The 57,671-nt window shown below is 67.9% G+C and carries 49 protein-coding genes, 1 tRNA gene and 4 pseudogenes (2 of these 54 cut by a window edge); 30 read left to right on the top strand and 24 right to left on the bottom strand.

The annotated features are described in order from the left end of the window. Positions 1-343 (top strand): IS5 family transposase gene (locus tag ACWGDX_RS17645; protein ID WP_453626498.1); it begins 538 nt to the left of the window's first position. Within the gene, positions 1-343 belong to an annotated coding region that runs on past the window's edge; the region does not span the whole gene. 14 nt (positions 344-357) lie between these two features. Here the strand turns inward: ACWGDX_RS17645 and ACWGDX_RS17640 are convergent. The 6 genes from ACWGDX_RS17640 to ACWGDX_RS17615 form a co-directional block, all read right to left on the bottom strand. After that, complete coding sequence (locus tag ACWGDX_RS17640) at positions 358-660, bottom strand: hypothetical protein (protein WP_453626496.1); 303 nt, start codon at positions 658-660, stop codon at positions 358-360. A 163-nt stretch (positions 661-823) separates the two neighbouring features. Beyond that, the gene (locus ACWGDX_RS17635; RefSeq protein ID WP_453626494.1) at positions 824-1,618 is read right to left on the bottom strand and encodes an aldose epimerase family protein; all 795 of its coding nucleotides are present in this window, start codon (positions 1,616-1,618) and stop codon (positions 824-826) included. 9 nt (positions 1,619-1,627) lie between these two features. Further along, on the bottom strand, positions 1,628-2,605 hold the full coding sequence (locus ACWGDX_RS17630) for an SRPBCC domain-containing protein (protein ID WP_453626492.1): 978 nt from the start codon (positions 2,603-2,605) through the stop codon (positions 1,628-1,630). A gap of 210 nt (positions 2,606-2,815) precedes the next feature. Further along, entirely contained in the window at positions 2,816-4,414 is a 1,599-nt protein-coding gene (locus ACWGDX_RS17625; RefSeq protein WP_453626490.1) for a polyamine aminopropyltransferase, read from the bottom strand. Positions 4,415-4,468: 54 nt separating this feature from the next. Beyond that, positions 4,469-4,987, bottom strand: a complete 519-nt coding sequence (locus ACWGDX_RS17620) for a DUF2617 family protein (protein WP_363084586.1) — start codon at positions 4,985-4,987, stop codon at positions 4,469-4,471. Between the two features lie 332 nt (positions 4,988-5,319). Then, on the bottom strand, positions 5,320-5,646 hold the full coding sequence (locus ACWGDX_RS17615; protein ID WP_453626488.1) for a hypothetical protein: 327 nt from the start codon (positions 5,644-5,646) through the stop codon (positions 5,320-5,322). A 257-nt stretch (positions 5,647-5,903) separates the two neighbouring features. Here ACWGDX_RS17615 and ACWGDX_RS17610 point away from each other — a divergent pair. The 9 genes and pseudogenes from ACWGDX_RS17610 to ACWGDX_RS17570 all read left to right on the top strand — a co-directional run. Next, positions 5,904-6,638 (top strand): annotated as a pseudogene (locus ACWGDX_RS17610) (aminotransferase class I/II-fold pyridoxal phosphate-dependent enzyme); the annotation flags it as partial. A 256-nt stretch (positions 6,639-6,894) separates the two neighbouring features. Beyond that, the gene (locus ACWGDX_RS17605) at positions 6,895-7,791 is read left to right on the top strand and encodes a hypothetical protein (RefSeq protein WP_453626486.1); all 897 of its coding nucleotides are present in this window, start codon (positions 6,895-6,897) and stop codon (positions 7,789-7,791) included. An 84-nt stretch (positions 7,792-7,875) separates the two neighbouring features. Further along, entirely contained in the window at positions 7,876-8,835 is a 960-nt protein-coding gene (locus tag ACWGDX_RS17600; protein ID WP_453626485.1) for a hypothetical protein, read from the top strand. Beyond that, positions 8,835-9,866 (top strand): ImmA/IrrE family metallo-endopeptidase, encoded by a 1,032-nt coding sequence (locus ACWGDX_RS17595; protein ID WP_453626483.1) that lies wholly within the window; start codon positions 8,835-8,837, stop codon positions 9,864-9,866. The genes ACWGDX_RS17600 and ACWGDX_RS17595 overlap by 1 nt, the downstream gene beginning before the upstream one ends. A 171-nt stretch (positions 9,867-10,037) precedes the next feature. Beyond that, entirely contained in the window at positions 10,038-11,042 is a 1,005-nt protein-coding gene (locus ACWGDX_RS17590) for a hypothetical protein (protein WP_453626481.1), read from the top strand. 101 nt (positions 11,043-11,143) lie between these two features. Beyond that, positions 11,144-11,488 carry a hypothetical protein gene (locus tag ACWGDX_RS17585; protein WP_453626479.1) on the top strand — a complete coding sequence of 115 codons (345 nt, stop codon included), beginning with the start codon at positions 11,144-11,146 and terminating at the stop codon, positions 11,486-11,488. 142 nt (positions 11,489-11,630) lie between these two features. Continuing rightward, entirely contained in the window at positions 11,631-12,131 is a 501-nt protein-coding gene (locus tag ACWGDX_RS17580; protein WP_453626477.1) for a hypothetical protein, read from the top strand. Positions 12,132-12,334: 203 nt separating this feature from the next. Beyond that, on the top strand, positions 12,335-13,501 hold the full coding sequence (locus ACWGDX_RS17575; RefSeq protein ID WP_453626475.1) for a pyridoxal phosphate-dependent aminotransferase: 1,167 nt from the start codon (positions 12,335-12,337) through the stop codon (positions 13,499-13,501). A gap of 130 nt (positions 13,502-13,631) precedes the next feature. Further along, positions 13,632-13,718, top strand: a pseudogene (locus ACWGDX_RS17570) (VapC toxin family PIN domain ribonuclease); the annotation flags it as partial. A gap of 178 nt (positions 13,719-13,896) precedes the next feature. Here ACWGDX_RS17570 and ACWGDX_RS17565 read toward each other — a convergent pair. From ACWGDX_RS17565 to clpB, 4 genes and pseudogenes are all read right to left on the bottom strand, one after another. Next, positions 13,897-14,424, bottom strand: a complete 528-nt coding sequence (locus tag ACWGDX_RS17565; RefSeq protein WP_363084583.1) for a YbjN domain-containing protein — start codon at positions 14,422-14,424, stop codon at positions 13,897-13,899. A gap of 81 nt (positions 14,425-14,505) precedes the next feature. Next, positions 14,506-15,027 (bottom strand): RloB family protein, encoded by a 522-nt coding sequence (locus ACWGDX_RS17560; protein ID WP_453626473.1) that lies wholly within the window; start codon positions 15,025-15,027, stop codon positions 14,506-14,508. A 46-nt stretch (positions 15,028-15,073) separates the two neighbouring features. Further along, a complete protein-coding gene (locus ACWGDX_RS17555; protein ID WP_453626471.1) occupies positions 15,074-16,357 on the bottom strand; it encodes an AAA family ATPase in 1,284 nt (427 codons plus the stop codon). Positions 16,358-16,617: 260 nt separating this feature from the next. Continuing rightward, a pseudogene (clpB, locus tag ACWGDX_RS17550) lies at positions 16,618-19,200 on the bottom strand (ATP-dependent chaperone ClpB); the annotation flags it as partial. A gap of 157 nt (positions 19,201-19,357) precedes the next feature. Here clpB and ACWGDX_RS17545 point away from each other — a divergent pair. Further along, positions 19,358-19,762 (top strand): pyridoxamine 5'-phosphate oxidase family protein, encoded by a 405-nt coding sequence (locus ACWGDX_RS17545; protein WP_453626469.1) that lies wholly within the window; start codon positions 19,358-19,360, stop codon positions 19,760-19,762. Positions 19,763-20,008: 246 nt separating this feature from the next. Here ACWGDX_RS17545 and ACWGDX_RS17540 read toward each other — a convergent pair whose 3' ends face one another. Together ACWGDX_RS17540 and ACWGDX_RS17535 are read right to left on the bottom strand one after the other, a co-directional pair. Next, positions 20,009-20,329 (bottom strand): Rieske (2Fe-2S) protein, encoded by a 321-nt coding sequence (locus tag ACWGDX_RS17540; RefSeq protein ID WP_066951740.1) that lies wholly within the window; start codon positions 20,327-20,329, stop codon positions 20,009-20,011. Then, complete coding sequence (locus tag ACWGDX_RS17535) at positions 20,326-20,544, bottom strand: hypothetical protein (protein ID WP_453626467.1); 219 nt, start codon at positions 20,542-20,544, stop codon at positions 20,326-20,328. Before ACWGDX_RS17535 ends, ACWGDX_RS17540 begins: the two co-directional genes overlap by 4 nt. Before the next feature lie 126 nt (positions 20,545-20,670). On the opposite strand from ACWGDX_RS17535, the gene ACWGDX_RS17530 reads away from it, so the two are divergent. Further along, on the top strand, positions 20,671-21,684 hold the full coding sequence (locus tag ACWGDX_RS17530; RefSeq protein ID WP_363081950.1) for a helix-turn-helix transcriptional regulator: 1,014 nt from the start codon (positions 20,671-20,673) through the stop codon (positions 21,682-21,684). Positions 21,685-21,939: 255 nt separating this feature from the next. Here ACWGDX_RS17530 and ACWGDX_RS17525 read toward each other — a convergent pair whose 3' ends face one another. The 4 genes from ACWGDX_RS17525 to dnaK form a co-directional block, all read right to left on the bottom strand. After that, entirely contained in the window at positions 21,940-22,386 is a 447-nt protein-coding gene (locus ACWGDX_RS17525; protein ID WP_363081955.1) for a heat shock protein transcriptional repressor HspR, read from the bottom strand. 29 nt (positions 22,387-22,415) lie between these two features. After that, complete coding sequence (gene dnaJ / locus ACWGDX_RS17520) at positions 22,416-23,609, bottom strand: molecular chaperone DnaJ (RefSeq protein WP_453626465.1); 1,194 nt, start codon at positions 23,607-23,609, stop codon at positions 22,416-22,418. A 90-nt stretch (positions 23,610-23,699) separates the two neighbouring features. After that, positions 23,700-24,362: a nucleotide exchange factor GrpE gene (gene grpE, locus ACWGDX_RS17515; protein WP_453626463.1), complete on the bottom strand. Its 663-nt coding sequence runs from the start codon at positions 24,360-24,362 to the stop codon at positions 23,700-23,702. Continuing rightward, on the bottom strand, positions 24,359-26,215 hold the full coding sequence (dnaK, locus tag ACWGDX_RS17510; protein WP_382854448.1) for a molecular chaperone DnaK: 1,857 nt from the start codon (positions 26,213-26,215) through the stop codon (positions 24,359-24,361). Before dnaK ends, grpE begins: the two co-directional genes overlap by 4 nt. 248 nt (positions 26,216-26,463) lie before the next feature. On the opposite strand from dnaK, the gene ACWGDX_RS17505 reads away from it, so the two are divergent. The 4 genes from ACWGDX_RS17505 (at position 26,464) to ACWGDX_RS17490 (ending at position 32,598) form a co-directional block, all read left to right on the top strand. Beyond that, positions 26,464-27,216, top strand: a complete 753-nt coding sequence (locus ACWGDX_RS17505) for a sugar transferase (protein WP_453626460.1) — start codon at positions 26,464-26,466, stop codon at positions 27,214-27,216. A gap of 252 nt (positions 27,217-27,468) precedes the next feature. Continuing rightward, positions 27,469-29,790, top strand: a complete 2,322-nt coding sequence (locus tag ACWGDX_RS17500) for a (Fe-S)-binding protein (RefSeq protein ID WP_453626458.1) — start codon at positions 27,469-27,471, stop codon at positions 29,788-29,790. Between the two features lie 366 nt (positions 29,791-30,156). Beyond that, positions 30,157-31,494, top strand: coding sequence for an FG-GAP repeat domain-containing protein (locus tag ACWGDX_RS17495; RefSeq protein ID WP_453626457.1), 1,338 nt, complete (start codon positions 30,157-30,159; stop codon positions 31,492-31,494). A gap of 126 nt (positions 31,495-31,620) precedes the next feature. Further along, the gene (locus ACWGDX_RS17490) at positions 31,621-32,598 is read left to right on the top strand and encodes a Yip1 family protein (RefSeq protein ID WP_453626455.1); all 978 of its coding nucleotides are present in this window, start codon (positions 31,621-31,623) and stop codon (positions 32,596-32,598) included. 106 nt (positions 32,599-32,704) lie between these two features. Here ACWGDX_RS17490 and ACWGDX_RS17485 read toward each other — a convergent pair whose 3' ends face one another. From ACWGDX_RS17485 to ACWGDX_RS17475, 3 genes are all read right to left on the bottom strand, one after another. Beyond that, on the bottom strand, positions 32,705-33,187 hold the full coding sequence (locus ACWGDX_RS17485; RefSeq protein ID WP_453626454.1) for a phosphoribosyltransferase: 483 nt from the start codon (positions 33,185-33,187) through the stop codon (positions 32,705-32,707). A 1-nt stretch (position 33,188) separates the two neighbouring features. After that, positions 33,189-33,764, bottom strand: a complete 576-nt coding sequence (gene dcd / locus ACWGDX_RS17480; protein WP_453626452.1) for a dCTP deaminase — start codon at positions 33,762-33,764, stop codon at positions 33,189-33,191. A 70-nt stretch (positions 33,765-33,834) separates the two neighbouring features. Further along, positions 33,835-34,029 carry a hypothetical protein gene (locus tag ACWGDX_RS17475; protein ID WP_453626450.1) on the bottom strand — a complete coding sequence of 65 codons (195 nt, stop codon included), beginning with the start codon at positions 34,027-34,029 and terminating at the stop codon, positions 33,835-33,837. 216 nt (positions 34,030-34,245) lie between these two features. Here ACWGDX_RS17475 and ACWGDX_RS17470 point away from each other — a divergent pair. Continuing rightward, a tRNA-Gly gene (locus tag ACWGDX_RS17470) sits at positions 34,246-34,319 on the top strand. A 47-nt stretch (positions 34,320-34,366) separates the two neighbouring features. On the opposite strand, the gene ACWGDX_RS17465 is transcribed toward ACWGDX_RS17470, so the two are convergent. Then, complete coding sequence (locus tag ACWGDX_RS17465; RefSeq protein ID WP_453626448.1) at positions 34,367-35,626, bottom strand: Shedu anti-phage system protein SduA domain-containing protein; 1,260 nt, start codon at positions 35,624-35,626, stop codon at positions 34,367-34,369. 157 nt (positions 35,627-35,783) lie between these two features. Here ACWGDX_RS17465 and ACWGDX_RS17460 point away from each other — a divergent pair, with 157 nt between their 5' ends. Further along, entirely contained in the window at positions 35,784-36,053 is a 270-nt protein-coding gene (locus tag ACWGDX_RS17460) for a type II toxin-antitoxin system Phd/YefM family antitoxin (RefSeq protein WP_363079944.1), read from the top strand. Beyond that, positions 36,043-36,501 (top strand): PIN domain-containing protein, encoded by a 459-nt coding sequence (locus ACWGDX_RS17455; protein WP_453626446.1) that lies wholly within the window; start codon positions 36,043-36,045, stop codon positions 36,499-36,501. Before ACWGDX_RS17460 ends, ACWGDX_RS17455 begins: the two co-directional genes overlap by 11 nt. A gap of 393 nt (positions 36,502-36,894) precedes the next feature. Here the strand turns inward: ACWGDX_RS17455 and ACWGDX_RS17450 are convergent, their stop codons facing one another. From ACWGDX_RS17450 to ACWGDX_RS17435, 4 genes are all read right to left on the bottom strand, one after another. Then, positions 36,895-37,371, bottom strand: a complete 477-nt coding sequence (locus ACWGDX_RS17450) for an SAM-dependent methyltransferase (RefSeq protein ID WP_453626444.1) — start codon at positions 37,369-37,371, stop codon at positions 36,895-36,897. 44 nt (positions 37,372-37,415) lie between these two features. Further along, on the bottom strand, positions 37,416-37,868 hold the full coding sequence (locus ACWGDX_RS17445) for a hypothetical protein (protein WP_453626442.1): 453 nt from the start codon (positions 37,866-37,868) through the stop codon (positions 37,416-37,418). A gap of 649 nt (positions 37,869-38,517) precedes the next feature. After that, entirely contained in the window at positions 38,518-39,378 is an 861-nt protein-coding gene (locus tag ACWGDX_RS17440; RefSeq protein ID WP_453626440.1) for a hypothetical protein, read from the bottom strand. Continuing rightward, on the bottom strand, positions 39,375-44,609 hold the full coding sequence (locus ACWGDX_RS17435; RefSeq protein WP_453626438.1) for a caspase family protein: 5,235 nt from the start codon (positions 44,607-44,609) through the stop codon (positions 39,375-39,377). Before ACWGDX_RS17435 ends, ACWGDX_RS17440 begins: the two co-directional genes overlap by 4 nt. A gap of 277 nt (positions 44,610-44,886) precedes the next feature. On the opposite strand from ACWGDX_RS17435, the gene ACWGDX_RS17430 reads away from it, so the two are divergent. From ACWGDX_RS17430 to cas3, 11 genes and pseudogenes are all read left to right on the top strand, one after another. Continuing rightward, complete coding sequence (locus ACWGDX_RS17430; RefSeq protein WP_453626436.1) at positions 44,887-46,281, top strand: thiopeptide-type bacteriocin biosynthesis protein; 1,395 nt, start codon at positions 44,887-44,889, stop codon at positions 46,279-46,281. After that, a pseudogene (locus ACWGDX_RS17425) lies at positions 46,278-46,949 on the top strand (lanthionine synthetase LanC family protein); the annotation flags it as partial. The gene ACWGDX_RS17430 and the pseudogene ACWGDX_RS17425, both read left to right, overlap by 4 nt. A gap of 31 nt (positions 46,950-46,980) precedes the next feature. Further along, entirely contained in the window at positions 46,981-47,490 is a 510-nt protein-coding gene (locus ACWGDX_RS17420; RefSeq protein WP_453626500.1) for a lanthionine synthetase LanC family protein, read from the top strand. Continuing rightward, positions 47,472-48,473, top strand: coding sequence for a thiopeptide-type bacteriocin biosynthesis protein (locus ACWGDX_RS17415; protein ID WP_453626499.1), 1,002 nt, complete (start codon positions 47,472-47,474; stop codon positions 48,471-48,473). The genes ACWGDX_RS17420 and ACWGDX_RS17415 overlap by 19 nt, the downstream gene beginning before the upstream one ends. Beyond that, positions 48,470-49,609 carry a hypothetical protein gene (locus ACWGDX_RS17410; protein WP_453626434.1) on the top strand — a complete coding sequence of 380 codons (1,140 nt, stop codon included), beginning with the start codon at positions 48,470-48,472 and terminating at the stop codon, positions 49,607-49,609. The genes ACWGDX_RS17415 and ACWGDX_RS17410 overlap by 4 nt, the downstream gene beginning before the upstream one ends. A gap of 373 nt (positions 49,610-49,982) precedes the next feature. Beyond that, positions 49,983-50,914 (top strand): IS5 family transposase gene (locus ACWGDX_RS17405; RefSeq protein WP_453626432.1). Its coding sequence is split into 2 segments (ribosomal slippage): positions 49,983-50,315 and positions 50,318-50,914, totalling 930 coding nucleotides; the frame shifts between segments, so codons are not numbered across the junction. Between the two features lie 1,195 nt (positions 50,915-52,109). Further along, complete coding sequence (locus ACWGDX_RS17400) at positions 52,110-52,868, top strand: CRISPR-associated endoribonuclease Cas6 (RefSeq protein WP_453626430.1); 759 nt, start codon at positions 52,110-52,112, stop codon at positions 52,866-52,868. Then, positions 52,868-54,256 carry a hypothetical protein gene (locus tag ACWGDX_RS17395; protein WP_453626428.1) on the top strand — a complete coding sequence of 463 codons (1,389 nt, stop codon included), beginning with the start codon at positions 52,868-52,870 and terminating at the stop codon, positions 54,254-54,256. Before ACWGDX_RS17400 ends, ACWGDX_RS17395 begins: the two co-directional genes overlap by 1 nt. Positions 54,257-54,258: 2 nt before the next feature. Then, positions 54,259-55,284, top strand: a complete 1,026-nt coding sequence (cas7i, locus tag ACWGDX_RS17390) for a type I-B CRISPR-associated protein Cas7/Cst2/DevR (protein ID WP_453626427.1) — start codon at positions 54,259-54,261, stop codon at positions 55,282-55,284. Between the two features lie 63 nt (positions 55,285-55,347). Continuing rightward, entirely contained in the window at positions 55,348-56,019 is a 672-nt protein-coding gene (gene cas5, locus ACWGDX_RS17385) for a CRISPR-associated protein Cas5 (protein ID WP_453626425.1), read from the top strand. 8 nt (positions 56,020-56,027) lie between these two features. Next, on the top strand, positions 56,028-57,671 hold the 5' portion of the coding sequence (gene cas3, locus ACWGDX_RS17380) for a CRISPR-associated helicase Cas3' (protein ID WP_453626423.1). The gene runs 741 nt beyond the window's last position; only the first 1,644 of its 2,385 coding nucleotides appear in the window; the start codon lies at positions 56,028-56,030; its stop codon lies off the right edge, out of view.

Genomic DNA, 57,671 nt, shown 5'->3' with positions numbered 1-57,671 from the left:
CGTTCCCCGCCCGCAGGGCGGACGGCCGCGCACCCGGCCGGACCACCTCGGCGGCGACAAGGCATACAGCTCACGCCGCAACCGCCGTTATCTGCGAAGACGCCAGATCAAGCACACCATCGCCGAACCGAAGGACCAGCGGGCCAACCGCGCACGCCGCGGCAGCAAGGGCGGCCGGCCCACCGGCTTCGACCGCGAGATCTACAAACGCCGCAACGAAGTCGAGCGAACCATCAACCGGCTCAAGAACTCCCGGGCCGTCGCCACCCGCTACGACAAGAGGGCCTACGTCTTCCACGGCACCGTCACCACCGCAGCGATCCGCTTATGGCTCCGACCGTGATCCGCGCAACCGGGTCAAGGCGTCTCAGTGCCCAGTTCGGCCTGCAAGCGATCGGGCCAGCTTTCATGAGCCAACTCGGCTGCGACCAGGAAATCGCGCCAGTCCGTCAAGGCACGTCGGATGCCCTCATGAAACCGACGGATGCTCCCCTCGGCAAGCAGCACGATCGCAGCTTGCAGGCGCTCACTTGCGAAGTGCTCCGCGTCATAGCCCGCCCTGCTCGGGAGCTCATCAAGCATCCGCATGATCTCCACCGCAGAGCCGGATTCGGGGAAGTCGCACCGGATCCGCCGTTCGAGTCTCACGCTGATTGGCACCGCACAGGTCCTCTCGATGGGTGAGGCATCATGCGCTGTCCACACCATCGTGGCCGAACTAGCAACTCTTGGCGCCATGATCCGCCGGACAGGACCTAGGCCTCCCCTGGGCTCCCCTCGATTCCGCGCTCGACTCCGCGCTCGACTCCGCTCGGCCGGGCCGTCACAGCCGCCGCCAGTTCCAGTTCGCCGTGATCTCCAGCGGCTCGACGGGGGTGACCAGCCGGGGCAGGGTGTTGAGCCCGTTCGGCGGGCCCGACTGCGGCTCCACACAGACCGCCTCGGCCTGCTCGTCGTAGACCACGACCCACTCCGCCCGGTTCGTGACCTTCAGCTCCAGCTCGTCCGGCCAGGTGAGCGTGACGTCCACACCGTCGGGCATGCCGAAGCAGTCGTCCCAGGGGCCGGGGCGCGGTGTCACCCGGCGGCCGGTGGGCAGATGGTCGCTGCCGCGCTCCTCCTGCCAGGCGGGGGCGAAGTCGATACGCGCGTCGCTCCCGCCCAGATTGCGCAGGAACCAGGGGTGCCAGCCGGCCTGCGCCGGGAAGGACGTGTCGTACGTCTCCACCCCCAGCGCGAGCGACAGCCCGTCCTCGGTCAGCTCGAAGGTCTGGGTGACCCGGCCGCTGTACGGCCAGGGGTCGACGAGGTCATAGGTGAACGCCGCCTCACTCCCGCCGACCCGGGCCGTGCGCCAGGCCGTGTTCCGGCCGGTGCCGTGGATGGCGTGGGGCGGGGAGTTGAGGGGCATCTGATGGACCACGCCGCCGTTGCGGAACTGCCCGTTCTCGATCCGCCCGCACCACGGCACCATCGGGAAGCAGCCGTACCGCGCGCCCTGGCGCAGCAGTTCCGTCCCGCCGATCCGCAGACTGCTGATCCGGCAGCCGTTCTCCGGAGTGATGGTCAACTCGGCGTCGCCCGCCGCCAGTCGGATGCTCTCTTCGCTGCTACTCACACCCCGACACTACTTGCGGCGGCGCAGTGCGCGCCCGACCACCACGGCGGAGGCGAGCGCGAGTGCGGCGGCCGGCGCGACCCACCGGAGCGTGGCCCCCGCGCTGCCGGAGTCGGGGGCGGGCACGGGCGCGTACCGTCCGCGCGGCGGCGCGTGGTCGACCTCCTCGGCGCTGCGGCCGATCATGGTGCGCCGGGCGTGCGCGGCCTCGGCGGGCGGCTCGTCGGGAACGAGGAAGTCCCCTTCACCGGAGATGGTCTCCCCGTCGAGGGACGACGGCGGTACGTCCACCTCGAAGGAGGAGGCTTCCAGTTCGTCATCATCCAGCTCGTCGTCGTCCAGGTCGTCTTCGAGTTCCTCGGCGGCACTGTCCTTCTGGTCGATGACATCGTCCTGTTCGGCATCGTCCGGTCCGGCGGCGTCCGGTCCATCGACTCCGCCCGGCTCCCGGTCGGCGTCGGCGGCCTTCACGACCCCGGAGGTGTCCACCCCGGAGGTGTCCCCTGTCTCCGGTGGGACCGGTGCCTCCGGTGGGACCGGTGCCTCAGACGCCTCCGGTGGGACCGACACCTCGCCCAGCCGCGCCGCGAAGCGATCCAGCAGCCGGTGCGCCGCCGCCGTCACGGTCTCTCCGGGCAGTTCCGCCAGCCGGCCTTCCACCCGTGATCCACCCGTGAAGGTGAGCGTCGTACCGCCCGGTGCCTCCGCGAGCCGGAGCGCGAGCGTCAGCTTGGCGGAGCCCGTGCCACGGGCCTCCGCGCCCTCACCCTCGGCGGTGAAGACGCCGTCCCGTTCGGCGAGCGTCAGCGTGCCCCGATAGGTGATCGTATGGCCGCCGATCCGGACCTTGAGACGACCGGAGAGCGGCCCCGCCGACTCATCCGCGTCCTGTTGGAGCCCCGGGACACAGCGGGCCACCCGCGAGGGGTCCCTCAGCGTCTGCCGGAGAGCCTCTGCCACCACCGGAACGAACACCTCATGCTCCATGGAAACCGAGCCTACTCAGACCGGGCGCCGGAAGCTGCCCACCGGACAGACCCAGACCCCGTCCGAGGCGGATTCACCGCCCCGCCACATGCCTCACCACAGCGCGCCACACCGCACCGCGCACCGCTCCACCCGCCCCGTCGCACACCTCACCACCCGCTTTCACTCCGTGTCCCTCTCAGTCCGTGTCCCTCTCAGTCCGTGTCCCTCTCACTCCGTGTACCTCGGATGCACCAGCGTCGACGGCGGCAGATCCGGTATCCGTGTGCGCTCGACCCCCCGTGCGCCGGCCGCCAGCAGCGGTATTCCCAGGGACCGCAGCCGGGGCGCGTCCACCGCGAGGCCCAGCGGCGGACGGCTTCCCAGCTCGGCCAGCTCGAACCCCCAGTCGGACAGGGCGGGCGTGCCGTCCTTCACCCGGTCGGGTCCCGCGGTGAAACCGGAGGGCGAGCCCGTCGCGCTGTAGGGAGTGGTGCCGAAACCGGCCGCGCGCAGTGTCGCGTCGACCGTCCAGTACGTACGCGGCTGGGACGTGGGCGACCCCGCGTGCACCGCCAGCCGGCCGCGGCCCGTGAGCACCTGGGTGGCCAGACCATAGAACTCCTCCGAGTACAGCTTCGTGCTGGCCGTGATGCCCGGGTTCGGCAGATCCGAGATCACCACGTCATACGTCCGCCGCGGGGCCTCCCGCAGCCAGGTGAACGCGTCCGCGTAGACGGCCCGCAGCCGTGGATCGTCGTACGCGTGGCCGTTCAGCGCGGCCAGCGCCGGATCCGTACGGGCCAGCCGGACGACCCCGGGGTCCAGCTCGACCACGGTGACCGCGCGCACGTCCCCGTACCGCAGGACCTCGCGCGCGGCCAGTCCGTCGCCCCCGCCCAGGATCAGCACGCGCGTGTGCGGCCCGCGCATCGCGGGGTGCACCAGGGCCTCGTGATAGCGGAACTCGTCACGCCCGCTGACCCGCGGCCGCCCGTCCAGATAGAGATCCAGCGGTCCGTACCGGCCGCCGGTGAGCACGACCTCCTGCACGTCCGTATGGACGGCGACCCGCACCTGGTCGCCGTACACCGCGCGCCGCGCCGCCCGCTCGAAGTCGTCGACCAGCACGGCCGCGGTGGCCAGCACGGACAGGACCAGGACATTGACGGCCACCAGCAGCCAGCGCGAACGCGGTGTCAGATCCCGCCGGAAGAGCCACAGGACCAGGGCGCCGCCCGCCACCGCGTTGACCGCGCCCGTCAGCAGCGCGCCCGTGAGCTGGCCGAGCCAGGGCAGCAGCAGAAACGGGAAGGCGAGCCCGCCGACCAGCGCGCCCACATAGTCGGCGGCGAACAGATCGGCGACCGTCCCCTCCGCGCTCTGCCGGGAGAACCGCTGTATCAGCGTCATCAGCAGCGGGATCTCGGCGCCGATGAGGATGCCGATGGCCAGCGAGAAGCCGACCAGGGCGTAGCGGGACTCGCCCATCCATATGAAACTCCCGTACAGCACCAGCGCCGAGCAGCCGCCCAGCAGCGCGAGCGCCGCCTCCAGCAGCCCGAAGCCGACCGCCGCCCGGCAGCGCAGCCGCTTGGCGAGCAGCGAGCCGACGCCCATCGCGAAGACCATCACCGACAGGACGACGGACGCCTGGGTGACGGAGTCCCCGATCAGATACGAGGCGAGCGCGACCAGCTCCAGCTCGTACACCAGTCCGCACGCGGCACAGATGAAGACCACCGCGAGGATCAGGAAACGCCCGGCATCCGCGCGTACGGGCAGCCGTTTCTCACCCTGGGACGGCGAGGACGCGGCTTGCTCGATCATGTCCGTAACGCTACGTCACGAATTCATTGCGGTTTGTCACCCACACGGGTGTAACTACAGCACCGCAGGCATACGGACGCCAACTCGTGTGCGCGTCACGACGAGCTGTCCCTCCTGGGGGTACGCGTGCCAGGTACGCCAGTGCACCTGGCCCTCGTCGCGCTGCGCCAGCATCGCGGTGAAGGCGTACGGAGCGCCGGGGAAGATGCCCGCCAGCCCGTTCGGGTGGTCGGCGACCAGCGCGAGCAGCTCCTGCGCGCGCCCCGCGAACGAGCCGCGCGAGAGCGTCTCGACGCGCGCCGCGAATTCGTACTCCCAGTCCCCGAGCCGTTTGGAGACACCGAGCGGCAGGGGTGTGCTGCTGCCCGGGATACAGGCCACGGTCTCGGAGCAGATGCCTCGCTCCTCCTCCAGTAAGACCTGGTGGGAGGCGCCGAGCAGGCGGAGCTGTAGTCCGGCGCCGTCGAGTTCGAGGTCGAGGACGGCCAGGGCGGGGAGTGGGTCCCGGCCCAACGCCCAGGCCAGATCGGCGGCACGGGAGTCGGTGTAGGCCGTATTGAGATTGGTGAGCATGGGCAGGCTCCGCTAACACGCTTGACGGGTGGACCGGGACGACCCGGACGATGAGCGGGAACTTGTGGGGGGAGATCGCCGGCTCGGCTCCGCGTGAGGTCCGAGGGCTGGAAGCTCTCAACAGCGAGGGAATCACGAAGTACGCGGCGCTCACAGGGCTTTTACCCAACTTGGCGGGGTTTTCCATCCGCTCGGGGGCTCTACAGTTCAACTGTTCAACAAAAGCGACGAAGACCGGTGGGGAAGGGCCCCGGAACGGTCAACAGGGAGATGCCCGGCGGGAGTTCGTTCCCCGCCGGGCATCGTCGGCACCGCGGACCGGCTGCCCCGTGTCAGCCGCCTCCGCCGCCGCACCCCCCGCCACCACCGCACGACGAACCCCCTCCGCAGGAGGAACCGCCGCCGCCGCACGAAGCGGATCCGCTGCCGCCCCCTACGGAGCCGCCCGCCCCGCCGCCCTCGGCCCACCAACTGCCGGTGGAGCGGCGCTTGGCGCGCTTCTTCGTCGAGACGCCGGCCGTGGCGCGGCTCCTGGTCGTGGCACGCGCCGCGCGACGGCGCCGCCTGCGCGGCGTGTCCCGGTTGCCCACGCTCGCCACGAGCCCGACGAACGCGATCGTCCCCATGACCGCGACGACCAAAATCCCCAGACCAGTCATCGATCCCACCGTCCTTCTGTTCCCCCGTGGCGGAGCCCCCCGCGCCCCGTCGCGCGGCCGGCTCCGCTGTGACCGGCTTTCTTCCGTGCCTTCGTGCCCGCACCCCGTCACGTCGCCGCTTCGTCACGTCGTTACGTCGTCGCTTCGCCGCTTCGCCGCTTCGCCGCTTCGCCCGTGAACTCGGTGCGTGACTGGGGTGTCCCCTCGGCGTCCGGGGCCCAAAGCTGACTTGAGCAACTCCAGAGGTTCGGCACAGGATGGCCGTCATGACCAAAGAATGGCTCGGCGGCACGACGATCTTCGCGGAGATGTCGGCGCTGGCGGTACGGACCGGAGCGATCAACCTCGGCCAGGGTTTCCCCGACACCGACGGCCCCGAGGAGATCAGGGAGGCCGCGGTCCGGGCGCTGCGCGACGGGCGCGGCAATCAGTACCCGCCGGGCCCCGGCGTACCCGAGCTGCGTATCGCCGTCGCCGCGCACCAGCGGCGCTTCCACGGTCTGACGTACGACCCGGACACCGAGGTCCTCGTCACGGCGGGCGCCACCGAGGCGATCGCCGCCGCGCTGCTCGCGCTGGTGGAGCCGGGCGACGAGGTGATCGCCCTGGAGCCGTACTACGACTCGTACGCGGCCTGTATCGGCATGGCGGGCGGCACCCGCGTCCCGGTCACCCTGCGCCCCCGCGACGGCGCGTACCACCTGGATCTCGACGAACTGCGCGCCGCCGTCACCGACCGCACCCGGCTGATCCTGCTCAACACCCCGCACAACCCGACCGGCACGGTCCTCGGCCGCGAGGAACTGGCGGCCGTCGCGGAACTCGCCGTCGAACGGGACCTGCTCGTCGTCACCGACGAGGTCTACGAACATCTCGTCTTCGAGGGCGAGCACGTACCGATCGCGACCTTCCCCGGCATGCGCGAGCGCACCCTGACGATCAGCTCCGCCGGCAAGACGTTCTCGTTCACCGGCTGGAAGGTCGGCTGGGTCAAGCCTTTTTTCACCTACCTATTTGTCGCTGAGCTGAGGTCGAACGAGCTGTTTCCTGCGAAGGTCACTTAGCCTCGTCGGCCGCCAGTCGCTCGGCGTGCTCCCCGAGCATGGGCGTTCCCGTTTAGATCGCCAAATAGCGGGACAGGGAACCGATTTCGAGCGTACGGTTTCCGTCAACCGTGGAGGGAGGCCAGCTATCTCCGAGTTCGAACAGCTTCATGACCTTGGCTACCTTGGTCGTGAAGGACTGTGCTTGGTCCACAAGCTGCTCAAAGAGGAGACGCGTCGGTTTCCCGCGCTCACGCATGGAACGGGATGGCAGCCGGCCGACTGGGAAGATTTGTTCGGCGACTTCCTCGAAGAACGAGCCAAGGCAGTCACCGCCAATCTGCTGAGCCTTGCGACCGACGACGCGTCCATCGGCCGACTCCTACGCCGATCGATTCGAAACTGGTTGATTGACAGAGCACGCGAAACGGGTCCGGGCGCGTTACGCCGGCGCTTGGAGGAGGTGCTCTCCGCCGAGCCAGAGTTCGAGCAGGTCCCCGAAGGGCAGCCCGGAGCCAAGCGATGGAGGCTGCAGGGCAGCGGCTGGGCTCCGTGGTCCGGTGACAGTGGCAAGCTGGTGGAGGCCGCTCAGGCCGTCTCGGCTGTGCGGATCCCGAAGTGGTCCAGCACCACGCGTCGGGCGCCGATTGCCGATCGAGCGTCGATCGTGGCCGTTGCCAGCGCCGTCCTTAGCGCAGCTGGCGGCTCGCTTGAGACGGCGCAGCTGGTCAAGGTCTTCACCGTGCGGTTCCCAATCGTGTTGGACCCGGTGATCGTGAGCACCGAGGAGGGTTCCGAGGGTGCTTACAGAGACGTAGCTTTGACACCCGAGGAGGCGATGGTAGCCGCGGAGGAGGACCTCGAGGCAGCTGTGACCGCTGCGGAGATCGTGGGGATGCTCTCTCCAGAAGAGCGCCGCCTCGTGCCCATTGCGGACCAGCAGCTCAAGGTCCGGGAGCTGTTGAGGTGCGGCCGAAGTCAAGCCTCTTTGAAGGTAAAGCGCCTCCGGGAGCGACTGAGCCAGTTGATCGGAGATCACGACGTTCACCGTGTGGGGCTGGAGGTGATCAGACTATGCAGCGAAGCTCAGCAGGAGGAGTAACGCGCACGCGGACGGTCGGACACCACTGCGGTTGTGACGTCAGACATGAATGGACTGTTCAGTCATGTCTCCCGGGAGGACTCCATGAGTGAACCAGACGTGCCACAGCGTTTCCTTGATCTGGCCGCTGCGGCCCGGGCTCCGAAGGCGTTGTCGATTGGAAGCTTGCGGACAAGGTTCGGTGACCCGACAGAGATGCAGGTCTCGGTTGGCCAGGTATGGCGTGCTCGATGGGAGGAGACAAGCCTCCTCGTACTAGTCCTGGCAATCGCGGCCCGCGAAGTGCATGCCGTCCCTGTGACGATCGACCCTCCAGGGGAAGATGCAGCCAGTCTGGTGGTAGACGGCGCCCGGACAGCGTTCGGCGTGGAGTCGACGGTATGGGCAGGACTGGCTGGTCCGGTCCCCTTGCGCGTCCTCGACCGCGTGGTGGACGCGTGGGAGTCCGACCTCGTCACCTGGGCTGCCGAGACGGCAGTCGGCGAACCCTCGCCAGTACCACCGGGAGCTCGACAAGGCGCGATCCCTATGTCCGCATTTGACGTTTCCGAAGAGGTACGAGCTGAGCTCGAAGACGACCTCGAAGCACTGCGTTCAGCCCCCGGTCTTCCAGCAGCGACGGGAACTGAAAAGGTCGCCGCGCTGGCAGCACTGTTGAGCGGTCCGCCCGATCTACCAGCATTGGGCACAGCACTGGGAATTCCTCAACCAGAGGTGATGAGGATCTTGCGGGGCTTGGTTCCCCTGAAGCCGGAACAGGTGGAGGCGGTTGCAGGAGTGACAGGACTTTCTGTTGATGCAGTCGCTAAAACTGTGCGCCCCCTCCCGGCAGCCTTGGTGGCAGCGGTCGAGCATCCACGCTGGCGGGAAACGTGGATTCGCAGGGCACAGCGGTCGGGAATCAGTGAAGGGGATGCACGCCTTTTCGGCGGTTACGGAGCGTTCGCCCTTGCTGCACGCCAGACCGGCGGCGAGGAACCGGACTGGGAGGGGCGACTCCAGCAGTTCCTGCATGGTGAGGGCCCCTCCGGATCGGAGAGGTGATGCGGCGCCGATTCGTGGAAGAAGCGCCACGGCAAGCCCAGGCCATGCTCGACGTCGTCGAACAGATTCACCCGGCTTCCCTTGCAGCGCTGCGCGATGACCCACTGGGTGAGCTGAGCCGCTGGCCGGATGTCCAGGTAGTGATGAACCCGGAGATCGGGGAAGGCCGGTGCTCTGTCGCCGGAAGCTACAGAGATGACACAGATCCGCCAATGCTTGTGGTCGGCAACTCCCGGTCGTACCGACGCCGCGGATTTACTGCCCTGCATGAGCTGGGGCATCACCTGCAACAAACGGACCCCCGGCTGGGCCAGGCACTCTTTTCCTGGCAGAACTCGGAAGTATTCGAAGACGCGGCATGTGACGCGTTCGCTGCCCGGGTGCTACTTCCAGATGATGAGATTCCCGAAAGCGTCCGTCTACGGGGGCCGTCCGCTACGGACGTGACCGAGCTATTCCATCGCTCCGAGGCATCGCGGGAGGCCTGCTGCGTCCGGGCCGCGGAATACCTTGCGGGAGGCGCGGTCGTCCTGCTCGATCGCGCCGGCACCACGCTCTTTAGCTCTTCCCGGAGCCTGATCCCACCGGCGCGCGGTTCCAACCAGTCCGGCACTCCCCTGATCGAGAGGGCACTGCGAACCGGAGTCACGGCCCAACATGACAAGACATACGTGGAGTACCGCTCCGGCAGGGCAGGAGAAATCCTTTACGGGCAGGCCGCATGGTGCGACGAGGAATACATTGTCGCCGTCCTCGTACCAGACAACGCTCCCTGGCTCAGGTACTCGACCTCACGGCCAGACACCGATGGCTCCTGGTACGGCAGATCGTGGGTGTGCGAGACATGCGGTGAGGCATTTGAGGCCAATACCTCACCGTGTGAACAGTGCGGTGAGGCTATGTGCCCTGACGGGCACTGCGCCTGCGAGAGCGCTCGCATGAGTAGGGACCGGACCTGCAACCATTGCTTCCTGGTGCTGGCCCCCAGCCGGTTTGACGGCGCCAATCGCACATGCCGCGACTGCAGCTGAGTACCTTCCCGGCAGACCGGTAAACCCACGGCCGGACGATCTCAGCGGTGTGACGTCAGGTACTGGTGAGCAGCTACAGGGCTGCTCGGCCCGCTGTGGCGGGCCTAACAGCCGGGCTCTGACGCCCCATAAGAGAACTTCGAGAAAACGATGGGACATACCCACGACATCTTGGACGACGTCCGCTCCCAGATCGACGCCCACGCCGAACCGCTGGTAGAGGCCCGCGAGCGGTTGGCCCTGGTCCGCTCCGCAGCAATGGCGTTCACCGGATCCCTGCGAACCTACGCCAGTGGGTCACTGGCCCAGCACACGTTCATCCACCCAGTTGGCGACGGAGATGGCGGCCTGGTCCTCGACCGTCGCGTCTACCCCGGACTCGGACCCGACGGCGGCGGTGAAACGCCTGCCGACATCGCGGCCGAGCTCTGCGGGCTGCTAGGCCCAGCGGCTCGCAAGGTGTACCCAAACGCCCGTTGCGGGACCTCCAAGCGCGGCCCGAAGCTGACGTTCGGCCAGCCGGTGGACGGTCAGGACCCGACCGTGGACCTGGTCGTTGCGCTGACCCGCAAGGACGCACCAGGGCTATGGATCCCCAACCTCAAGAACGACACATGGGAGGCGTCCGACCCCGAGCATCACGTAGAGCTGTTCACCTCCGGAAAGCTTTCCCTCCGGCGGACCCGGCGCCGGGTCGTACGTCTGCTGAAGGCGTGGAACAAGCAGTACAGCGTCCCAGGCTTCTCCTCCCACAATCTGACTGTCTGGGCTTGGGAGTTCATTGAGCCTGGCATGGGAATGGCGACTGCGCTGAGTGCGGTCCTCACGAGGGCGGCCCGACGAGTCGACTCCGGTAACGCCACGGTCGACCCGGCCGGGGTATCTCCGAACGTGCGTCTGCTTGTCCCGCGAGACATCGCGTCCCGCAGGCTGCACACGGCGGCCACTGGGCTGGAAGAAGCACTCGCCCACGATGACGACCGTGATGCCGTCCTTTCGGCACTCTCCAGAGTCTTCTACAAGTACATTGACGACCCGTCCTCCCGCAGCCTCGCACAGAAGATCGCGGTGCTGCGGCAACCGAGCGCCGTCTCGAGCACGCTCCTGGGGCTGGGCGGCTCGCCCGCGCTAATCCCGGCGGTTCGCTCGTACGGCGCCCCGGCCGATGGCCGGTGAGTCGGCCCACTGCATGGCGAGAGCCGGCCTGGTTCACCAGGCCGGCTCTCCGCTTCGCGTTCCAGCGCGGCATCGAGGCCTGCGGCCCGACAGCAAGGCTCGTGAAGCCTCCTCGCCGGTATTCTGGAGGCCTCGCGCTCACCGTCCGTCTCGATCTGCCGGACATCCCCGAACAGAATGTCACCATCATCTTCGGCCCCAACTCTCCCTATGCACCGCACGTCTACAGTGACGGACCAGCCGAATCACCACACCGCTACGCCGAGGGGGCCCTGTGCATCTGGTACCCGTACGACCCTGCCGAGCAGCGGTGGATACGCCGTGACGGACCGGCGGTCCTCCTCGGGCTGATCGTCGCGCACCTGCTCAAGGAAGAGTGGTGGCGCCGCACCGGCGAATGGCCTGGACAAGAAGCTCCACACGGCGGGCCCGAGTCCCACAGCTAGCCGAGCCAGGAGGGGCATGCCCACACCGTCCCCGGCCCTTCCATCGCCCAGCCACATCACGGCCACAGCGACGGTGGCACCGTCTACCCCAGCTTCAGTCCCCACGCCTTCAAGCACCGGAGCTGGGGCTCTGACGTCTGCGGTGATCTCCGGGGCGGTCCTCGCAGCAGCCATCACCGCAACCATCAGCCTCTGGCTATCCCGCAGTAAGTCCCGCGAAGAAGAGCGCGGACGCCTCCGGGCGACATTCGCGGAAGCTTTCGTCGCCTACAACACCTATAAAGAGTTGCCGTACGCCATTCGCCGCCGCCATGCCGACCAATCCGCAGATGAACGTGTCCGCCTCTCGGAAATAGTCCGCCAGACCCAGGCCGAACTCGCGTACCACCTCGCTTGGACCGCCCTGGAGTCACCGAAAGTCGGTGACGCCTACAGGGATCTTGTTCAACACCTCCGCCGGACCGCTGGCACTGCCATGCATGATGCGTGGAACGCCCCGGCCATCACCAGCGATTCCGAAATGAACATCCCTCCGACTGTCATCGACCTCAGTGAACTTGTCCAATACGAGACCGCATACCTCAACGCTGTCCGCAGCCACCTTCACGATCTTCTACCGTGGTGGAAACGCGTCCGCTCCTGATCTCCGGGAAGCCGCAATGGGAGGCGTTTCCGTTCGGATTGAGGACCACCCCAGTCGTTGCACCATGCCGTCCGCCACCAGTGAGCGCTAGGACTCTGATCGACCTGTCGAGGGCACTTGAGCAGTGTCCACGAGGTCGCTTGTTGTCGTCTGCCTGCCATACCTGGAGGATGGTCCCCCACAGAGAACCTTGAGGAGCAGGGATGGGCACAAGGCCGCTGCTGAACCGCAGGCTGAACGGACTCGGGACGACGATCTTCGCTGAGATGTCGGCGCTCGCGACGGCGACGGGCGCGATCAACCTGGGCCAGGGCTTCCCGGACACGGACGGCCCGGAGTTCGTACGGGAAGCGGCGGTGCGGGCACTGCGGGACGGGCGCGGCAACCAGTACCCGCCGGGGCCCGGCATCCCGGAGCTGCGCACGGCCATCAGCGACCACCAGCGCCACTTCTACGGCCTCAACCTCGACCCCGACACGGAGGTCCTCGTCACCGCGGGGGCAACGGAGGCGATCGCCGCGAGCATGCTCGCCCTCCTCGAACCTGGAGATGAGGTGATCGCCTTCGAGCCCTTCTATGATTCCTACGCTGCCTGCATTGCCATGGCCGGAGCAAAGCGAGTACCGCTGACACTACGCGCTCCGTCCTTCCGCCCGGACCTGGATGAGCTGAGGGCCATGATCACCCCGCGAACCCGGCTCCTCCTTCTCAACACACCCCACAATCCGACCGGCATGGTCCTCACTCCCGACGAGGAGAGCGCCATCGCCGCGCTCGCCGTCGAATGCAACCTGCTCGTTGTCACAGACGAGGTCTACGAGCACCTGGTCTACGAGGGCACACACCACCCCATCGCGGCCCTGCCGGGCATGCGTGAGCGCACTGTCTCCATCTCATCCGCTGGCAAGACTTTCTCCTTCACAGGATGGAAGGTTGGCTGGGCAATGGCAGACGCTCCACTCATCGCCGCCGTCCGGACTGCGAAGCAATACCTGACCTACGTCAGCGCGGGCCCCTTCCAGTACGCGATCGCCGGAGCGCTGCGCCTGCCGGACGCGTACTTCGACACTTTCCGCGCCGACCTGCAACACAAGCGCGACCTGCTCGGTAGCGGGCTGCGCACGGCCGGATTCGAGGTCTACCAACCCCAGGGCACGTACTTCATCACCACCGACATTGCTCCCTTCGGGGAGAAAGACGCCTATGCCTTCTGCCGCTCCCTCCCGGAACGTTGCGGCGTCGTTGCCGTCCCCAACTCCGTGTTCTACGACGACCCCGACATCGGCCGCACCCAGGTCCGCTTCGCCTTCTGCAAGCGGACGACGGTTTTGCAAGAGGCGGTGGATCGCCTCGGGCGGCTGACTCGCTGAGAGCGAGCCGGATGGAATGTGAACACAGCGCCTGCACTCAGGTTCAGCCAGCCCCCGTTCTATACGGCACTGAAGAGCTACTCAGTGTCCTTCGGGTGCTAGTAGACGCGTAAACCGATGCCGTCCTTACACCCTCGACCGCCGCGACTTCGGCGCCGTGCGCCCACTGGGCCGGCACAAGTGCTTCCGCCTCGTACCAGACGACCCGCCCCTATGACACGACCTTCACGCGCGGCCCACCGGTACCGGGTGTCCGCACACGCGGCCCGCACGCCCCGGGCCTGACGCGCAGAGCCCGGCGGGAGCCGTGATCGTGGAGATCACGGCCCTGGCCGGGCTCTTGTCGTACGACGCGGACGACGGCCGGGCGGCCGGCGTCGTGGCAGGCCGGAGACTCAGGCGTCCTCGGGCTTCTCGTCGCCCGGCTGGAGGCCGAACTGCTCCACGAGCCACTTGTCGAACTCGATCGAGGCCCGCACCCAGCTCACCGTCGACGACACGAAGTGCTCCAGGCTGACGCCCATGCCGATCAGCATCTGGGCCTCACCGATGAGCCGGACGGTGGGCGGACCGTCACCCTCCTCGTGGATGTGCGTGTAGACCTTGGGCCACAGCGTGCGACGGTTCCAGTCGTCGATCGCGTCCAGGACCTTGGACTTGTCCGCGATGGGGTGCGGCCGGTCGTAGAACGTCCGCACCGAGAAGACCTGCTGGTCCTCCTCACCGCGGAACATGAAGTACGTACGGAATTCCTCCCACGGCGCCGCGAGGTCACCCTCGTCGTCGACGACGTACTTCAGCTCCATCTGTTCGAGGAGCTGCTTGACCAGATCCTGGTCAGGGACGACGGGGCCCGCCGGTCCTGCACCCTGCGGTTGGGGCTGGCCCCCGAAATTCGGAATCGAGGACGGGTCGATGCTCACCGTGTATTTCCCTTCGTACGGTTCCTGCCATCCTCCCCCATCCCCCGAGGGCCCTGGCAACCCCGGCCACCCCTCAGCGGGTCACGGGTTCGCCATCCGGTCCGTGAGCCGCCAGACGCCCGTCGAGGGATTCAGAGCGTGTTCCGCGCCGGACGGGTCGAGTTTCCGGGCCCGCTCCCCCGCCCGCGGTACCCCGTCCCGGTATCGGGAGAAGTCCACCCGGGTCTTGTCGTAGCCGGGCACATGCTTCTCCAGCAGCGGAAGCAGCTTCTTGTACGTGCCGACGTGCGCGCGGTGGTCCGCGAAGTGGAGCAGGAGCCACAGCTCGAAGCACGGGTTGGAGACGGCGATCTTGATGTTGTGCCGGCGGGCGGCGAGCGCGGCCTCGGCCACATCCTGGTACTCGTCGACGTCGAAGACGCACCACACCTCGTCGTACCCGCCCTTGTTCAGCTCCCGCTGGCCACGCGCGTACGCCACGAGCTGCGTCGGGGAGCAGGGCTTGCCGCGTACGACGACGGAGACGGCGGGGTTACGGAGATCGTCGCGTAACCCTTGTAAATATTGTCGCTCGGTCTCCTTGCTGCCGCACACGATCAGCATCGTGCGCGCGGAACGCCGGACCGGGCCGCGCCTGCGGCCCGATCCCTCACGCGGAAACGACCTCGCCACGAGCCCCCCAGTACTTCTTGAGCATGTCCTCGAACGCGGTCTCCGGCAGCAGCGGCACCGCTCCATAGCTGCCCGCCAGATAGCGGCGCTCGAAGTTCTCGCCCTTGCGCGGCTTGAAGTCGGTGAGCGGATACAGCTCCGACGCGCCGGTCCCGGGGCTCTTCTCCACGAACCAGACCTGGTCGCGGCGGAGCACCTGGTCGCCGAGCATCGTGCCGAGGAGGGAGGCGTCATGGGTGGTGAAGATCAGCTGGGCGCTGCGTGGGTTCAGCTCCGGGTTCTGGAAGAGCGTGAGCAGCTTGGCGGTGAGCAGGGGGTGGAGGCTGACATCGATCTCGTCGACCCACATGGACGTGCCGTTCAGGATCGCCATGACCGCGGTGGTGACCAGGTTCAGCCAGGTCTTGGTGCCGGCCGATTCGGCGTCGACAGGCAGGGCGAACTCATCGCTCCCCACCCGGTGCACGAACTCCAAGGACTCCGACTCCGCCTCTCTCATGGCCTTCCTGAACTCCTGGCCCGTCCTGGTGACCCCCGGCATCCCGGGGTCGACGGCCCTCTCCGCTCCGCGACGAATGCCGTGCACACCCAGGTCGGCCGCCGCCAGGACCTCTGCCCGGATCGGCAGTCCCAGCGTCTCCAATCTTTCGTACACCAGAACCGCGAACGCACCGTTTTCGGCGACTGACCGCCGAGTCTCGTCCTCGATGACAAGGGGGGCCTCCACCGCGGTCCACACCGCACCGAGTTGCCAGTGCGAGGACTGTGCGGCAGCGGAGAGGTACAGGCTGTTCGGCCGCATCGTCCTCTCCGCCGCCACACGCTCACCGGTCAGCGTCGCGCCATAGGTCATGGCCATCCGGTCGCGTTCGAAGAGAACGCGTTTGCGGCCCTTGGGGTAGGCGTAGAGCCACTCCTCCGCGACCTCCGTGTCCGTGACGCTGAAGCCGTACACGTACCGCACGCCCTCCAGCAGGAGATCCACCGCGTACGACGACGGCTGGTTACGGCTCTCACGGTCGAGCAGGAAGGGCCGTCGCGGTACGGGAGCTCCCGGCAGCCAGCGAGCCTGCGAGTCACGTACCGCTCTCCGGAAGAACTCGAACGCGTCCACCACCGTCGACTTCCCCGACGCGTTCGCGCCGAAGATCGCCACCACCGGCACCGTCGGCCGGTCGTCCTCCCCGTACGTCGGTGCGAAGTTCAGCTCCTGGGGTTCGCGAAGAGAGCCGTGGTTGGCGACACGAAAGCTCAGCAGCATGGACCCGCCACCCCCTTAAACCGCCTTGTGAACAAGTGAATCGCGATATAGGTGCCGAGCCGATGTTAGTTCCTGTCTGCGGACACGAACAGGCCCGCCACCCGGGCGGGTGACGGGCCTGCCGGCAGCCGCAGCGGCACTGGCCGCTACAGCGTCTTCCCGGTCGGCTTCGGCGGCTCCGCCGGTCCCGCAGGTCCCTCCGGGGCCGGTCCCACCGGGTCCGGGGTCGCCGGGTCCGGAGTGGCCGCGTCCGGGTCCGGGGTCGCCGCGCCGACGATCAGGCCCTCGGCGAAGCGGTCCACGCGGACCGTGTCGCCGTCGGTGATCTCGCCCGCGAGGATCTCCTTGGCCAGGCGGTCGCCGATGGCCGTCTGGACGAGACGGCGCAGGGGGCGGGCGCCGTAGGCCGGGTCGTTGCCCTCGTCGGCCAGCCATTCCAGGGCCGCCGGAGTGACCTCCAGAGCGAGCCGGCGCTCGGCGAGGCGGCGGGCCAGCCGGTCGATCTGGAGCTTGGCGATATGCGCCAGATCGTCCTTCGTCAGGGCGGAGAAGACCACCAGGTCGTCGAGGCGATTCAGGAACTCCGGCTTGAAGGAGGCCCTCACCACCTCCAGGACCTGCTGCTTCTTCGTCTCCTCGCTGGTGGTCGGCTCGACCAGATACTGGCTGCCGAGGTTCGACGTCAGGATCAGGATGGTGTTGCGGAAGTCCACGGTCCGCCCCTGGCCGTCGGTGAGCCTGCCGTCGTCCAGCACCTGGAGCAGGATGTCGAAGACCTCGGGGTGCGCCTTCTCCACCTCGTCCAGCAGGACGACGGAGTACGGGCGTCTGCGCACCGCCTCCGTGAGCTGGCCGCCCTCCTCGTAGCCGACATAGCCGGGAGGGGCACCGACCAGCCGGGCCACCGAGTGCTTCTCGCCGTACTCGCTCATGTCGATACGGACCATGGCCCGCTCGTCGTCGAAGAGGAAGTCCGCGAGGGCCTTGGCCAGCTCGGTCTTGCCGACACCGGTGGGGCCGAGGAAGAGGAAGGACCCGGTGGGCCGGTCGGGGTCGGCGATCCCGGCGCGGGTACGGCGTACCGCGTCGGAGACGGCCCGTACCGCCTCCATCTGGCCGATCAGCCGGGTGCCCAGCTCCTGCTCCATACGCAGCAGCTTCTGCGTCTCGCCCTCCAGCAGCCGCCCGGCCGGGATCCCGGTCCAGGAGCCGACCACATCGGCGATGTCGTCCGGGCCGACCTCCTCCTTGACCATCGTGTCCTTGGCCGCCTCCTGCTCGGCCGCCGCGGCCTCCTCCAGCTCCCGCTCCAGGCCCGGGATCTCCCCGTACAGCAGCTTGGAGGCGGTGTCGAAGTCGCCGTCGCGCTGGGCCCGCTCGGCCTGGCCGCGCAGATCGTCGAGACGTTCCTTCAGCTCACCGACGCGGTTGAGGCCCTGCTTCTCCTTCTCCCAGCGGGCGTTGAGACCGCGCAGTTCCTCCTCGCGGTCGGCGAGATCGCGGCGCAGCTTCTCCAGCCGCTGCTTGGAGGCGGGGTCGGACTCGTTCTTCAGCGCCAGTTCCTCCATCCGGAGGCGGTCGACGGCGCGCTGGAGCTCATCGATCTCCAGGGGCGAGGAGTCGATCTCCATCCGGAGCCGGGACGCGGCCTCGTCCACCAGGTCGATGGCCTTGTCCGGAAGGAAGCGCGAGGTGATGTAGCGGTCGGAGAGCGCGGCGGCGGCGACCAGGGCCGCGTCCGCGATCTGCACCTTGTGATGCGCCTCGTACCGGCCCTTGAGCCCGCGCAGGATCGCGATCGTGTCCTCGACGGTGGGCTCGGCGACCAGCACCTGCTGGAAGCGCCGCTCCAGCGCCGCGTCCTTCTCGATCCGCTCGCGGTACTCGTCCAGCGTGGTCGCGCCGACCATACGCAGCTCACCGCGCGCCAGCATCGGCTTGAGCATGTTGCCGGCGTCCATGGCCGAATCGCCGCCGGCGCCCGCGCCCACGACCGTGTGCAGTTCATCGATGAAAGTGATGATCTGTCCGTCGCTCGCCTTGATCTCGGAGAGGACGGTCTTGAGCCGCTCCTCGAACTCGCCGCGGTACTTCGCCCCGGCCACCATCGCACCGAGGTCCAGCGAAACCAGCCGCTTGTTCTTGAGCGATTCCGGCACGTCGCCCTTGACGATCCGCTGCGCGAGCCCCTCGACCACGGCGGTCTTGCCGACGCCGGGCTCACCGATCAGCACCGGATTGTTCTTCGTACGGCGTGACAGCACCTGCACCACACGCCGGATCTCCTGGTCCCGGCCGATGACCGGGTCGAGCCTGCCCTCACGGGCCGCGGCGGTGAAATCGGTACCGAACTTCTCCAGGGCCTTGTACTGGCCCTCCGGGTCGGGTGTGGTCACCCGGCGCCCTCCCCTTGCCTTCTCGAACGCGTCCAGCAACTTCTTCGCATCGGCGCCCCGCTGGTCGAGCACCTCCCCCGCCTGTCCGCCCTTGGCCGCGACACCGATGAGCAGATGCTCGGTGGAGAGATACTCGTCCCCGAGTTCCTTGGCCCGCCGGGCCGCGTCCGCGATGACGGCGAGCGTCTCGCGGTTGGGCTGCGGAGGCGCGACGGTGGATCCGGTCACGCTGGGCAGCGCGGCGAGCACCCGCTCGGCACCGGAGCGTACCGCCACCTGGTCCGCCCCCACGGCGGCCAGCAGATCGGTGACGTTCTCGTTGTCCTGGCCTTCGAGCAGCGCGAGCAGCAGATGTGCGGGGGTCAGATCGGGATGTCCGGCCGCCACGGCGCGGTTGGTGGCGGCGTTGATCGCGTCCCGGCTCTTGTTGGTCAGCTCGGCGTCCACGTGCCCACTCTCCTCCTTGCACGTCCTGCGCAGATCGTGACTTCGACTGCGACTTTGACTGAAGCAACATGCGCAAAGTTGAGTCTATTTCACTCAAGCCTGAACCGGGAGTCCGGCCCCCCAAGGGTTTCACCCCCGTCAGGCCTAGGCTTCCGGTATGTCCATCGACGTACGCGATCCCAGCGCCGATTTTCTCGCGTTCTGGCGCGAGCAGCATGTGTGCACCCTGACCACCCTCCGCCCGGACGGCACCCCGCATGTGGTGCCGGTGGGCGTGACGTACGACCCGGAGGCCGGGCTGGCGCGGATCATCACCAACAAACACAGCACCAAGGTCGCCAATGTCCTGGCGGCGGGGCCGGAGGGCGCGCGGGTGGCGGTGTGCCAGGTCAAGCGCGGCCACTGGGCGACGCTGGAGGGCCGCGCCGCGGTCCGTACGGAGCCGGAGCTGGTGGCGGACGCGGTGAGCCGCTACGCGGAGCGGTACGGACGCACTCCCGCGCCCAATCCGGACCGCGTCGTCATCGAGATCGCCCTGGACCGGGCGCTCGGCCGCGTGTGAGAGCGCGTAAGCCGTGACACGTGGGCGCGGGCAGCAAGCCCTGACCACCGGACGGCCGCCTCCCGACCGGACGGGCCGCATGCCGTACCGGACGGCCGCCTCCCGACCGGACGGCCGCATGCCGTACCCGACGGCCGCGTCCCTACCGAACGCGGACAGCACAACGGCGCCATCGTGTTTCAGGTCCACGATGGCGCCGTTGTGTGGGGGAAGCGCCGGAGCGATTTACAACGACGGGGGAATCGCTCAGGCGCTGCGGGGGGTGGCGATGGTGGTCTTGGGTTCGACCAGTTGGTGGTCCCGTTGGTCGAGGTTCACGAAGATCATGTCGTATCGGATGGCACACCGGACCGGCTGCGGAGCCCCCCGCGGCCTCCGAAGGCAGCGGTAGGCACGGACGTCCTCGTCCTCCTCGCGTACGACGACGATCGGCTCTCCGAACAGGGTGACCATCAGCGAGTCGCCACGGTGAGGAATTGCCGTGACAAGATCGATGAAGTGCCACCCCGACCGGTAGGCCGAGGCCATCTCGCGCCGGAAGACCCGGTCGTCCGGCGGGACGGTCACGCGCTCGGGTCGGCCGATGCGGGGACCCGGCCGATATGCGCCGGCGCCACGTCCGAACCGGGGCCCTTCGGAGCGATGTCCCAGCTGATGTCACCCGACTCCAGAACCTGGACACTCTGGACGGTGGATCCGGCAGGCGTGAAGTCCCAGCTGATGTCCCCCCCGACAGCCAGCGCGCCATAGGCCAGAGCCGCAGAGAAAGCAGTGGCAACCACCGCGCGAAGCATTCTCTTGTACATAGTCGGCTTCGTCCTCACTTGATGGATTCCTCTCCCCCGCCATGTAGACGATGTCTCACCCGGGCACGTCAACACCACCGGGACGAGGCATCATGTTCTTGTATGTTCAGGACCCTGGGGGGTGGAGATTTGCCCGCGAACGACTCAAAAACGACACATCCCCATGCCGTCACCGATATGTGTGATGACGGCAGACGGCTTTACGCCAGTGCGCTGCGCTCCGGACGCATCGCCCGGAGCGAGGCGGCGGGGACTCCATGCCTCATGGAGTTCGCACTTCTGCACCCCGATCCGGACGACGCCGACTGGCTTCGCCCTGTTCCACCGTCCGCGGCGCTCGCCAAGCGCCTCCATCCGATCGAGCGGGAGATCCAGGAACGCCGGCACTTCGCCGTCGAACTGACCGACTCTTTCGAGCCGTTCATGACGATCAGCGCCCAGGACCCGCCGACCACCCACGCGATCACGGTTCTGGAGGGGCTGAGCCGTATCAACGCGGCGCTCGACCTCTCCACCGCCGAGTGCCGTACGGAAGTACTGACAGTGCAGCCCGGCGGCGGACGCAGTGAACACGCGCTGGCCGAAGCCCTGGAGCGAGGCCGCGACGTGGTCGACCGCGGCATCAGTCTGCGCACGCTGTACCAGCACACCGTCCGGCACAGCCAGGGCACGCTCGCGTACGCGGAGCGGCTGGCGGAGGGCAAGGTCGAGATCCGGACCTTGGAAGAACTCATCGAACGTCTGATCATCTTCGACCGCACGGTCGCCTACATACCCGCGCGCTCCGACCGGCAGATCGCGCTGGAACTGCGTCACCCCGGGCTCGTCGACTATCTGGCGCAGGTCTTCGAACAGCTCTGGCGGCGCGCCACGCCCCTGACGGAGCAGGTCGCCTACGAGCCCACGCCGGACGGCATCACGGGCATCCAGCGGTCCATAGCGAAGCTGCTGGTCGAGGGATACGTGGACGAGGCCATCGCGCGCCGGCTGGGGATGAACGTACGGACCTGCCGCGCGCACATCGCCAAGCTCGCCACGACCCTCGGCAGTGGCAGTCGCGCACAACTCGGCTATCTGGTGGCGCAGTCGGGAATCCTGGACCACGAGGAGAGCTGAGGACACGCGGGGGCGCCCGCGGGGGCGCGGGGGGCACTGAGAGGTGCTGTGCGCCCCGTACGCGGGCGCACGGCGAGGAAGCGGAAAAGGAACCCCCACCCGATGGGTGAGGGCCCTCCACAAGGCTCCACACGACTTCCGACCGCCGAGCCCTTCACGAGCCCTCCGTAGACCCTCCGCGCCCGCGCGCCCGAAGCCGCGCAAGCCGTCGGCCCGTCGATCCGTCGATCCGTCGGCCCGTCGGTCCGAAGTAGCTCAGTCCGTCGGTCGCTTGGGGCGCCAGACCACCAGCGCGCTCGCCTGCTGCACATCCTGATACGGCACCAGATCCCGCCGGTACGAGGCGTGCACCTGTGCCTCGCGCTGCCGCATCGCCGCCGCCGCGCCGTCCACCGCGGCCGACAGCTCGGCGACCCGGGCCTGGAGCGCCGCGACCTCGTTCTCCAGTTCGATGATCCGCTTGATACCGGCGAGATTGATCCCCTCGTCCTGCGACAACTGCTGCACCTGACGGAGCAGTTCGATGTCACGGGCCGAGTAACGGCGGCCACGGCCCGCTGTGCGGTCCGGGCAGACCAGACCGAGACGGTCGTACTGTCTGAGGGTCTGCGGATGCAGTCCGGAGAGCTGGGCCGCCACCGAGATGACGTACACCGGCGTCTCCTCGGTGAGCTGGTACGGATTGCGCCGCCGACCGTCCATGTCCGCCCTGTCCGCACCGTTCACGGGACTCACGCTCCCTTCGCCGCCTGGAACAGCTCCGCCCGCGGATCCTCGTCCGCGGTCGCCTTGCGGTAGGCCTCCAGCGCGTCACGTGCCTCTGCGCCGAGATCCCTGGGCACCACGACCTCGACCGTGACCAGCAGGTCGCCGCGGGTGCCGTCCTTGCGCACGGCGCCCTTGCCGCGGGCGCGCATCGTCCGGCCGTTGGGCGTGCCGGCGGGCAGCTTCAGGGTGACCGGCGGACCGCCCAGGGTCGGCACCTTCACCTCGCCGCCGAGCGCCGCCTCCGTGAAGGTGACGGGCACGGTGACCGTGAGATTGTCGTCCCTGCGGCCGAAGACCGGGTGGGCGTCCACATGCACGACCACATAGAGATCGCCGCCGGGGCCGCCGCGCTCACCGGGAGCGCCCTTGCCCCGCAGCCGGATCCGCTGGCCGTCGCTGACACCCGCCGGAATCCTGACCTGCATCGTCCGCGAGGACCTGGCGCGCCCGCTGCCCTTGCAGACCTCGCAGGGGTCCTGGGCGATCAGCCCACGGCCCTTGCAGTCCACACACGGATCGGTCAGCGAGAACCCGCCGCCGCTGCCGCGCGAGACCTGTCCGGTGCCCACACAGGTCGGGCAGACCCGCGGGGTGCCGTTCTTGTCGCCCGTGCCCGTACAGGCCTTGCAGGGCGCCTGGCTGGACATCCGCAGCGGGACCGTGGCCCCGTCGACCGCCTCGGTGAAGCTGAGCGTCACCTCGGACTCGATGTCCTGGCCGCGGCGCGGCTGCGTACGCGTGCCCGTACCGCCGCGGTTGAACAGGCCGCCGAAGACATCCCCGAGCCCGCCGCCGAAGCCACCCGCGCCGGCGCCGGGGCCCGGCTGCGTACCTCCCTGGCCGCCGCCGAAGAGATCGCCCAGGTCGAAGTTGAACGAGCCGTTCCCGCCGGCGCCGGGTCCCGGCCGGAACCCGCCGTTGCCGAAGAGGGCGCGCGCCTCGTCGTACTCCTTGCGCCGCTTGGGGTCGCCGAGGATGTCATTCGCCTCGGAGACCTCCTTGAAGCGCTCCTCCGCCTTGGCGTCGCCCTTGTTGGCGTCCGGATGGAACTCGCGGGCGAGCTTGCGGTACGCCTTCTTGATCTCCGCCTCGGTGGCGTCCTTGGGTACCCCGAGAACCTTGTAGTAGTCCTTCTCCACGAAGTCCTTCGTGCTCATTCCCGACGTCCCTCCTCTCCGCCACCCACACCGCTACCGCTGTCCGGCGGTGCGACGCCGTCCGGCACCGCACCGCCGTCCGACACCGCGTCAGCCCTCGTCCGGGCCACCGCTCTCCTTGTCGTTCGCCGACTCCGCCTGCTCGTCGGCGGACTTGGGCTGGGCCCCGGGCTGGGGCTCGGCCACCGCGACCCGGGCGGGCCGGATCGTCCGCTCGCCGAACCGGTACCCAGGCTGGAGGATCGCGACGCACGTCGTCTCCGTGACATCCGGCGCGTACGAGTGCATCAGGGCCTCGTGGACCGTCGGGTCGAAGGGCTCGCCCTCCGTGCCGAACTGCTGGAGGCCCAGCTTCGCGACGACCGTCTCCAGCGACTCGGCCACCGACTTGAAGCCGCCGACCAGTTCCTCGTGGTCCCGCGCCCGGCCGATGTCGTCGAGCACGGGCAGCAGTTCGGTCAGCAGACTCGCCACGGCGATCTCCTTGACCGTGACCCGGTCCCGCTCCACCCGCCTGCGGTAGTTCTGATACTCCGCCTGAAGGCGCTGGAGATCCGCGGTGCGCTCACCGAGCGCCATCCGGACCTGGTCGAGCTGTGCCTTCAGGGCTACTTCCTGTACGTCCCCGGCCGAGGCCGCCGGGCCCGGCCCCTTCACGGAGTCCGGCTCGGCGGCGTTCGGCGTGGCGTCGTCGTGGTTGGCGCCGGAGGGGACGTCGGGCTTCTCGTCGAAGCCCGGGGTCTCCTCGGTCACGCCGCACCGTCCTTCTTGGGCTTCTCGTCGTCCACGATCTCGGCGTCGACGACATCGTCGTCGGCCTGGGTCTGCCCGGCGCCCGCGGCACCGTCGGCACCGCCCGCGGCGGCGCTCGCCTGGGCGTCGGCGTACATCGCCTGGCCGAGCTTCTGGGAGACGGCCGCGAGCTTCTCCGTGGTCGTACGGATCTCCGCGGTGTCCTCGCCCTTGAGCTTCTCCTTCAGCTCGGCGATGGACGCCTCGACCTCGGTCTTGACGTCGCCGGGGACCTTGTCCTCGTTGTCCTTGAGGAACTTCTCCGTCTGGTAGACGAGCTGCTCGGCCTGGTTGCGCGTCTCGGCGGCCTCGCGGCGGCGGTGGTCCTCGTCCGCGTACTGCTCGGCCTCTTCGCGCATCCGGTTGACCTCGTCCCTCGGCAGCGAGGAGCCGCCGGTGACGGTCATCTTCTGCTCCTTGCCGGTGCCGAGGTCCTTCGCGCCCACGTGCATGATGCCGTTGGCGTCGATGTCGAAGGCGACCTCGATCTGCGGCACACCGCGCGGGGCGGGCGGCAGACCGGTCAGCTCGAACATTCCGAGCTTCTTGTTGTACGCCGCGATCTCGCGCTCGCCCTGGTAGACCTGGATCTGCACCGACGGCTGGTTGTCCTCGGCCGTCGTGAAGATCTCCGAGCGCTTCGTCGGAATCGTCGTGTTGCGCTCGATGAGCTTGGTCATGATGCCGCCCTTGGTCTCGATACCCAGGGACAGCGGGGTCACGTCGAGGAGCAGGACGTCCTTGACCTCGCCCTTGAGGACACCGGCCTGGAGCGCGGCGCCGATGGCGACGACCTCGTCCGGGTTGACGCCCTTGTTGGCCTCGCGGCCGCCGGTCAGTTCCTTGACCAGCTCGGCGACGGCGGGCATCCGGGTCGAGCCGCCGACCAGCACCACGTGGTCGATCTCGGAGAGCTGGATGCCCGCGTCCTTGATGACGTTGTGGAACGGGGTCTTGCAGCGGTCCAGCAGATCGGCGGTGAGCTGCTGGAACTGGGCGCGGGAGATCTTCTCGTCCAGGTGCAGCGGGCCCTCGGCGGACGCCGTGATGTACGGCAGGTTGATCGTCGTCTCGGAGGACGACGACAGCTCGATCTTCGCCTTCTCCGCGGCCTCGCGGAGACGCTGGAGAGCCATCTTGTCCTTGGACAGGTCCACACCGTGGCCGTTGGCGAACTGCTTCACCAGGAAGTCGACGACGCGCTGGTCCCAGTCGTCACCACCGAGGTGGTTGTCACCGTTGGTCGCCTTCACCTCGACGACGCCGTCGCCGATCTCCAGCAGCGAGACGTCGAAGGTGCCGCCACCGAGGTCGAAGACCAGGATGGTCTGGTCGTCCTTGTCGAGTCCGTAGGCCAGGGCGGCGGCCGTCGGCTCGTTGACGATACGGAGCACATTGAGGCCCGCGATCTCGCCGGCCTCCTTGGTGGCCTGGCGCTCCGAGTCGTTGAAGTACGCGGGAACGGTGATCACCGCGTCGGTGACCTTCTCACCCAGGTACGACTCGGCGTCCCGCTTCAGCTTCTGCAGCACGAAGGCCGAGATCTGCTGCGGGTTGAAGTCCTTGCCGTCGAGGTTGATCTTCCAGTCGGTGCCCATGTGGCGCTTGACCGACCGGATGGTCCTGTCGACGTTCGTAACCGCCTGGCGCTTCGCGACCTCGCCGACGAGCACCTCGCCGTTCTTGGCGAAGGCGACGACGGACGGCGTGGTCCTGGCGCCCTCGGCGTTGGTGATGACGGTGGGCTCGCCGCCTTCCAGAACGCTGACGACGGAGTTAGTCGTGCCCAGGTCGATGCCGACCGCACGTGCCATTTCGATTCCTCCAACTGACTTGAGTGGAACAGGCTCAAGGATGCATCACAGATCCCATGGAGTCAAAGGACCTGAGTCGAGTCGACTCAACTAACGTGCGGACGCCTTGTGCCCGGCGGGTTGCCCCCGGTTCGCACCCCTTCTCCATGCGATCGTTCTGTATCAAATACCTCGAATGAGTCAAAAGCCATGTAAGCCTCAAAGAATCCGGAAAGTAACAGAACGCACAGAAACGGTCAGGTGTGACCTTGAAGCGACGCATGATGTGGCGCCCGCAGCACCGCCTGGAACCCAAGCGCCTTCTGGATCTGACGCTCGGCTCGGCCCTTCTGGTGCTGGCCGCGCCCCTGCTCACGGCAGCCGCCCTCGTCCTCGCACTGTCCCGGCCGGTCAACGGCGTTTTCCTGCGCGACTACCGCACAGGACTCAACGGACGGCCCTTCATCCTGAGTTCCCTGGGCACCCGGCGATTCCGGCTGGATCTGCTCTCCCGGCTCCCCCATGTCGTACGGGGCGACCTGTCCCTGGTGGGGCCCGCGCCCCTGAAGGTCGGCTCCGCCGCGGGCGCGGCGCCGTGGCGACAGCTCGTACGGCCGGGACTGACCGGACTGGCGCAGGTGCGGCGGCACTCACCCCTGCCGTGGGACGAGGCACCGCTGCTCGACCAGCACTATGTGGAACACCACTGGCTCGGACTCGATCTGGCGATCCTGGCCCATACGCTCCCCGCGCTCTACAAGGGGCGCGTCCAGCGGCCCGGACGGCGGCTCCCCTGGCGGTCCGCACAGCCCTCCCGGCGCCTGCCGCGCCGGCTTCCGCGCCGGCTCGCCCTGCCGTACTCCCGGTCGGACGCCTACTGGCTGGGCGCCGTACGGCCGGACGCCGGTCTCCCGCACGCCCGGCGCAGCCAGGGGCCCGGCACGGCCAGACACCCGGTCGGGGCGCCGGTGGGGGCACCCGCCGGAGCACCGGACAGAAGCGGGGACGCGAGTGGGGACTGAGGCCCGGGTGGAGACTGGGTACCGAACCCGGGTGCCGGGCGCCAACCGCCCCGGACGCTGAGCGCCGACCGCCCCGGGCGCCGGGTGCCGGGCACCCCGACGTGACGAGCGCCGGGCACCGAGCGACACAGATCACCGGCTGCGCCGCTACATTGCGGCGGGATAAGTGGGTAACCTCAGCCACGGACCGATTAAGTTACCGCTTAGTAGAGTAGCGGTTCTCCCACCCTCGCAGGCCCGAGGAGCCCCCAAATGCAACTCGCCGCGATCACCGTGTCGCTGGTACTCGCCGTCGTCGGTGTCGCGCTGTTCGGCCGAGCCATCGCGCAGATCTACCGCTTCGTGAAGCTCGGCCAGGCCGTCCCCGCGGGCACGCGCACGGACGAACCCGCCCAGCGCACCCTGACGGTGGCCAAGGAGTTCCTCGGTCACACCCGGATGAACCGCTGGGGTGTCGTCGGGGTGGCGCACTGGTTCGTCGCGGTCGGCTTCTTCACGCTCGTGCTGACCCTGGTGAACGCCTTCGGGCAGCTCTTCAGGGCTGACTGGCTGCTGCCGGTCATCGGTGACTGGACTCCGTACGAGGTCTTCGTCGAGCTGATCGGCCTGCTGACGACCCTCGGCATCCTGACGCTGATCGTCATCCGCCAGCTCTCGCTCCCCAGCCGCGCCGGCCGCAAGTCACGCTTCGCGGGCTCCAACTTCGGCCAGGCGTACTTCGTCGAGGCCGTCATCCTCATCATCGGTGTGGCGATCCTCGTCCTGCGCGGCCTGGAGGGCGCGCTGCACCACGCGGACTCGTACCAGGCGGCGTATCTCGTCTCGTATCCGCTGGTCGCGGCGTTCAAGGGGCTCAGCCTCGGCACCCTCCAGAACCTGGTCTACCTGGTCGCGATGATCAAGATCGGGACGTCCTTCATCTGGATGATCACGGTCGCGCTCAAGACCGACATGGGCGTGGCCTGGCACCGGTTCCTCGCCTTCCCGAACATCTGGTTCAAGCGCGAGGCCGACGGCTCCACGGCGCTCGGCGCGCTGCCGCCGATGACTAGCGCCGGCAAGGAGATCGACTTCGAGGACCCCGGCGAGGACGACGTCTTCGGTGTCTCCCAGATCGAGCACTTCTCCTGGAAGGGCATCCTCGACTTCTCCACCTGTACGGAGTGCGGCCGCTGCCAGTCGCAGTGCCCGGCCTGGAACACGGGCAAGCCGCTCTCGCCCAAGCTGCTGATCATGTCGCTGCGCGACCACGCGCACGCCAAGGCGCCGTATCTGCTGGCCGGTGGCGGCAAGAACGCGGAGGGCGAGGAGAAGGCCTCCGAGGAGCAGTTGGCCGGGGTGCCCGCCGCTGCCCTCGCGGAGGCCGCGCGCCCGCTGATCGGGACGCTGGAGGAGAACGGCGTCATCGACCCGGACGTGCTCTGGTCCTGCACCACCTGCGGCGCGTGTGTGGAGCAGTGCCCGGTCGACATCGAGCATGTCGACCACATCGTCGACATGCGCCGGTACCAGGTGATGATCGAGAGCGCCTTCCCCAGCGAGGCCGGGACGATGCTCAAGAACCTGGAGAAGAAGGGCAACCCCTGGGGGCTGGCCAAGAAGCAGCGTCTGGAGTGGACCAAGGAGGTCGACTTCGAGGTACCGGTCGTCGGCAAGGATGTCGAGGATCTCTCGGAGGTCGACTACCTCTACTGGGTCGGCTGCGCCGGCGCCCTGGAGGACCGGGCCAAGAAGACCACCAAGGCCTTCGCGGAACTGCTGCACATCGCGGGCGTGTCCTTCGCGATCATGGGCGGCGACGAGAAGTGCACGGGCGACTCGGCCCGCCGGCTGGGCAATGAGCCGCTGTTCCAGCAGCTCGGCCAGGAGAACGTCGCGATGCTGAACATGGCGTTCGGCGAGGACGACGAGGACGGGACGGCGGACGGGACGCCGGACGGAACGGCGGACGGGACGGCGCGTGGGACGGCGAAGAAGCCGAAGTCGTCGAAGAAGATCGTCGCGACCTGCCCGCACTGCTTCAACACCATCGCGAACGAGTACCCGCAGCTCGGCGGTGAGTACGAGGTCATCCACCACACCCAGTTGCTCCAGCATCTCGTCGACGAGGGCAGGCTGGTGCCCGTGACGCCGGTCGAGGGGCTCATCACGTACCACGACCCCTGCTATCTCGGCCGCCACAACAAGATCTACACACCGCCGCGCGAGATCATCGCGAAGGTGCCCGGCCTGCGGAACGAGGAGATGCACCGCCACAAGGAGCGCGGCTTCTGCTGCGGCGCGGGCGGGGCGCGGATGTGGATGGAGGAGCGGATCGGCAAGCGCATCAACAACGAGCGGGTGGACGAGGCGCTCTCGCTGAATCCGGACATCGTCTCGACGGCGTGCCCGTTCTGTCTGGTGATGCTGACCGACTCCGTCAACGGGAAGAAGAACGAGGGGCAGGCGAAGGAGTCGCTCCAGGTGGTGGATGTGGCGCAGCTTCTGCTCGACTCGGTACGGACACCCGCGGGCCCGGCGGGGTCGGACGAGCAGGAGAGCGCGCCGGACCCGGAGCCCGAGCCGGCGAGGTAGGTGACGCAACCGCCTCCGCTCGGCCTCTGCTCGGCGGGAAGGAGCCGGACCTGTCTGGGAGCGGGTCCGGCTCTTTCCGTTGGAGCGCGACTTTGCGTGGGCGTCGCTTTCCCGGGGCGTCGCTTCCTGGGGCGTCGCCTTCCCGGGGCGCCGCTTCCCGGGGCGTCGGCCGTACATGCTCGTTTGCTTTCGCATGTTCGTTTGCTTTCGTTCCCCGGTTGAACGAGAGCATCATGTGTGGCCGACGACCGGCCACCGCGACCGGACGTACGAACCGGACGTGCGAATGAGCCGGATGAGACGGATGAGACGGATGGGGTGGGGTCGGTCGTGCGGATACGCGTCGCGACGAGGGCCGGAAGAGCTGTGCGGCACGCCGGTGTCTGCGCCCTCGTCTGTACGGCGGTGCTGTTGGCGGGGTGTACGGCCGCGTCCGACCCGGCCGCCGGCGGGGGCAGGGGGACGAAGGCCAAGAACGGCGACACCGCCCCGCTCACCGGCAAGGCCGGTGCCGCGCGCCGCCCGGTCCCGCCCGGCCGGGGCAGCCGCCTGCCGGACGACTTCAATGGCGACGGCCACCGTGATCTCGTACTGAACGACCTGGTCAAGGCGCCGGGCGACTCGTACGGCGACGACGCGGGCATCGGAATCGTGTACGGAACGGCCGCGCGAGCGGGCGGGGGCGGTGGCGAGGGCGGCGCTAAGGGAGCGACCGACGCCTCCGGAACCGGCGCTTCCGGGACCGGCGCTTCCGGGACCGGCGCCGGCGTCGACCCCGCCGTACGTCAGACCATCAGCCCGCGTACGCACGGCGCCCGGGTGGCGGGCGTGCTCCCCGCCGCGTTCGACGCCGAGGCGGCCTGCGATCTCGATCAGGACGGCTTCGGCGATCTGATCATCGCCACGGACCCGCCGTACGACGGCAACGGTATGCCGCCCGTACCGCTCCAGATCCTCTTCGGCGGCCCCACCGGACTGGGCGGCAGGGCGGTGGTCCTCCGGATCCCCGGCACGGCGCGCTTCGGCAACGAATGGCCCGACCACCCCGTCTGCGGCGACTTCGACGGCGACGGAAAGGTGGATCTCGCGGTCACCGCGAGCGCGGGCCAGGTCAGTTTCCTGCGGGGCCCCTTCACCCGGACCGGCGCCCCGCGCGGCGCCTCGGCACCGATCCCCGGCGGCGGCCCGGTCCTCGAAGCGCCCGCGCCCGCGGCGGATGTCGACGGCGACGGTTACGACGACCTCGTGTACTCCGCCCGCGCCCGTACACCTGGTACGGGCGCGGAGGGCAAGCTGCTGCTCGGAGGTCCCGACGGTCCGGGGCGCCCGGGAGGCCCGTACCGTTTCAAGGCGGTGGAACCGCCGCCCGCGCCCGCGCTCCCCGGGGCGGCGACCGGTTCGCCGGGCGCCGCGTCGGGCAAGGGCGGGACCGTCACCGACCTTCTCCTCTCCGCCGACTTCACCGGGGACGGGCGCCCGGACCTGGTGACCCGTACCCACCGGGGCGAGGCGACGGATCTGATCGCGCTCTACGCGTCGACGGACGCCGGTACGACCGGGGGCAACGGAGGGACCGGGAGCGGCGGGGCGACCGGGACGACGGGGACCACTGACACGACCGGGGCCGCCGACAGGGCAGGAACGACCGGGGGCATGACGAACCGTCCGCTGATCACGTTCAGCACATCGATCTTCCTGGGGTAGGCCCCCGGGGCAGCTGGGGCAAACCCCCCAGGGACCCCCTAGGGGATGTCACAGCTCGGCCGCAATGGCCCGCTCGTCCCGCCGCCCCCGCCGTCCCGCCGGTCGAGACCAGGTACGTTCGATTGCGTGGCTGGATTCAGGATCGGACGCGGCCGGGACAACCGCACCCCGCGACAACAACCGCAGCGGCAGGGGCAGCAGCCGTACGGACGGCAGGCAGCGCCGCCACCCGGTTACGGGGGCGGGCACCAGGCCGCGCCTCCGTACGGGCAGCAGCAATGGCCTCCGACGAACGGTGGCAGCGGCCAGTACGGCGGACATGGCGGGCAGCAGGGCGCACACGGCGGGCATGGCGGACACGGCGGCGGTGGCGGGCACGGCGAGCCGGAGTACTTCGGCGACCCGTACGCCCAGCAGCCCCCGCACACCCCCCAGGGCCGGCCGGGCCAACACGGCGACCCGTACGCCAACAACCCGGGCCACACCCAGGCGTTCAGCCTCGGTGACGACCCGTACGGCGACGGCGCCACGTACCACGCGGGTGCCGCCCCGGCCCCCGTCGGCCCGCGGCTGCGCTGGAAGGAACTGCTGAGCGGCATCGTGCTGCGCCCCGGCGCGACGTTCCTCCAGATGCGCGACCACCCGGTCTGGGGCCCCGCGCTGGTCGTCACGTTCCTCTACGGTCTGCTGGCGCTCTTCGGCTTCGACACGGCCCGTGACGACGCCATCAACGCGACACTGACCACCGCCATCCCGTACGTCCTGACGACGGCCGTCGCCCTGGTCCTCGGCGGTCTGATCCTGGGCGCGGTGACCCATACGCTGGCCCGCCAGCTCGGCGGCGACGGCGCCTGGCAGCCGACCGTGGGCCTGTCCATGCTGATCATGTCGATCACGGACGCCCCGCGCCTGGTCTTCGCGCTCTTCCTGGGCGGCGAGAACTCCCTGGTACAGCTCCTCGGCTGGGCCACCTGGCTCGCGTCGGGGGCGCTCTTCACCATCATGGTGGGCAAGTCGCACGATCTGCCGTGGCCGAAGGCGCTGGGGGCGTCGGCGATCCAGCTCATAGCGCTGCTGTCGCTGCTGAAGCTGGGCACGATCTGACCCTCCGCCCCGGAGGGCCCCGCCGGGGGCCCTCCGCCACTCCCGCGTCCCGCCCCTGCTCGCCGCGGACCTACTCGTCCCGGACCTACTAGCCCTAGCGGCGGACCTACTGGCCGCGGCGTACGACGGGCGGCTGGACGCTCCAGGGGAAGTTGATCCAGTCCTCGGTGCGCTTCCAGACGTACTCGCACTTCACGAGGGACTGGGTCTTCTCGTAGATGACCGCGCTGCGCACCTCGGCGACATGGTCCACACAGAAGTCGCGGACCAGCTTGAGCGTCTTGCCGGTGTCGGCGACGTCGTCCGCGACGAGGACCTTCTTGTGGGAGAAGTCGACGACGTCGGGCACGGGCGCCAGCATGACCGGCATGGCGAGGGTGGTGCCGACGCCTGTGTAGAACTCCACATTGACCAGATGGATGTTCTTGCAGTCCAGGGCGTAGGCGAGACCGCCGGCGACGAAGACGCCACCGCGCGCGATGCTGAGCACGATGTCGGGTTCGTAACCGTCGTCCGCGATCGTCTGCGCGAGTTCGCGGACGGCCACGCCGAACGTCTCGTACGACAGATTCTCCCGGCGCCCTGTCATGTCAGACCTGGGTCCGGTGGAAGTTCAGAAAGGACCGCGACGCCGTCGGCCCCCGCTGCCCCTGATAGCGCGAGCCGTACCTCTCGGAGCCGTACGGGAACTCCGCGGGCGAGCTGAGCCGGAAGAGACAGAGCTGGCCGATCTTCATACCGGGCCAGAGCTTGATGGGCAGCGTCGCCAGATTCGACAGTTCGAGCGTGACATGCCCGGAGAAACCGGGGTCGATGAAGCCGGCGGTCGAATGGGTCACCAGCCCGAGCCGCCCGAGGCTGGACTTCCCCTCCAGCCGGGAGGCGATGTCGTCGGGGAGCGAGATGATCTCGTACGTCGACGCGAGCACGAACTCCCCGGGGTGCAGGATGAACGGCTCGTCCCCCTCCGGCTCGACCATCCGCGTCAGATCGGCCTGCTCCACGGCGGGGTCGATATGCGGATAACGGTGGTTCTCGAACACCCGGAAGAACCGGTCGAGCCGCACATCGATGCTGGAGGGCTGCACCATCGAGCCTTCGTACGGCTCGATGCGCACGCGTCCGGAATCGAGCTCGGCCCGGATGTCCTTGTCTGAGAGAAGCACGCCCCGAGGATACGCAGAGCGTGCGAGCCCACCCCAACCGGGCGGGCTCGCACACCTGTGCCGACCAGGGTCAGCGCTGTTCCGACTCCACGGCCGCCTTCACCGGCGCCACGGGCACGGCATGCCGCAACCGCGCACACCGAGGACACCGGATGAGCCGACCGGGCCCGATCCTGGCGGTGTCGAGCTGCTGCATCGGGAACGTCGTAGTACTGAACACATGCCCTTCGGCACAGCGGACGACGGTGCGCTCCATCAAGTCCATCAGGTCCCTTCCCCAACAAACACGGACGAACGCCCACACTAGGGGATCAAGAGGGCACCCCCCGCCCCGGCACTCCGCCCCGACCCTACGCCCCAACTCCCGCCCGCCACCCCCACTTCCACCCCCGAACACCACAGAAACCCCGCGGCGCAATACGCCCGGGGTCCCTGATGAGGTAAAGTGTCCGACGAAGCGAAGCCGATCACCGGCCGCCTCGCGGGTGTAGTTTAATGGTAGAACATGAGCTTCCCAAGCTCAGAGCGCGAGTTCGATTCTCGTCACCCGCTCCACGCTCAGGTCCAGGTCCACAGCCTGGGGCTGCGCAGGCCGCGCATGGCTATTTTGGTAGAGAACCGAGTGGCCTGAGTGGCGGCCAGGGCGGCGGCGACGCCGAAGGCGTGCTGCCCAGGGAACGCTCGGCGTTGTCGACCAACTCCTTGTAAGTAAGCACCTCGACGCGATTGACGTGTGTATTGAGGGTGCGAAGTGCCTCGTTGATCGACTCTTCCGGCACGGAGGGTTGGACCGAGGGGTGTCCGATAAGGACCATCGCGCTGGCCCGGCGGGTCTCGATCCCGAGCTCCTCGCGGAGCCGGTGGCGGTTCTCGTCCAAGCCGACCAGATAGTTCACCGCCTGGCCGACGGCGTTGTGCACCTGAGCCGTGGGAACCCACGAACCGCGGTACTTCTTCACCAGTGGGCCGGCCAAGCTTGCGGCGCGCTTCAGTTCGACCACATGCAGCGCTCCGTCACCACGAATCAGAGGGATGTCGACTTCGTCGCCCGGCACAAGCCTACGGTGGGCGGCCTCTCCCACGAACCGCCCGCCGAAGATCCAGTGCTGCCCTTCCAGGGCTCGCTGTAGCGCGTGTTCGGAAGCCGTGGTGTCCTCCACAACTGTACGCAAAGCCTCCAGGCCCGCCGCTCGCCGCTGCAGCTCCGCCGCTCTTAGGACCATCTGCCCCTCTGTGTCGGCGGCAAGAAGGGCGACGGCGGCGGGTGAGGTGGCGATCCGGCGGGCGGCCTCTGCCGGATCCTCGATGTCCACCCGTTCACGCAGGACACGTTCCAGCCACACCGCCAACTCCGCCCGGCCGCGGAGAACGCGGTACCGCCCCGGGCGGTCCTCAGGAGCGTCGAGAAACCGCGCGTCCTCCGAGAGCGAGCCCAAGTGCGCAATCAGATCGTCCACTCCGGCCCGCGGGTGCTTATCCACGTACTCACGGCTCGCCCCCGCGACGAACCTGAAGGAGTTCCACAGCGTGTGTGCGGCGAACTCCCGCAGGTTCTGATTGCGTACGCCGTCCTGAAACAGGCGATACCGCTCGTCGAAGTCAGGCTGGAGAATCCGCCCCTCGGCGTAGTCCAAAGAGTCCTGGACCAGCCGGACGACCTGCCACTCTCCGACATCCGCCGCGCGCCGACGAGTCGCTTCCAGCATCTGGACGAGGACCTTCCCACCTCTACGATGGCCGCCACTTCCACTGTTCATATGTGCGCGCGCCGAAACGAGGGCAGCCTTCACGTCCGGATGAACTGCCGCCTCCAGCACACACTCCAGCTGCAAATCCAAAGAGAAATCTGATCTGACACTCATGCGACGAGTCTGATCGAAGGGTCCGACAGCCAGACCCCCACCGCGCCCAACGCCGTATCTCGCTCGGGCGTCGGCGACGCCGATCGACATTCCCGCTCACGCTCGCCCGCGCCCGAGCTTCGGAGCACATGGTGCTACAGAGTGCTACCCTGGAGCAATGTCAGCCCAGCCTGAAATCACCCAACGTGATCTGCGTAGCCGTTCCAAAGAGATCATGGACGCCGTCCAGGGCGGGCAGTCCTTCACCGTCACTCGCGACGGTCACCGGATCGGCGAGCTGATCCCGTTGCGCAGGCGCCGGCGGTTCGTCCCGCGTTCGGAGTTCGCCGCCATGTCCCGCACTGCCTCGGACGTCTCCCTGGAGGCGTTCCGGTCCGATCAGGACGCCACGGCCGAGCAGGAGACGGACGACCCCTATGCCCGCTGAATACGCGCAGGGCCTGCTCGACACCAACATCGTGATCCTGCGCAAGTGGCTCGATCCCCAGGAACTCCCTGCCGAGGTGGCGATCAGCTCCATCACCCTGGCCGAGCTCTCCGCGGGCCCCCACGAGGTACGCAGGAACGAAGAACAGAAGGACTACGACGAGCACACGGAACGAGGACGCCGCCTCGACATCCTGCAACGCGCCGAGAGCGAGTTCGACCCCATCCCCTTCGACGCCGAAGCCGCCCGCATCTACGGGAGAGTATGTGCAGCCGTGATCGGCGCCGGCCGCAAACCCCGCCGCCGGATCGCGGATCTCATGATCGCCGCCATTGCCATCGCCGAAGAACTACCGCTCTTCACCACCAACCCCGACGACTACAAGGGCCTCGACGGGCTGCTGACCGTCGTACCCGTCACCCGGCCCACCGTCCTTCACGACCGGTAGGGCCTGCTCGCCGCGCCACTTCCGCCTCACGCGCAGCAGTACGGAGCGGTCAACCACGGTCACCAACGACACCGGTCCAAGGGGCGCTTCAGGACCATACGTGTAGCTGACCAGCACAGACGACGAAAAAGCCCCTGTGATTCCCAAGCTCAGAGCGCGAGTTCGATTCGAATCACCCGCTCCACGATGAACCCCATGGGTTATCGAACCGGGGTTGCTAGTCATCTAGACCATTTCTTACTTGATCAGTCTCCAGCAGCAACCTCACCAAGGCTCGCGAGGCCGTACTGCCCACCCACGCAACCACCCTCGTCCCGGAACTCGGCGGCCCTACCGGTGGCGCCGGCTCCCGTCCCACCGCAAATGTGTATGCCTGCCAGGCAGCGGGCGTTGTCAGTCCTGCGCTTCGTGCCAGTAGTCGGCGAGCATCTCGCCCGGCCAGCCGGGTTCGCGTACCTCGCCACGGGGGCCCATCTCCCTGAAGTAGGGAGCGAGGTCGTAGACCGGGCTTCCGTCGATCGCGTCAAGGTCGGTGACGTGCAAGTCCAGGCCGTCGACCTTCAGCAGCCGGGGGAAGGACTGGGCGAGCTGGTTCGGCCGGCGGTGGTTGCGGTGGACGAACGTCCCGGTGGACGGCCACTCGGGATTGTTGCGGGGACTACGGGCATGGAGAGCGACATCGTCGGGTGATGCCTGGTGGAAGTGCCAGACGACCAGCAGGTGGGAGAACTCCTCTAGACCCCGGACGACCTCGACGGGGAAGTCCGGGTTCAGGCGGATGACGGCCGTGCCGGTCCAGTGGTCGTCGGTGGGCTCGGCGCGTCCGCCGACCACGGTGGCGATGGGCCTGATCTCCAGCGACTTAGTCATGCGATCCGCATTCCCCTTCGAGCCTGCGTGGCGACGGGGTCAATCTACTCGGGCGAGATATGCAGCGTGCACGCCGTCTCGTGGGCCAGCGACGCCTCGGCGAGGAAGAAGGTGCGGTGAGGCTCCCTGATGTCCTCGCTGGCCGAGGCACCGTCCTCGGCCTTCAGCAGAGTTTTCGCCGCTGCCTGCATCCGCCCGTTGGCCGCTAGACCACGGGCGTGTACGACTCCGAGCAGGGCGCGTTCCCTGGGAGTGGCCGCCGCGTAGCGCTGCCCGTCCATCGAAGCGGTGGACAGGTCGAGGGCCTGCTTGTTGAACCCGAGGTCGATGGCCTGGTGGGCCATCGCGCGCCGAATGTGGCCGGTCAGAGGCGGATTTTCGGCGCGTGCTGCGAACTTCACGGCCAGTACGAAGTACCTCTGCGCGGTCGCGTGTTCGGCGTTGTCGAAGGCCACCCAGCCCGACAGATAGGCCAGCTCTCCGGCCGCCGAGAACATGTCGCGCCGTACCTGCTCGTCCGGGAACGTCCCGCACAGGAAGCTCGCGACATCAGCTTGTTCTCCACCGCAACCCGGTTGAACGCGCTCGCCGTCTGCTCCCGTAACCAGCCTGCTTCCGCGAGGAGTTCGGCAAGCCGCTCGTTCCGTTCGCACGCCACAACGCACCGTCCCCTCATGCCGGGACGATCTTTGACCATTTGGACCACCTCGAAGACCTTGACCGCATACCCAGCATGCCCTGATCGCGGTTCGCTCTATGCGTCCATCAGCCACGGACGAAAAGGGAGTTGATCTGACGCCATGGCCTCGATGTCTCCGGCGCCAGCCTTCAACCGATGGGCGTACACATCGCCGGAGACTCCGCTCTCGTCACAGGCGTACGCCGCGCACTGCGGGGTGTCGCGTACGGCCGCGACCTGGGTGGTCGACCAGCCCGTTCAGACGAGAGCGAAGGCGGTGGACTCTCCCACGACCAGCCGCCCATAAACCCAGGTGAACGCCCCCGTACGCGCTCCAGCGCTGCACCAACGCAGTTGGCGTGGCGGCCCCACAAGTTCGAATCTCGTATCCTCCGCCATTGCTCTCACCGCGCAATATGTTGTAGGGGCCCCACCACACGCGGTGGGGCCCTACAACGTTGTTTCCCTCACTTAGCGCCTGAGCGCAGTGCCTCGGCAATGGCCTGGCCGGTCTCACGAGCCGTAAGGTACGGGCGCACGTCGTGAGCCTTGGTGCCGTTGTAAACCAGAAGGTCACGGATACGATCACCGAACGATGGCGCCAATTCTTTTGCGAGCGCGACGACGTCACCCGCGTCAGTGATGTTGGTCCAGCGCTTCACTGGAGCAGGCCAGCGGGCATGGCCGTTGACGGGTCGGGGCATGAGGCGTTCGAAGATGAGGTTGCGTACGGCCAGGGGGGAGCCCAACGTCACCAGCGTCAGATCCGGGCATTCCGGAAGGGCGTGCAGCGTCTCGTACGCGGCGACCGTCCCGAGCGAGTGAGCGACGATGACCTCGGTCTCACGAGTCACGCACCGCGCGATCCTGTCCTGGACGCCGGTACGCACATCGGGCTCGGTGAAGTAGCGGCGTACCTGTCGGGCACTGGCAATCATCATGCGTTCGCTGAGCCCGGCGAAGAAGGACGAATGGCTGAGTGCGTCCAGGGCCCGCTGAACAAGGTGGGGGGTGCGCAGCCGGGCCTGCGTGGCCGGACCCGCGACACGCGTGTCCCACTCTGACGCGAATTCCCACCACTGAAGCAGCAGTTCGCGCTCAAGGCCGTCTTGAACGTCGGAAGCGTCCAGCTCCGGGGCTCCGAGTCCACGGTGACCCGCGGGCCGGAAGAGGTCACCGTAGAAAGCCATGGACACCTCGTCGCGCGCCACACGCATGCCGGCCGCCAGAGCAAGACCGTCACTCAGCGCCGGATACCAGTCGGCGAGCAGCGTCCCGGGGCCTTTGACCTCCTGCGCGATGCCGTGGACGAGGACGATACGGGTCACAGGACACCCCGCTCCTTCGTGAGTCGAGAGGAGTTGAGGCGGAGCGCTACCACTCCCATGTCGGTCGCCGCGCACACCCGCCCGTCACTATCGAGTGCGATGCCGTTGATGCCGCTGCCGATGTCGAGTTCGGCCGTCCACGAGGGGGAGTTCGTCTCCCAGACGCGCATCAGTCCGTAGCGATCGGCCGCGACCGTGGTGAGTGTGCCGTCAACGTCTGCGGCGCGGATCGCCCGGACCGCCGAGGGGAAGGGCGCGAGTTCCAGTCCGGCGTCTTGCTCTTCGGCTATGTCCCAGAACCGTAGGCGTCCGTCGCCCGCTCCGGAGATGATGACGTCCCGGCCGTCCAAGTGCGCAATCTCCAAACCGAACGCACCCATCTCATGACCGCCGAGCGGCTCAGCAAGCAGGGTGCCCGTACCTATGTCCCACAGTCGCACTGTCCCGTCACGGGAGGCACTCGCCACGACCGGGGTGCCGCCGACCACCGCCGACCGTACCGTCATCACATCGGCGGTGTGGCCGGTCATCGGGGGGCATACGGGGGCCTGTGTGTGCAGATCCCAGGCGTGGAGTGCGTAATCAGCCGCGACCGATACCACGACGGCACTGCCGTCCATCGTCTGTAGACAAGCCCGCCAGGAAGTACCCGAACGTTTACCGAGACGCCTTCGGGACCCGAGACTCCACACCTCCGCCTCCCACCAGCTACTGCGCACCACCACGCTGTCACCATTCAGACGAACGGTCGTCGAGTCAGTGATCTGCTGCGCCGCCGAAGTGAGGTGGGCCGCCACCTGGCGTCCGTTGTCGAGATCATGCGTTCGTACGACGCCGTTGGTAGCTCCTGTGACGACAATCGAACTGCTTTCTGACCGCCGAAGGATGTCGACCGACACCAGGCTCCGGTCCTCGCCGCAGAGCGGCTCTCCGAAGGGACGCATGGCGACCGCATCCCAGATCCGCACATCGCGTGAGGTGGCGATCAACAGCACCGGCACCCCATCGACCTGAGCAAACAGCGGTGCCGCGACTGTCCCTCTCGATCCCCCGGTGAAGCCTTCCAACGGCGACCCCAATGGTGCGGCTGTCTCCAGATCCCAAATCCTGACGGAGTTGTCGTAGGCCATCGTCGCCACGACCGTGTTCCTGCCAAGCCGACCGAGGGTTCCCACCATCACATATTCGGTGTGCCCGAGGAACGGACCACCGACGGCTGAGCGGTTCACGACGTCGTGCACATGAACGTTGTTGCCCTCAAGCATGGACAACACCACCGGTCGTGTCCCATGAAATGCCACGCCGACGGCCAAAGCGGAGGGAGTGAGGTCCTCCACATTGAAATGCGCATAGGGTCCGCTCGGCCAGCGAGCTCCACGACCGGTCACCTGCCATACGTACGCGTGATCCGACGAGGTCGCGAGGACGATCTCCATTCCCCGGCCCGCACGGCGTACGGCAAGGTGGGAGATGCCTCCGGTGTGCCCGACCAATGGGGAGCCCACCGCATCTCCGGAGGTGGCGTCCCAGATCCGAACAGTGCCGTCCTCACCACCGCTGACGACGACGGGCACACCATCCAACTCGCCGAACGCCGCACAGCGCACCGCGTTGGTATGTCCTGTCAGAGGCGAGCCCAGGACAGCCCCCCGAAACGGGTCCCAGAGCCGGAGCGTGGTGTCGGACCCACCCGTCGCGACTACCGCCCGCCCCCCTATAGCGCCAAAGGCCACAGCGGACACCTCACCGGAATGCCCCTCCATAGGACTACCGATCAGCTTACGGGTCCGCAGGTCCCACAGTCGGGCAGTGGCGTCCCTTCCACCGGTGACGACCATCGGGCGACCTTGGATATCGCAGAACGCCATGGAACACACCGGGCGCGTGTGGCCCTCGTCTGGTTGATCCGCCGTCAAATCCCATATGCGCGCGGTGCGATCGTCGCTGACCGTGACCGCCAAAGAAGCGTCTCCCCGGTTGGTGAGAGCTGCCGCGGTGATGCGCTCAACGTGACCGCGCAGCGGATGTCCGAGCGGCTGAAGGGTACGTAGATCCCACAGACGTGCTTCGTGACGTCCACTGCTCAGCGCCACCGGACGACCGTCGGACTCTCCAATCATGGCGGAGGCGACTCCACTACCGGCCCAGTAGACATGGGCCGTGACAGGTTCGCCGATCTGCCGGCGATCGGCCAGGTCCCATCTGCTGAGCATTCCCGCTCCGTCTCCGACGAGTACCACGGTCCTGCCGTCAAGTCGCGTTACGCACACGGCCGTGACCTCTTGCGCCGGGCCGATGAGCGGACTGCCGTCGATGCGCGCGTCACCACGGTCGAAAAGCTCGCTCAGGTCCCATATATAGACGGCCTTGTCATCACCGCCGGTGACCGCGATGGGACGTCCATCGAGCTCGCCCAGATCAGCGTCCCGTACCGTCCGTTTGTGCGCGCTCAGATCGCAGCCAAGTTGCTGCCTGCTGACGAGATCCCAGACTCGTGCTGTACCGTCCGCGCTCGCCGTCAGCACCACTGGGCGCCCGTGGACAGCTCCTACCACGATGCTCTCGACGCGGTTCGTGTGGCCCATCAGCGCTCGGCCATACTCCTGGCCCGCAGACAGGTCCCAGATCCTCACCGTACCGTCCTGCGCACCGGTGAGGGCGACGGTGTAGTCGCCCAGATCCCCGATGGCGATGGCGCTCACCGCGATGCCCACGGAAAGCGTGTCGCCGATCTGACGCTGCGAGGTGAGGTCCCATACCAACGCTGTGCCGTCCGCGCTTCCCGTCACCGCGATGGGACGCCCGTCAAGACTCCCGACCGCCACGCAGCCAACTACCTTGCTGTGGCCGTTGAGCAGCCTGTGCACCCCGCTGGTCGACCACCATGCCCAGCGTGCGGACCATGGAAGTGAGACGCCCAGTTCGTCGATACGGTCGGCCAGTTGATCGGCCTCGCACCGACGGGCCGACAGTTGCAGATCGGCGGCCCGCTCCCCCATCGCTCGGTCGCTTGTCAGCCGGTGCGCGACCTGCTCGTACGAGCCCCGGATCCGTCTCGGCTCCTCGCCCTCGATCGACGCGAACGCCCTTAGCAGAGCTAGGCGTTCGGCGGCGAGCAAGAAGCCCGGATCTTCCACGAGGTCGGCAAGCACGCCCGCCGCCGCCGCGTGTGTGGCCATGTGCTGACGCACGTACGGAACAGCCACGAACCAGTCGGGGCGTCCGTCCGACGATTCCGGGACAAGGGAGTTGAGCGCTTCGACGACCGACCTCTGGACCTCCTCCGGCGGACGGTCAGCGGTCGCGCGCAAGTGCTCGGCCAGCGCCTTGTGGTAAAGCCGATAGGCAGAACGCCGGTCGTCGTCGATGACTTCGGCGATGTACGCCTCGGCAACATCAAGAACCCAGGAGACATCCTCCTCAGTGCAAGGAATTCCCGAAATCACCGAACTGAGCGCGGTCCAGACCAGACCCCGGGGAAGCCCCTTGCCCTCGGAAAACGCGAGGGCGAGCAGCATACGGCGCACACGTGGTTCGTCCGGGCCGAAGCGGGCCAGGTAGTCGTCGAACGCCTCGCCGATCTCACTCGGCAATGCCTCCGCCCAGCCGGGTCGGCCGATGTCCACCGGGGTCCGGTCCGACCGCAGGGTACGTGCGGTCGTCCTCGCGTAGAGATAGACACCGGCGGCCTTCTCAGCAACGCCTTTGGCGACAGCCCTCGCGAGATCCCGCCGGCCACGGTACGGAGTGCGTACGTCGGACTCCTCCGTAGCGAGAAGTACCCGGGTGACATATCCAGCCACATCGGTCTCGCCCGCACGGTATTCGGACCGGTCCAGGTCCATACAGGTGAAGGTGGGGCCGAGAGGCGCAACCAGTTCGTGGCGAGTCCCGACGAGGAGTCTTACCCCCTGGATCTCCGACATGGGACGCAGCAGTTCCCGAGTGATCCTGCGCGGCTCGCCATGGCCACCCGCGTCCGCCGCAGTGTCCGACCCGGCTTCGTCCACGGCGTCCACGACAATGATCAGCGGCGGTCCCTGGCGGCCTCGCCTGGTGAGCTCCTGGAGCAGCGCGGCGGCGCCGTCGGCCTCCACGTCGAGGGCGGTGGCAAGCCGTTCCACAACCTCTTCCAGCCTCTTGTGACGGGCATGCACAGCCGCTGTTACGCATCCGGCCGGCACTACGGTGCCGGGGTCGACACCCCCCAGGTCGAGCCGCGAGCGATACCGACTGTCCGACAACGCGACGATTCTGCCGAGAACCGCGGACTTACCACAGCCCGGACTGCCGGTAACGACCCGTCCCCGGCCATCCCCAACTTCCGCGGTCAGCCAGGCCACAAGCTCGGACAACACGCGCACCCGTCCGCTGAAGTACAGGCCCTGCTCCGACTCGAACTCCACACCGCGCGAGCGTGGTCCGAAGTGCTCGGTGAGGTCTCGCGCGACCACCCGACGCTGCACTTCGAGGTCAGTACCGAGTGGTGGCAGTTCTTCCTCGTATCCGATGTTCGGCAGGAAGGGTGCCAGCCCCGTGACGAGACCGCTGGCCAGCTCGGCCCGCTGACCGCGTCCGTCGCCCTCGAATCGCTCGTTGACCGCCTTCACCAGTTCGGTGAGGTCGAGATACTGCTGCCGCTGGCCGGTACGCCCCGTTGTTGTCTCCACCGCCTCGCCCAAGGCCGCCACGAACGCACCGTCCTCGGCGATGTCCTTGCGGCGGGCAGAAGCGAGGAACCACAACCCCGTCGAGTCGGCGTGCGCGTTGCGGTACGCGATCGTTCGCAGCGCGACCGCAGACGCCTCCGCGCTGCCCGCGCTTCCGGCACACGTGTCAAGAATCAGCAGAAGATGCCGCAGGTTACCCCTGCACAGGATGCGCACCAAGTCTTCGGTGGCCAGCGCTGTGGTCGCGAGGTCCTCGCCGCGCGAATCCCAGCAGAGCAGATAGTGCCGATCACGCTCCTCCACCGAGCCATGGCCCGCGAAGTACACAACCACCACGTCGTCACTGGTCAGGGCGGTGTCCTCCGACCAGTGCGACAGCTTCTGGCGGATCTGCTCAGCCCCGTCGTACTCCCCGAGCCCGGGCAGCACCGACTCGTACCCGAAGGCGGCGAAGAGCTCCGTCGTCCCGCGAACGTCGGCAGGCACGGACCGCAGTTGTTCGTCCTCAGGAAGATGACGGTACCGGCCACTCCCCAGCGCTATGAAAAATCGCCGACCCACTCGACCGCCCTACTGCTAGGCATCATCGAACCTGCGAAAACTGTAGCGACACGATCACTTACCGCACCCTGCGAGCCGAAGATTGGCGAGCCGTCTCGGCTCCAGGCACCCGAACGACCTCCATACGGAGCGGCCGTGCAGGCCAACTCCCCACGGGCCCCGTATCCTTCGGCCGGACGGCCTCTGCGAGTTCGGGAATGCGGCTGCTGCCGCACGTCATCTCGCTGGGGAGCACCCCGCACCCGGCCCCGGTGTCATCCCGCTGACCGACCTGGCAGTGACCGCGGACGCCCGGCAGTTCTACCTCGTGCAGATGTCCACCGGCCGCCGCATCGAGCCCCGCGTCCCGCACGCGCTGGAAGCCTCGGTCCACACGCCGCCCCTCGCCCGGTTCCTGGCGGAGATCACCACCAGCCGCTGCGCCGTGTACAAGGCGTTCAACTTCGGTGCCGCCGCGCGCCTGCCGTACTTGCCGCGCGTGCGGTACAAGCGGACGGTCCTCGCGCCCGCACGGTGGCTGCTGGCCGCCGAGGACCTGCCCGGCCGCACTGTCTCGATGCCCGACTGGGAGACCGCCCTGCACCGCTGGCGGGACAGGTTCCGTGTGCCCGACCGCGTGGCCCTGGTCGAGTACGACCAGCAGCTGCCCATCGACCTGTCTCAGCATTTGCATCGGGCGGTGCTGCGGGCCCGGCTCGACAGCACCCGCCGTATCGCGCTGCGCGAAACCCCCGGCCCGGAGAACCGCGCCTGGATCGGCCGCCCGCACGAACTGCTGATCCCCCTGAAGCTGGCGAACACCGCGGGCCTCCGCTCCGAGCCACCCGCGCTCACAGCACCGGCCGCAACCACCAGGGCTCTGATGCCGGGACGAGCGTCGATCCTGCACGCTCAACTCCACGCTCACCCGCAGCGTTTCGGCGAGATCCTGACCGGACACCTGCCAAGCCTGCTCGCGGAGTTCACCGACCCCGCCACGGTGGTGGTTCCGCCGTCACCGCGACACCACACGGCCCGACTCCGACCAGCATCTGGCGCTGTACCTACACCTGCCGACTCCGGACGACTACGGCGCGGTCTCCGCCATCCTCCACGACTGGGCCGACGCTCTGCACGACCAGCGCCTGGCCTCCCGACTGGAGCTGGCCACTACCGGCCGCAGACCGGCCGCTACGGTCACGGCCCCGCCCTCGATGCGGCCCACGCGGTATTCGCTGCCGACTCGGCCGCCTGCTTGGCGCAGATACGCCTCACGTCCGACGACAGCCACACCGGCCACGCTCTCACCGCCGCGAGCATGTACGACCTGGCGACACGGTTCACCGGCGACGCGGACCAGGCAGCCGACTGGCTGACCCGCCACCTGCCCCGCGAGCACGGCCCGCTGGACCGGGCGCTGCTGCGTCAGACCCTCGCCCTGACCCACCCCGACGGGACGGCACCGCGGTCCACCTCCGGCGGCCCGGACGTGGCCGCCGCCTGGCAGGACCGCGCCTCCGCCCTGCACATGTACCGCGATCAGCTGGCCCGACAGCGCGACCCCGGCACCGTGCTGATGTCCCTTCTCCACCAGCACTACATCCGCGCACTGCCCGTCGACCCCGACCGCGAACGCCTCATTGGCCGGCTCGTCCGAGCCTGTGCCCTGCGCCACCGGGAGAGCCGGCCGTGACCACCACAACCAGCCCGGCCATTGCGGCCGACTCCTTCGCCCGGCACCTGAGCACCCCCGCACCTCCACCCGACCACCAGCCCTGGGCCGCGCAGTCCCTGGCCGTCGGCGCAGCCGGTACCGCCCTGCTCCACATCGAGCAAGCCCGCACCGGCAACGGCACCTGGCAGCGGGCACACACCTGGATCAAGAGCGCCGTCGCCACCGACGTCAGCGCCGCCGACACCAGCGGCCTCTACCTGGGCGCGCCCGCCGTCGCCTTCATGCTCAGCTGTGCCGTCACCACCGACTCGGCCCGCTACCACGACACCGCCGCCACCATGGACCGGCACGTCACCGATCTCGCTCACCGCCGTGCCGATGCCGCCAGCATCCGTCTGCGCAGCGGACACCGGCCCACCTTCCACGAGTACGACGTCTTCTACGGAATGACCGGCATCGGCGCCTACCTCCTGCGCCGCGCCCCAACCGGAAACGCGATGGAACGTGCCCTCTCCTATCTCGTGGCACTGACCCGGCCCAACCCCGACAGCGATCACGGGGAGCTGCCCGGCTGGTGGGTCGGCCACGACCCGCATCTCACCCAGTCCCGGCAATTCTCCGGCGGGCACGCCAAGCTGGGCGCGGCTCACGGCATCACGGGCCCGCTGCTGCTGCTCGCCCGCGCCCTGCGCCAGGGCCTGACCGTCGACGGCCACCATGACGCCATCCTCGGCTGGCTCGACGCGTGGCGGCAGGACGGCCCCGGCGGACCCTGGTGGCCGGAACACCTCCACCTCGGCGACCTCCACACGGGCGCAACCGGACAGGCCGGCCCGGCCCAGTTGGTGTTACGGAACCCCCGGCATCGCTCGCGCCGGACAGCTCGCCGCCATCGCCCGCCACGACACCGTACGACAGCTCCAGTACGAGGATGCCTTGGCCCGCTGCCTGACCGACCCCGGTCAGCTGTCCACGATCGCCGACACGAGCCTGTGCCACGGCTGGGCCGGCGTCTACCAGACCGCTTGGCGCGCCGCCCACGACGCCGCCACCCCGGCCCTGCGTGCTGCTCTGCCCGGCATCGCCGCCGCTCTGACCCGGCACGCCCACACCGGCCCCGACCTCGGCCTCCTGGAAGGCGGCGCGGGCACTGCCCTCGCCCTGACCACCGCAGCGCACGACGCTGCGCCGATCTCGGGATGGGACGCATGTCTGCTGATCGACTGAACCAACCCGCCCGCCTGGAAACGACCCTGCACGCGGTGCTGGAGGTCTTGGCCGGTGTCGGCACGAACACCGCCGCAGCCCACGCCGGGCTCGAACCCGCCGAACTGGACGCCGCCGTCGCCGTCTACCGGCAGGCCGGACAGCACGCGCTCGCCCAGCAGGCGGGGTCCCCGGCGTGGCGTCAGCTGTACGTCCAGTTCACCGAATGGGACAAGGCCGAGCAGACCGCCGCCGACCACATCGCCCCTGTCCTGGACTTGGCCCAACAGGACGGGATGGTCAAGGGCTGGTGGTTCATACGGAAGCACCCGTGCTGGCGGATGCGACTGCTCCCGGCCCCCGGGACGCAGCTCCCCCCGACACTGGCTGGCACGCTGAACGAACTCACTGTCGGCGGGCGAGTCGACCGCTGGTGGCCCGGCATCTACGAACCCGAAGCCGCCGCCTTCGGCGGCGACACCAGCATGACCATCGCCCACACCCTGTTCCACGCCGACAGCCGCGCCGTCCTCACCACAGGCCATGGCGAGCTGGGCCGCCGGGAGCTGTCGCTGCTGCTGTGCACCACCCTCATGCGCGCCGCCGGCCTGGAGTGGTACGAGCAGGGCGACGTCTGGCACCGCGTCACCAAGGAACGACCCCTACCCCCAGACGTACCGGCGGCCAAAGTCCACGCCATGGCCGGGAGCCTGCGGCAACTGCTCCTCACCGACACCAGCCCCACCGGCCCCATGCTCCAGTCGGACCGCACGCTCAAGCCCGCCGCCGACTGGGTCCACGCGTTCCGGCACGCGGGAAGAGACCTCGGCACAGCCGCCCGGGACGGAACCCTCGAACGCGGCCTGCGCGAGGTCATCTCCTACCACGTGATCTTCCACTGGAACCGGATCGGCCTGGACGCCCGCGCTCAGAGCGTTCTCGCTCACGCGGCACGTACCGCGATCCTGCACCCCGCCGACTCCACGGAAAGGCCGATGCCGTGACCGCGCCACACCCGCAGGCAAAACTCCACCGGTTCGTCAAGCGGTTCCCGCTGGTCAGCCGGTCCCACCTCGTCTACCCCAGCTTCGCCGCCCGGGTCGAAGAGGTACACACCTGTGCGGAGATGTCGGCACAGGACGGGCCCCTCCTCGACCGGATCAATCTCGCGTGCGCCACCTGGAACCTGTCCGCGCTGATCGCCTCCGATCGCGGCCTGACCGACCTGGCGACAGACCTGTGCCTGCGTCAGCTCCACCTCTTCCGGCCGGCATGGCCCCTCACCGGAGACAGCGCCATCGCCTGCCTCCAGCCGATCGTCAACCTCATGCGCCTGACCGCCCGAGCGGGGGACCCGCGTGCTGCCTATCAGCAGTTGATGAGCGTGCACCGCGCCATACACGACGGCGGCACAGTGACCGTCCACGGCCACCCCATCGACCTCACGGGATTCACCACCGACGCGACCCTCGACCACATACGCCCCTGGCTCCACACCCTCCTACTCGAAGACGGCACCCGGCTCCTTGTCGCCACCGGCCAATGGCCCCAAGCGGCAGAACACGCGACCGCCTATGGCAAGACCCCTGAGCGGCTGCACGACAGCAGGCAAGCACACGCCATGGCACGCCTGCACACGGCCGACCCGGACACAGCAAACTCCCTGATCGAGAAGGCCACGATCACCGAACCGTGGGAAGAAGCCGTCGCACAGATCCTCCGCCACTACGCCGACCACCTTGCGGGACGTGCCACGGCAGAAGCGTTCACCGCTGTGACGCGCGCCGTACGGGATGCCCTGGAGCCGACCCCGCCGCACCTGCGCATGTTCCGGGTGAGGCTGGTCCTGACGGCAATCGACCTGGCACCAGAAGGCTGCGAAGCCCAGGCCCAACCCCTGCACAACACAATCGTCAGCGACACCAAGCAGGCAGGCGACGCCTATGCCGCGCGCGAGATCCTCCGCCACCCCGTCCTGGCGGCCGGCGAGAAGTCACGCCGTGAGCTGGAAGCGATCGTCCGCGACGGCGGGCTCGGTCAGGGGACCCTGCCGGAGTCGGTGCTGTCCACGATCATGCAGGCCGTCACCACAGCGGGAGCGAGTCTCGTCCACTGCCTCGCCGAGGAAGGGGCGGCGTAGCCGCATTCGAAGCGGCCAGGCAGCATCGGACAACGAACCGCCGCCGGTCATCTGACGTACCTGCACTTGGCGCCGGTACCACCCAACGGTCTGTCCCGTCTGCCCGGATCCCGCCCTGCGGCCGTACGGTACATCCCCGAGCGGGTGACAACGGTCCGGTTGCGAGCCCTCCAGGGCTGATGACGACCCGCCAGCCCCGCCCCTGCATCCCGCCCGGCAACGCGTTACGAGCCCTCCAGGGCTGATGACGACCGCCGCGGCAAGGCGGTCCGCAATCCGCTCGCGCATGTTGCAAGCCCTCCAGGGCTGATGACGACTAGGACTTGTCCGGTCGATCATGTGACTGCTTCGTGTGCGGGTCGTTGGTGTGTGCATGGGGCGGGGTGATCTGAGTGATGCGGAGTGGGAACGGCTGCGGCCGTTCCTGCCGGTCGGTAACGGACGTTGTGGCCGGTGGCGGGATCACCGGCAGGTGATCGACGGGATTCTGCACCGGGTGCGGACCGGGGTGCAGTGGCGTGACCTGCCGGAACGGTTCGGGCCGTGGAAGACCGTCTACGAGCGTCACCGGCTGTGGTCGGCCGACGGAACCTGGGAGCGGCTCCTTCAGCAGATCCAGGCCGCCGCCGACGCGGCGGGTGAGATCGACTGGGACATCTCGGTCGACTCCACCATCGTGCGGGCTCATCAGCACGCGGCCGGTGCTCGCACCGATCCGCCGCCGGCGCCCACGTCAAAGGGGGAGGGAATGCCGGAACACCAGGACGAGCCGGCGTGGCAGAGCATCGTCGCCCGCCTGGTGAAGGTGGTGCTGGAGGTGAGGGCCTGGGCCGCTCGCGCGGCGGGTTCACCACCAAGCTCCACCTGAGCGCGGACGGCCGCTGCCGCCCGCTGTCCCTCATCATCACCGGCGGACAACGGGCGGACTGCACGCAGTTCACAGCGGTGCTGGAGAAGATCCGCATCCCACGGACCAGCCGGGGACGGCCTCGCAGCAGACCCGACAGCCTCACGGCCGACAAGGCATACAGCAACGGGCCTTGCCGCGAGTACCTGCGGCGTCGGGGCATCCGGCACGTCATCCCGGAGAAGACCGACAGCCAGGCCGCCCGCCTGCTCAGAGGCGCGCGAGGCGGACGGCCACCCGGCTTCGACGAAGAACGGTACAAGAAACGCAACACCGTCGAACGGGCCATCAACAGGCTGAAACAGCACCGGGCCGTGGCCACCCGATACGACAAGCGTGGCTACGTCTTCCTCGGCACCGCAACAGCAGCAGCCCTCACCATCTGGCTCCGCACATGATCGACCGGACAAGTCCTAGACGGCGGCCCAGTGCGTGCTCTGCTCCCAGATCGGTTGCGAGCCCTCCAGGGCTGATGACGACCCCGTGCCTGTTGTGCATCGTGCTGTGCCTGCTCGGGTTGCGAGCCCTCCAGGGCTGATGACGACCAGCGCGAACAGCCGCAGTTGCAGCACGTCGAACATGTTGCGAGCCCTCCAGGGCTGATGACGACCGGGTGACGGGTATCTTGGCGGATTTCGCACGCTACGTTGCGAGCCCTCCAGGGCTGATGACCACAGTGCGCCTGAGAGTCGCAAAATTCGGCGCTACGCCGTTGCGAGCCCCCCAGGGCTGATGACCACAGGACGCGCTCGTGCTGCACAGCATGAAGTGGCCTGAGTTGCGAGCCCTCCGGGCTGATGACGACCTACGGCCCGCCGTGTGATGCACACCCCGCAGCTCATGTTGCGAGCCCTCCAGGGCTAATGACGGCCTCCGGCAAGGAGTACGGCGTCTGGGGCGGCCTGGAGTTGCGAGCCCTCCAGCGCTGATAACGGCGAGACCGTCGCGCGGGCCAGCCTGCCCGGCTACTGCTTGCGAGCCATCCGGAGCGTTGACGCGAGCCGACGCTGTCCGCCGCTCTCAAGGCCGCGTTGCGAGCCCTCAAGGGCTGATGACGACAGCACATTCGGGAGCGGTATGAGACCCGTAGGCGGTCATCCTCTTGGCACCGAGTGCAGTGATGAGGACGTCCGTCATGCCGAGCGTGCGCCTGTGCGGGTCAACGTTCGCTCCCCTCTTCACCGGCGACGAAGCTACGGCACTCGAAATCACTTCCGTCCCAGCTGCTTTGTCACCAGGGCAATGTGGACCGCCATGCATCACAGGTAGCCCCTCCAACGGGGCGATGAATCGTGTGAGGTTTTCAAGTCGTCCTGCGCTCCCGAGAACTAGCCCGGAGCGACTTCCACAGACGCTACCCCACCTCTCCGACAGAACCCCAAAGCGATCGTTTGTGAACTCATTTGGCCACCCAAAGACCGTTTCCGACTCGCTGTCAGTGGCTGCTGGTAGACCGTTGGTTCACGTTCTCCGAAGGGGATTCACGTGTGATAGACATGCCGCCTCAGTCGGCTCGGGAAAGGAAAAGCTCGTACCGATATCAATGACCCTTGCGGACACATACGTGCCGCTGACCAGCAGAAAGGGGGAGATATGCGCCTGCGCGTACACGTCAATACAAGGGCGAAAGAAATCCCATGGGACCAGGTCATCGCGCCAGGCCGCGGCATCGTTTACGCCGCGCTCAGCCGTCAGGCACCACAACTCGGAGCCAAGGTCCACGACACCGGATGGGGCCCTCATCGAATCGCGCCGTTCGGCTACGGCGCCCCCGAGTTCCCCAAGCCCCGCCGCGTTCGCGGCGCTTATGTCGCCGGCGGCGCCGGCACTGTCGAGTTCGGCAGTCCAGTTGACGAGATCATCGAGGCACTCGCCAAGGACTTCACGATGATTCCCATCCTGGACTGGGGTGGGGTGGCGCTGAACGTCGAGGGTGTCACGCGAATCGACCCGCCCGCCTTCGCCTCTGGCCGGGCAAGGTTTCGTACCAGTAACCCCATCACTGTCAAGAGCGAGGCGACTCGGTCACCGGACGGCCGCCAGGTCTGGGGATCGTGGGTTCTCCCCGGCGACCCCGGATTTGATGTTGCACTGAGCCACAGCCTCCGACGCAAGGCAGAGACCTTCGGATACGGCTCGGTCACCCTGGAAGCAATCACCTGGATCGGACCGAAGCGCTCCTTCTCCGTCGTGGGCCACGGCAGCGACGCCTCCAGCACCATCCACCGGGGCAAGAAAACCGGCGCACCGGTAGAGATCGACGTTTCCGGTGCCCCGGCGGCGCTTCAAGCTTTGTGGTCCACCGGGATCGGCGGGGCCACTTCCGCCGGATTCGGATGGGTGACGGCCTGATGAACAGGGTCTCCGCCCAAGACGAACTCCGGCTCACTCCGCACCCTCTCCAGCGCGCCGGCGCCTACGCCATCGCGGCGCTCGCCAAAGCGGCGCACCCGGAGGAGGTGACCGGCGACCAGTTCGATCGGGCCGTCGAGCGCATGATCAGCGACCTCATCGCGACCAGCTCCATCGCCAAAGGCAATGCCGGCTGGTACCTCATGGGCATCTCCTACATCCTCTGGCCCAACTGCGCCCTCCACTACAAGACCAAGCGCACCCCAGAAGGACTCACTGCCTGGCGCACCATGCCGCCTGCCGACAAGTGGCCCGGGGTGCCCTGCTCACTGTGCGGACGGCCTGCCTGCGCCTGGTACGGAAACGTTGACATTCCCCTCGGCGCCAGCATCGAGCACCGCAACACCACCGCCCCCGACCACCGGGGCACCCCGCTCTGCTTCCCCTGTGTCACCAGCTTCCACGCCCTTCCTTATGTCTTCACCGCAGGCGGAGGAGTCCTCTACGGCGTCCACTCCTGGGACGAGAAGTTCATGGGGCGAGTCGCCCACAGCGCCATCGCCCCCAATGTCCGGAACATGATCACCCGCCGCGACCTCAAGAGGGACGGGGGCTCCTTCGCCGTCGAGTTCGCGGCCCTCAGGGCTCTGCGCTGGTGGGACAGCCGGATCTCCGCGGGCGTACAGGCTATCCAGTTCAGCAACAGCACTCGGGACATGAAGTTCCGTATCGAGGCCATGGAACAGCCCCTCGCCGAGTGGCTTCGCTCCACCGCCTCGGACTCCGACCGCCGTACCGGTTTCCGCTACCTCGCTCATACGCAGGCCACTGCCAAGGTCCCCGGGCTTCGCATGCTCGCCTGGCGCGCGTTCAACCGCCCAGAGCAAATCCCGTCCAAAGCCACCGGCTGGCTCCGCGACCGGATCACCGACACCGGCAGCATCCCAGCGGCAGTGCCACACCTCGCCCCCCTCATCCGCGCCTACCTCACGGAGGTCCTGCACGTGCTCGAAAAGGACGTCGGCCACGTCACAACCGTCGCCCGCCGCATCGCGGACGTCGTCAGCACACACGACGACAAACGCCTCAAAAAGTTCGTCGTGGCCACACGCCGCCCCAACGACCTCAAGGGGTGGCTGAGGAACGAGATCGCCGACTGGGCCAAGAAACGCCCCGCCGACTCCACGAACGACCCCTTCGTCACCGTCCCCCAGTGGCGCGTCCTGTTCGACTCCGGCAACACCTCATGGAGTGCCCGCGAACTGCTCTTCGTGGCCGTCTTCGAGGAACTCTGCGCCCGCGGAGCCACGGTCGAGGCCACCGACGAGACCACCACCGACGACGACTTCACGACCCTCGACACGAACGACCAGGAAGAGAGCAACTGACCATGTACCTCACCGGCAAAGCCGTACTCGACATCCAGGCCGGCGCCCCCAACAACGGCCGCGGCACCGCGGACCAGGGCAACGTCACCCCCGTCAAGCAGCACCGCACCGGCGGCAAGATCTACCCCTACGGCTCGGCCCAGTGGTTCCGCCGCATGGTCAGGGACAGTTTCCCGGACACGGACTCTCCCTCGCCGGTCATCGTCAACGGCAACGAGGACACCAAGCAGCAGGCGTACACCTCCGGCCGACCCGACCGGCACACGGACGACGACCTCTTCGGTTACATGGTCGCGACCAGGGCCTCCACCCACATGCGCGACACCGTCCTGTCCACCGGCACCTTCGTCTCCATCGCCCCCGAGCGCCCCACCCGCGACTTCGGCACCATGAGCCGAGGTCTGCCGACCGGTGCGAACCCCATCCTCCACGAGCACGAGTTCTATACCGCTGCCCTTCAAGGTGATCTCCGCCTCGACATGCAGCGCGTCGGGTTCTTCGAACAGGAAGGGAACGTCCGTAAGGCCGCGCTCTCGAACGAAGCCGCGCGGGAGGCGATCCAGGCCGGATGCACCGAGGTCACCCGCCGCGGAACCGCCGGGATCCTTCTCCCCATCGAAGAGCGCCGCCGTCGCGTCGCCGTTCTCCTTCGTGCTCTCACAGCCATGCACGGTGGTGCGAGCCAGGCCGCGCACTACGGAGACCGGACCCCGGCTCTGATCCTTCTCGCTCCGATCCAGGGCGGGAACCAGCCGTTCACCCGGCTCCTCGCACCGGTCGACGGCCAGATCCGGTTCTTCGTAGAGACTCTCCGTGAAGAAATGGACGCCTGGTCCGACCTCATCAGCGGAAAGGTCCACCTTGGCTGGGCTCCGGGCTTCCTCGGCGACCAGCGCGAGATCGCCCGCACCGATCTGGACGACCTCGTCAAGGAAGACCGCCTGATCATCGACCATCCGCGTGTGGTTCTGAGGGCTCTCGCCAAGGAGATCGAGGCAGGGCAACACGATATCTGGTTCCAGGACTAGCCATTCGACCGTTCATGCGCCCGCAAGGGTTCTCACCCAAGACTGTCAGGAGACGAGACCTCGATGTCCAGCGTCGAAGCCCTCGAAATCACCGTCACCGCCCCCGTGGCCAGCTTCCGCAACCCGCTCTACCAGGGCATCCAAGTCGGCCTGCCCTGCCCACCACCGAGCACCGTCGCCGGCATGCTCGCCGCCACCGTCGGCACCTGGGACCAAGTCCCCGAGAGCACGCGCTTCGCCATGACCTTCACCGCGGAAGGCTCCGGCACCGACCTGGAGACCTATCACCCCGCCGCGGCCAAAGCAGCCAGCCGCAACGCCACCATCAAAGACCGCGAGTTCCTTACCGGCATCACCCTGACCACCTGGCTGACCACAGACCTGGACATGTGGGAGACCGCAATCCGTAAGCCGGTCTGGCCGCTCCATCTCGGACGGTCACAGGACCTGGCCACCGCCCGTACCCGTCGCGTGCACCTCACCCCCGAAAACACGGGCAAACAGGGTCACGCCCTCATCCCCCACACCACCGCACCCGACCCCGACACCATCAACAACGGCGAACAGATGCAGCTCCCCACCGCCATCACCCTGAACCGCGCCCACACCAAATGGGACACCTACCGCTACGCCCGCACCGGAACACACGCCACCATCACAGCGGACTACACCACCGAAGCCGGCCAAGCCCTCGTCCTGCTCCCACCGGCCCATCCCGCCCACGTATCCCCGTAAGGAAGAACATGTACGACGCCCGCCCCCTGCGAGCGAAAAGCCCACGCAGCCGAGACACCGAAGGCGAACCGCTCAAGGACCACTCACTGACCACGCTCCACCGGTCAAACACGATCAATGCCCGCATCGGACGGATCGCCGTCCTACCCCAGCGATTCGCCACCTGGTTACCGGCCAGCGGCCTCCTGCACGACCCAGGCAAAGCCGCACACGGCTACCAGCGGCAGATCGGCAACACCTCCGAACCAGCTCAGGTATGGGGCGAACGACACGAAGTTCTCTCCCTCGGCTTCCTCCCCACCGTGCTCTCAGCCCTCCCCAGAGCAGAGATCCTGTGGATCGCCGCTGGCGTCGTCACTCACCACCGGCCGATCACCGGCAATGGAGGCCGCCGCCCTTCGCTCCTCCCCCTGCACGGGCGCGACACCGCGGAAGACTTCACGAAGAAGTTCGGTCCCCTCAACGCGGACGCGGTCCAAGACCTGGCCGTCTGGCTGCACGCCACAGCCATCGAGGCCGGACTCATTCCCCGCAGCCCGCTCCCCACCCTCACCCCCGAGATCCTCATCAGGGACGCGCACACCCTCTTCGGTGAACTCCTCGAACTATGGGAATGGGCCCGCTCCCCCGAAGACGAAGCCGACGGCCTCACCGCAGTCCTGTTGCAAGGCGGAGTGACGATGGCAGACCGCATGGCTTCCGCCCACACTCCCGTACACAGGAACCACCCGCTCACCCCCGAATATCAGGAGCGTCTCGAAAGCCGCCTCGCAGCCAAGGGCTTCCAGCTCCGTCCGCACCAAACCGAAGCCGCAGCCACCAGTGGTCACATCTTCATCCGCGCCTGGACCGGCTCCGGGAAGACAGAGGCGGCACTCCTGTGGGCCCTGCGGAACCTCCAGGAGATGACCGATGCCGGGCAGGGCACACCCCGCATCTTCTACCTCCTGCCTTACCTGGCAGCGATCAACGCCATGGTCCGCCGCCTCGAAGACGACCTCCAAGCCAAAGATCAAATCGGCGTCTCACACTCTCATGCCGCCTCCTACTACCTCGCCCGCGCGCTGGAAGACGAATGCGCCACAGACGCCGAGGCCCTCGCCGCCGCCCGCAAATCGCTGGCCCAGGAAAACGCAACCCGCCTCTTCCGGGAGCTGATCCGGGTCGGCACCCCTTACCAACCCCTGCGCGGCACTCTCGCCGGCCCCGCGCACTCCAGCGCTCTCCTCGACACAGCGAACTCCCTGTTCATTCTTGACGAACTCCACGCCTACGATCCCCAACGCCTCGGCATGATCCTCGCCATGATGAGCTTCTGGGAACACATCGGAGGCAGGTTCGCCATCGTCTCCGCCACCCTCCCCGACGCGCTCCAAGAAGCCATCCGCACAGCCCTCGCGCGGGACGTACACCTAATCGAGCCTCCCGAAGGAACCGTCTTCCCGCGTCGGCACCGCCTCTCCATACGACGACACCCCCTCCGCTCAGACGCGGCTCTCACGGAGATGACCGGTCGGCTCGAAGCGGGAGAAGCCCTTCTCGTGGTCGCCAACAACCGACCCACAGCACGCGCTCTCTACCGCCAGCTCGGAAGCATTTCCCGGCGCATCCACGGCGGCGACACCGATGCGGCCATCATGCTCCACTCCCGA

The sequence above is a fragment of the Streptomyces sp. NPDC055025 genome, assembly GCF_053608565.1.
The sequence above is the reverse complement of the archived record's forward strand: the minus strand, read 5'-3'. Positions and strand labels throughout refer to the sequence as shown.

Coding starts and splice junctions, on each gene's coding strand:
- ACWGDX_RS17630 (WP_453626492.1), bottom strand. CDS start 2,605: ATGGAGCATGAGGTGTTCGTTCCGGTGGTGGCAGAGGCTCTCCGGCAG.
- ACWGDX_RS17625 (WP_453626490.1), bottom strand. CDS start 4,414: ATGATCGAGCAAGCCGCGTCCTCGCCGTCCCAGGGTGAGAAACGGCTG.
- ACWGDX_RS17620 (WP_363084586.1), bottom strand. CDS start 4,987: ATGCTCACCAATCTCAATACGGCCTACACCGACTCCCGTGCCGCCGAT.
- ACWGDX_RS17615 (WP_453626488.1), bottom strand. CDS start 5,646: ATGACTGGTCTGGGGATTTTGGTCGTCGCGGTCATGGGGACGATCGCG.
- ACWGDX_RS17600 (WP_453626485.1), top strand. CDS start 7,876: ATGAGTGAACCAGACGTGCCACAGCGTTTCCTTGATCTGGCCGCTGCG.
- ACWGDX_RS17595 (WP_453626483.1), top strand. CDS start 8,835: ATGCGGCGCCGATTCGTGGAAGAAGCGCCACGGCAAGCCCAGGCCATG.
- ACWGDX_RS17575 (WP_453626475.1), top strand. CDS start 12,335: ATGGGCACAAGGCCGCTGCTGAACCGCAGGCTGAACGGACTCGGGACG.
- ACWGDX_RS17560 (WP_453626473.1), bottom strand. CDS start 15,027: ATGCTGATCGTGTGCGGCAGCAAGGAGACCGAGCGACAATATTTACAA.
- ACWGDX_RS17555 (WP_453626471.1), bottom strand. CDS start 16,357: ATGCTGCTGAGCTTTCGTGTCGCCAACCACGGCTCTCTTCGCGAACCC.
- ACWGDX_RS17545 (WP_453626469.1), top strand. CDS start 19,358: ATGTCCATCGACGTACGCGATCCCAGCGCCGATTTTCTCGCGTTCTGG.
- ACWGDX_RS17530 (WP_363081950.1), top strand. CDS start 20,671: ATGTTCAGGACCCTGGGGGGTGGAGATTTGCCCGCGAACGACTCAAAA.
- ACWGDX_RS17525 (WP_363081955.1), bottom strand. CDS start 22,386: ATGGACGGTCGGCGGCGCAATCCGTACCAGCTCACCGAGGAGACGCCG.
- dnaJ (WP_453626465.1), bottom strand. CDS start 23,609: ATGAGCACGAAGGACTTCGTGGAGAAGGACTACTACAAGGTTCTCGGG.
- dnaK (WP_382854448.1), bottom strand. CDS start 26,215: ATGGCACGTGCGGTCGGCATCGACCTGGGCACGACTAACTCCGTCGTC.
- ACWGDX_RS17500 (WP_453626458.1), top strand. CDS start 27,469: ATGCAACTCGCCGCGATCACCGTGTCGCTGGTACTCGCCGTCGTCGGT.
- ACWGDX_RS17485 (WP_453626454.1), bottom strand. CDS start 33,187: ATGACAGGGCGCCGGGAGAATCTGTCGTACGAGACGTTCGGCGTGGCC.
- ACWGDX_RS17475 (WP_453626450.1), bottom strand. CDS start 34,029: ATGGACTTGATGGAGCGCACCGTCGTCCGCTGTGCCGAAGGGCATGTG.
- ACWGDX_RS17465 (WP_453626448.1), bottom strand. CDS start 35,626: ATGAGTGTCAGATCAGATTTCTCTTTGGATTTGCAGCTGGAGTGTGTG.
- ACWGDX_RS17460 (WP_363079944.1), top strand. CDS start 35,784: ATGTCAGCCCAGCCTGAAATCACCCAACGTGATCTGCGTAGCCGTTCC.
- ACWGDX_RS17455 (WP_453626446.1), top strand. CDS start 36,043: ATGCCCGCTGAATACGCGCAGGGCCTGCTCGACACCAACATCGTGATC.
- ACWGDX_RS17450 (WP_453626444.1), bottom strand. CDS start 37,371: ATGACTAAGTCGCTGGAGATCAGGCCCATCGCCACCGTGGTCGGCGGA.
- ACWGDX_RS17445 (WP_453626442.1), bottom strand. CDS start 37,868: ATGTTCTCGGCGGCCGGAGAGCTGGCCTATCTGTCGGGCTGGGTGGCC.
- ACWGDX_RS17420 (WP_453626500.1), top strand. CDS start 46,981: ATGACGCCATCCTCGGCTGGCTCGACGCGTGGCGGCAGGACGGCCCCG.
- ACWGDX_RS17415 (WP_453626499.1), top strand. CDS start 47,472: ATGTCTGCTGATCGACTGAACCAACCCGCCCGCCTGGAAACGACCCTG.
- ACWGDX_RS17400 (WP_453626430.1), top strand. CDS start 52,110: ATGCGCCTGCGCGTACACGTCAATACAAGGGCGAAAGAAATCCCATGG.
- ACWGDX_RS17395 (WP_453626428.1), top strand. CDS start 52,868: ATGAACAGGGTCTCCGCCCAAGACGAACTCCGGCTCACTCCGCACCCT.
- cas7i (WP_453626427.1), top strand. CDS start 54,259: ATGTACCTCACCGGCAAAGCCGTACTCGACATCCAGGCCGGCGCCCCC.
- cas5 (WP_453626425.1), top strand. CDS start 55,348: ATGTCCAGCGTCGAAGCCCTCGAAATCACCGTCACCGCCCCCGTGGCC.